This window comes from Enterobacter sp. T1-1 (assembly GCF_000710795.1).
In the GTDB taxonomy this organism is placed as follows: domain Bacteria; phylum Pseudomonadota; class Gammaproteobacteria; order Enterobacterales; family Enterobacteriaceae; genus Enterobacter; species Enterobacter cloacae.
The window spans coordinates 1-57,002 of sequence record NZ_JALW01000019.1; the positions used below are offsets into that span (position 1 = coordinate 1).

Here is a 57,002-nt window from a genome sequence, read left to right on the forward strand (position 1 = left end):
CCCCCCCCCGCCGGTAGAAGAGAAAAAAACGGTGCTGAAAAATGTGACTGAGGTTAGCCGCCACTATGCCGATGCCCTCTCCTCGCGCTTTGCCCAGCTCTATCGCAACCTGATGGGCTCTTCGCACAAGCCCTTTAACCCCCGGACGTTTACCGCGGCTGCCACGCAATTTTTACTGCTGGCGGCCGCCGTCTTCATTTTTTACTGGCTGGTGCGCCTGTGTGCGTGGCCCCTGTACCGAAAAATGGGGCAATGGGGTCGCAAGAAGAATCAGCAGAAAAGCAGCTGGTTGCATCTGCCGCTGATGATCGCCGCCGCGTTTATCATTGATTTACTGCTGCTGGCGCTGACGTTGTTTACAGGGCAATTGCTGGCCGACAGGCTGAATACCGGCAACAAAACTATCGCCTTCCAGCAGGCGCTGTTTCTGAATGCCTTCGCCGTAATTGAGTTCTTTAAGGCGCTGCTGCGGCTGATATTTTGCCCACGCGTGCCAGATCTTCGCCCTTTCACTATTCGGGATAGCAGCGCCAGATACTGGGCGCTGCGTCTGAGCGTGCTCAGCGGGTTGATTGGTTATGGTCTGCTGGTGGCCGTGCCAATTATCTCCAACCAGGTGAACGTCCAGTCTGGTGCGCTGGCGAATGTGCTGATTATGATCTGCATTACCGTCTGGGCGCTCTATCTCATCTTCCATAACAAAAAGACGATCACCGAGAGCTTGCTGCACCTGGCTGACCGTTCCCTTTCGTTCTTTAGCCTCTTTATTCGCGCTTTTGCCCTGGTGTGGCACTGGCTGGCCAGCGCTTACTTCATTGTGCTGTGCTTCTTCTCGCTGTTCGATCCCGGCAACAGCCTGAAATTTATGATGGGTGCCACGTTTAAAAGCCTGGCCATTATTGGCGTCGCGGCCTTTGTTTCCGGTCTGCTCTCTCGCTGGCTATCGAAAACCATTACCTTGTCTGCGCAGGTTCAGCGCAATTACCCGGAGCTGCAAAAACGGGTGAACGGCTGGCTTTCGGTTTCACTGAAGGTGGCGCGCATTCTCACCGTCTGTGTGGCGATTATGCTGCTGCTCAATGCCTGGGGACTGTTCGATTTCTGGAACTGGCTGCACAACGGCGCGGGGGAAAAGACCGTTGATATTTTAATTCGTATCGCGCTGATCCTGTTCTTCTCTGCCGTAGGCTGGACGCTGCTGGCCAGCCTGATTGAGAACCGCCTGGTCTCTGACATTCACGGCAGGCCGCTGCCAAGCGCGCGTGCCCGCACCTTGCTCACCCTGTTCCGCAACGCGCTGGCGGTTATCATCAGTACCATCACGATTATGATTGTGCTTTCGGAAATCGGCGTGAATATCGCGCCACTGCTGGCCGGTGCGGGTGCGCTGGGTCTGGCTATCTCCTTCGGCTCGCAGACGCTGGTGAAGGACATCATCACCGGTATCTTTATTCAGTTTGAAAACGGCATGAACACCGGGGATCTGGTGACCATCGGGCCGCTGACCGGCACCGTTGAGCGAATGTCGATTCGATCCGTCGGCGTGCGCCAGGACACCGGGGCGTACCACATTATTCCGTGGTCATCGATTACCACCTTCGCCAACTTCGTCCGGGGTATTGGCTCGGTGGTGGCAAATTACGATGTCGATCGTCATGAAGATGCCGATAAAGCCAAACAGGCGCTGCGGGATGCGGTAGATGAGATGATGGCCATGGAGGATGTTCGCGGCCTGGTGATTGGCGAGCCGTCGTTTGCCGGTATTGTCGGGCTGACCAACACCGCCTTTACCCTGCGCGTGTCGTTCACTACCCAGCCGCTCAAACAGTGGACGGTACGTTTTGCCCTCGACAGCATGGTGAAAAAACACTTTGATCTGGCGGATGTGCGTATGCCGGTGCAGACGTATCAGGTGCTGCCGCCGCCCGCCTCGCCGCTCCCGCCGCAGGAGCCGACGCTGTAACCGAGCCGGGTGGCGGCTTCGCCTTACCCGGCTTACGACGGCATGCTATTTGCGACGTTTGTTATCGTCCATAAACGTCCAGGCAATAAAGCGGCTCTGTTTTTGTCCCTGCGCCATCTCTTTTTTCACCACCTTCACGGCACCGGCTTCGGTCAGCGCGCGGTAGAGCGGCGGCAGGTTATCGCCGCGCGAAACCAGGGTGGTAAACCATTTCACCTGACGGGCAAACTGTTTACTTTCCGCGATCATGCGCAGGATAAACGCCACCTCGCCCCCTTCGCACCACAGCTCCTGCTGCTGGCCGCCGAAGTTGAGCGCGCCATCTTCAGCCTGCCCCAGATTGCGACGCTTACGTTCGCTCCCGGCCCGGGCGGCAGCCGCTGAATCATGGAATGGCGGGTTGCAGAGGGTGGCGTCGTAGTGCTCGTTCTTGTGGATAATGCCGTTGAAAATAGAGGCGGCATCTTTCTGACGGCGTAAGCGAATAGACCGACTTAAGCCAGGATTGGCATTAATGATCGCCTGCGCGCTGGCAAACGCCTCAGCGCCAATTTCGCTCCCGGTAAAGCGCCAGTGATATTCATGCACGCCGATGAGCGGATAAATCAGGTTCGCGCCGGTCCCAATATCCAGAACCGTGGCCTGCTGAGGAATAACGCCGCCACGATCGTCAGCCAGCAGATCGGCAAGATAGTGGAGATAGTCGGCACGCCCCGGCACGGGCGGGCAGAGAAAGCCTTCCGGGATATCCCAGTGCGTAACGCCGTAAAAATGCGCCAGCAGGGCTTTATTCAGCATTTTTACCGCCTGCGGGTCGGCAAAGTTGACCGAAGGCTCACCTGCTGGGGTCTGCACGATGTAGTCCTGCAGCGGAGGGCAACTCTGGCATAACGCCTTCATGTCATAGCGGCTGCGGTGGCGATTTCGCGGGTGTAATCCCGGCTTGGAAGTCATGGCATTCTCCTTTAAACAGCGGCGTAAGATACCCTGTGCGGGAGCAACGGTAAATATCTCTCTGCTGTGCGCAAAAAAACACCATAAATCAGTGACCTTTATGTCGCTGATCTGTCAGCGAATTGTCAATTTATATCGTTCAAAAAATAAGCAGATCATCATCAAATTTTTGCGCTAAATCACACTCGTCAGGCTTCTAAACTTAAAGGGAATCACCTGTTGTTTCCCCCTGAGGATGTGATTATGAAAAAATACCTGACTCTTGTTGTTATCGCTGGCGCGCTGGCGAGTGCGTCATTTTCTGCCATGGCCGTTCAGTCACTGACCGAAAGTACCGATACCAGCCAGCTGCGCCCTGCAGGCACCGTCTCGGTAAGTCGTGCAAGTAACCTTGACGATCTGCAAAACAAGCTGGCCGAAAAAGCGCGCGAAGAAGGTGCGAAAGGCTTCGTGGTGAATTCCGCCGGCGGCGATAACCATATGTATGGCACAGCAACCATCTATAAATAAGTTCCCCTTCCGAGAGCCACTGCATCTGGCTGACAGATGCAGTTCTCACCCCCCGTCTTGACTGTACGTTTTTTGACCCCATATGAATAAGATACACACCGAACGTGAGGATAAGCCATGGCTTCCGGATGGGCGAATGATGACGCCGTTAACGAACAGATCAACAGTACTATTGAAGATGCCGTTGCCCGTGCTCGCGGTGAAATTCCGCGCGGGGAAAGTTTAACGGAATGCGAAGAGTGCGGAGAAACGATTCCGGAAGCGCGCCGTAAAGCCATGCCCGGCGTACGGTTATGCGTCTCCTGCCAGCAGAATAAAGATTCAAAAAACCAATCACATTCAGGATATAATCGCAGAGGATCGAAAGACAGCCAGTTACGTTGACTTTCCTTTACCGAAGTTCACCGCGCAAGCGATTTCCTTTACGCTCACGATTTTTTAACAGGCGCGTAGCAAAATGTGCCATGAATCATGCGTCTGTAAACCGGAGCGACAAGAACTGTAAATTGCCCTTCTGAATTTATTAATATTCAATAAGTTATTTGTCATTCAATTTTTTTGAGCAACCACGTCAATTCTCTTCGATTTTATCTGCCGAAAAAAAACGTGATACTTATCACATCGACGGAACATCGTCCCCTTAACAGAAAAACCTGCGAGAGATTAATTATGAAAACCATCAAATATGCTGTTGCTGCTGTTGCCCTGTCCGCTCTGTCTTTTGGCGCTTTCGCTGTAGAGCCCGTTTCTTCTGCTCAGGCACAGAACATGAATAAAGTAGGTGTGGTGAGTGCTGATGGCGCAACTACGCTGGACGGTCTGGAAGCCAAACTGGCTGAGAAAGCGGCAGCGGCCGGTGCAAGCGGATACACCATCACCTCCGCTAACGGCAATAACAAGCTGAGCGGTACCGCGGTTATCTACAAATAATCGACTGAATTAATGCTCCACCCTCACCATACCCTCTGGTGAGCTGCTCCAACCCTCATTGACCCTGTTGTTACCCTTGCTTGCCCGTCCGCCACTGGACGGGCTTTTTTTTGCCTAAAACGCCTGTTCCACACGGGCCAACCCCGCCTGGACAGACTCCACTTCCCCGGTTGCCAGCAGGCAGCAGGCCATCTGCAGCTTAAGGGCGTGCGGAACAGGGACATTACCAGCCAGGCACTGCTCAATCCAGTGCGCGGTCGTGTGCGGATCTTTTGCCTCCGGCAACACCACATCCACATTCTCTTCACCCCGCTCCAGCACGGGTCGCGTGCCGGCGGCATCAATCAGCACCAGCTGCGGGCAGCGCTGCGGATTGGCATAAACTTCCCCTTCGGTGCCGTGCATCAGCAGCGCCCTGCCGCCGATATCTTCAAAGAACTTGCCCACCCGCGTGACATACTCCGGGTGCGATACGCTGGAGAGGCGCAGGGCATCCGCTTCACCAAACGGCGTCGCCAGTTTCGCCAGGGTGTGCGCACTGTTGCGCACGCCCATGCGCCAGCGCATATCCAGCTGTTTTTCCAGCGGTGGACAGAGCGCCTTAACCGGAATAAAGACCGGCTGATGACCATCCAGCTTTGCCTGTGCCTGTCCGGCGTGCAGGGTCGGCTCGATACCTAACATGCCGAAAATGGTCTCCGTCAGGACGCGAGTCGGATCTTCGCTAACGCCATGAACAACCACCGGGAACCCGAGCTTATGCAGCAGAATAGCCAGCAGTGGCGTCAGATTCGCCTGTTTGCGCGCGCCGTTGTAGGTAGGGATGACAATCGGCATCGGTCTGGCTACCGGTGGCGTTAAGCGCAGCGTTTGCGCCTGCATCGCGTCATAGAAACCGCGCATCTCCGCTTCGCCTTCACCTTTAATGCGTAGCGCAATCAGGATACCGCCCATCTCCAGATCGGGCACGTCGCCGTTAAGCATATGGGTGTACAGCGCACGGGCCGTTTCCTGATCCAGGTCGCGGGCATGGTTTTTCCCCCGCCCTACCTCTTTGATAATTTTACGATAGTCCACGACATCTCTCCTTGCGGCTCTTTGCAGATACTATAGCCCTGATAAATGCCTGGCGGGTAATCATTTTCCTTTCTCTCCCGACACCCGAACAAACGCCCTTCGAGAGTAAAAATGGTCTGAAGATAAATTGAACGAAAAATAGTTCTCAGCGATAGTTCATGCCGAATTAATCAGCCACGTGATGATTAATACCTGAAGTGCCATACTTTCATTCAGAGGATTTAAATGAAAAAAATGATTATTGCGGGGATCGCCGCCGGGATGGCGTGTGCTTCCGTTTCTGTATTTGCGTCCAGTGGTGAAGGTCAAATTAATTTCACAGGTGAGATTATTGATTCTGCATGTACTGTGGTAAACGGTTTAAGCAATCCGCTTAATGTTTCATTAGGTAAGGTGTCTAAATCTGCATTTACCGGAAGTGGTTCGACGACCTCGACAACCCGCTTTAGTATTCAGTTAAAAGATTGTCCTGAAACGGTTACCAGCGCCTCGGTGACATTCGGCGGGACGCCTGACAGTAACAACAAAGATATTCTTGCTGTGACATCAGGAACCGGTTCGGCGTCAGGAGTGGGTGTTCAGTTGCTGGATAAAACAGAAAATCCACTGAGTTTATATACGGCCTCTGCTGCATATACGCTCACGCCTGGTACCACAACAAACGATCTGCAGTTTGGTGCACGTTATATCCAGACCGGAGGAACGGTGTCTGCCGGACTGGCGAATGCCGCTTCTACCTTCACTATCGTTTACAACTAATAAAACAGATATTAGCTACCCCAGTGGCTAATATCTGTTATTGCTTTATTACGGTGTCACTATGCGAAAATATCTTCTGGCCTCCTCTTTTTTATTTATTGCTTCCGTTGCCCATGCGGGTATTACCATTGGCGGCACACGCGTGGTCTACCCAGAAAGTAAAAAAGAATCCTCTATTGGGATCACCAACCCGGACAATCTCGATTATCTGGTGCAGTCATGGGTCGAAACGGAAGATAACGCACGTGAGAAAGCGCCGTTCCTGATCACGCCACCGCTGTTTCGCCTTGATGCGAAGCAAGAGAATGTTCTGCGCATCATCAGAACCGGGGGAAACTTACCTGCCGATCGCGAATCGCTGTTCTGGTTGAATATTAAATCCATCCCCTCTTCTGCGCGTAATGAGAGCGTGAATACGCTGCAGATTGCGATTAAAACCCGCATTAAGCTGCTTTATCGCCCGTCAGGTATTACCGGAAAACCGGAAGATGTTGCCACGCAATTATCCTGGCACACCCGGGGAAACCAGCTGATTGTCGAAAACCCCACACCGTTTTATATGAATTTCCAGGAAATAACGCTCGACGGTAAAAAAGTCGATAAAGCCACCTATGCTGGCCCAAAAAGTGAAGCCCATTTCGCGACACCAGGAAATATTACAGCACACACCGTGAGCTGGAAAATCATCAATGATTACGGCGGTATTAGCCAGTCCTATAGCGCACAGATTAAATAACGTCTGGAATAGCAAAAATTATTATGAGCTGGGACTACTCCACCGAACCACCCAAACAGCACGGACGCTCAATGCTTATTGCATTGGGCTGCACGCTGTTGGGTGTGTGCGTGCAAAAAGTTCTGGCTGATGATTATTTCAACCCGGCGCTACTGGATATTGATAACCCAGGTCAGGGTAAAACCGACCTCAGTATTTATGAGATTGGTCCCGGTCAGGCTCCCGGTAAATATCACGTTGACGTTTACGTCAACAATAATAAAGTGGCAAGCAAAGAGATTGAGTTCACGCTGAAGAAAGACGCCAGCGGTAAATCAACCTTGCAGCCGTGCCTTAGCGCTGCCCAGTTAAAAAGCTTCGGTATTAATACCGAAAAATTCGGGCAGGACGATAAGGCGCAGTGCATTGACCTGAGCGTGATCCCCTCCGCCAGCGCAACGTTTCATGTTAATCCGCAGCAGCTGCTGTTAAGTATTCCTCAAACCGCGATTACCCAGGTACCGCGTGATTACGTCGACCCGCAGGAGTATGACGAGGGAATTAACGCCCTGCTGCTCAATTACAGCTTCACCGCCGGGAACAACCGCGGCAAAGGTGAAAACGGTAGCGATCAGCGCAGCGAGTTTCTTAACCTGCGTCCGGGTCTTAACCTCGGGGCGTGGCGTTTTCGTAACTACTCCACCTGGAGCAAAACCAGCGGTGACGGTGACGCAGAGAGCCAGTTTTCTTCGGTCTATACCTACGCCCAGCGCGATATTATCGCCCTTGGCGGGAACGTCATATTCGGCCAAAGCTCTTCCCCTTCCGATGTGTTTGACAGCATCTCTTACACCGGGGCGCAGATCGCCTCGGATGACGACATGCTCCCGGACAGCATGAAGGGCTTTGCGCCGGTGATACGCGGTACGGCGCACAGTAACGCCCAGGTTATCGTTCGCCAGAATGGTTACGTCATTTACCAGAACTATGTCGCTCCCGGCGCGTTCGAGATCAACGATCTCTACCCCACCGGCGGAAGCGGCGATTTGAACGTCACCGTGAAAGAGACGGACGGCAGCGAACAGCATTTTGTGGTGCCTTATGCGTCGGTGCCGGTGTTGCAGCGTGAAGGCCGCTTTAAATACAGCCTCACCGCGGGGCGCTATCGCAGCTATGACAACGACGTCGAAAAAACTCCGTTTATGCAGGGTACGGCAATCTACGGCTTGCCTTACGGCTTTACGGTCTACGGCGGCGTGCAGGCAAGCCAGTATTACGATGCGCTGGCGCTGGGGGTCGGCAAGAATATCGGCGATCTCGGGGCCTTTTCGGTGGATGTCACCGACGCCAAATCAGAGATGCAGGATCAGGCCCCCACTCGCGGGCGCTCCTGGCGCATCCGCTACAGCAAAGATTTCGCCACCACCGGTACCCATTTTTCCATTGCGGGCTATCGCTATAACAGCAAGGGGTTCTACACCCTGCAGGACACGCTGGATTCCCATACCCGTAATGACGACTGGGAAACGCCGGACACGCGCCGCAGCCGCGAGGAGGCGACTGTCGACCAGTCCCTGGGCGGGGCGTTTGGTTCCCTGACGTTAAGCCTGGTCAAAGAGAACTACTGGAATTCAAGCCAGGGGATGACCTCACTGAACCTCGGCTACAACAACTCCTGGCACGGGATCAGCTACGGTCTCAGTTACGGACTGGATAAAAACACGCGTGACAGCGGGGATGACAATATTGAGAAAACCAGCGAGCAGACGATTGCATTTAACGTCTCCGTTCCGCTCGATCGCTGGCTCAGCAACACCTGGGTGAACTACAACCTGAACAGCACGAAGCACGAAACAACCCAAAGCGTGGGTCTGAACGGCACGGCGCTGGCCGGTAATAACCTCAGTTGGGGGGTTCAGCAGGGCCATAGTCAGAGCAGTGGTGACAGCACCAGTCTGAATGCCGATTATAAAGGCACCTACGGCGAAGTGAGCGCCGGGTATTCCCAGGATAACCAGCAACAACAGCTCAATGTCGGTCTTCAGGGCAGCATAATCGCCCATGCGCATGGCATCACCCTTGGTCAGCCGATGGGTGAGACCGCTGCGCTGATCGAAGCGCCGGGCGCAGACGACACCAACGTCACCAATCAGACAGGCATTAACACCGATTTTCGCGGCTATGCCATTGTGCCGTACGTTTCGCCATACCGTCACAACACCCTCGCGCTGAACACCGAAACCTTGCCGGAAAATGCCGATATCGACCAGGCCGCCAAAACGGTGACCCCAACGCGCGGCGCCATCGCGCGAGCACATTATGAAACCCACGTAGGCAGTCGGGTGTTGATGACACTAAAACGCGCGGATGGTCGCCCGATCCCCTTTGGCGCAACGGCATCTCAGGCCCATCAGGACGGTGAATTTATCGTAGGCGACGGCGGGCAGGTGTACCTCACCGGTATGCACGAGTCAGGTACGGTTAACGTCAGCTGGGGGAAAACCACCGACAGCCATTGCAAGGCAACTTATCACCTGCCCACCAAAGCCGACGGCCCTGTTCTTAACGTTACGGCGCAGTGTGTATGACCCTTCCCGAGGAAAAAATGAACATGTGTAGATATGTCTTCGCACTGCTGGTTTTACTCACGAGCGCGTGTCTGGTGCCGCATGCCCAGGCGGCAACCTCCTGTGACAGCGCCGATCTGCCTTATACCCTTGATGCGGGCACGCTTTCTGTACCCACTACACTCGATATTGGCGGCGTCATCCCGGGTTCGGCAAAGACCCATACCGTTAACGGCAGCTGTACCGGCACGATGACGAATCACACCCTTATTTCCTGCTATTACGGAACGGGAACGGAAGTGCCTGGCATGCCGGGCGTGTACACCACCAATGTTGACGGCATCGGCATTGAGCTTCTGAACAGCAGCGGGCAGATCGTTCGCGGCAAAGGGTACTCATGCGATACAACCGCCACGCCCATTGGGACGGTCAGCAGCGACAGCGGACAAACATTTTCTTTCAGCTACACCCAGCGGTTAATCAAAACGGCATCACATATCGGTAGCGGTACCCTTTCGCTCGCGCAGGATCCCTATGGGTTCGGGGTTTTTAACTCTGTGGGGATTTCTGGTGCACGTAATACCAGCCACTATTCCGCCACGGTCAGCGAAAGAACGGCGACCTGTTCTATTGATCCGTTAAATCTGACGGTGACCCTCGGCAATTTCCCGGTGTCGCAATTTACCCACGTGGGCAGCTATACGGCCTGGAAGTATTTCAACATCACCGCCACCTGTACCGAAGAGGTCAATCTTACGGCCTCGGTAACCAGTGCAAATGGCATCAACAGCCAGTATGCAGATGTCCTGAACCTGACGCCCGGCAGCGACAGCGCCACGGGCGTAGGGGTGAGAATGCTGCTTGACGGTGTCGATCTTAAATACGACTACCCAATCCCGGTGGGTGGAAGAGCCGAACCAGGCGTTCCGGATGTGATCCCCTTCGCGGTGCAGTATTACCAGACGGATGCCAGCGTCACAGCGGGGAAAGCCAATACGATTGCCACCATCGATCTTGAATACCAGTAACGGAGCGAAGATGAAAACGTTATCCCTGTTGCTCGCTCTGACGAGCCTCTCTGTGGGCGCGACCGACGTCACGCTCAATATCGAAGGGAATATTTACGACACCACCTGCCAGGTAGACAGCGCCAGCCAGAACATGGTGGTGGATCTGGGACAGGCCGTCGCCAGTGATTTTAAGGATATCGGCGACACCGGCCCGTGGAAAAACTTCGATTTAAAGCTCACCAATTGTCCGCCCACCCTGACGGTTGCCACCATTAACGTTGATGGGCCGCGCGATACGGACCACCCGTTTAAATTCGCCAATAGTGGCACCGCCAAAGGGGTGGCATTAGAGCTGGCCGACCGTCTGGATTACATCGTGCTTGCCCCCGAAGCCCGCTTTAGCGTGGTGATTGACGCTGGTACCCACACCGCCGATTTTCCCATGGCGGCACGCTATTACGCTACCGCCCTGCCTGTGACGGCAGGTACCTTCAACAGCGTTGTTCAGGCCACCTTTACTTACCAGTAGGACCGCGCCCCTTAGCACGGATGCTTTTCCGACGCCCGGCAGTCTGTTTTGCCGGGCGTTTTTTTATTTCAGGCACCTCCGGCTGTTCTATCGGGAACACCGGCAGGGCATTCAGCAGGCGCTGACCATAGTTTTTGGTGAGCAGACGCTTGTCGTAGATCACCACTTCGCCCCAGCAGCCGTGGCTACGAATCAGACGACCCACCTGCTGAATCAGGTTAAACGACGCCGCCGGAAGACTTTGTACCTCAAACGGATAGCGGTTGAGGCTTTTCAGCCATTCTCCTTCGGTGATCACCACCGGGCTGTCGATGGGCGGGAAGGCGATTTTATGAATATGCACCTGGGTCAGATAGTCGCCCTTCAGATCCAGACCTTCCGCAAAAGACTGTAACCCCACCAGCACGCTGCGCTCGCCGTTATCGATGCGCTGGCGGTGGAGCTCTACCAGCCGGTAGCGCGGCTGATCGCCCTGCACCAGCAGCAGTAAACGCAGATCGGTAACATGTTCCAGAAAGCGCTGCATGGCGCGTCCGCTGGCAAACAGCACCAGCATGCCGGGGTATTTTTTACTCTCCAGCTGTTCGCGGAAATAGGCGGCCATTTCGGCAATATGCTGCTCTTCGTTATCGATAAGCGGCTCGTAGCGCATGCGCGGGATCACCAGCTTGCCCTGCTCGCAGTGGTTAAACGGCGAGTCCAGCGCCACGAAACGGTCCCCCGCTTTTTCTTTCAGGCCGCTCATCTCCTGCAGCCGCGAGAAGCTGTTCAGGGAACGCAAGGTCGCTGACGTTACCACCACGTGCGGCACGCTGCGCCAGATCAGCTTTTCCAGCTGATCGGCCACGCGGATGCCCACGCAGTGGAAAAAGAGGTGCACCTGCCCGTCTCTCACTTCGCGGGTGGCCCATTTGGTCACCGGCGCGCCGGACGCCTGCGCCATAGAGGCCAGCCGCCAGAGTTTGCTTTGCGCTTCAAACATGCCCAGCGCACGGTTCATTTGCAGCAGAATACGGTGCAAACGCACCACGTCATGGGTGCCGGTCTTTTCACTGAGATCGTTTAAGAACATCTCTGCCAGGCCGCGCAGCTTTTCCAGATGCTTCGCCAGCTGCTGGCAAATCTCCATCACCTCGTCCGGCAACTCCCCCATGGCAAAACGGTGCTCTGCCTCCTGAGTCGCCGGGAGATACAGATTCAGAATGTTGTTCAGGGATGCGATAAGGCCGTAGACCTCTTCACAGTGTTCACTCAGACGCTCGGGCACCGCCAGCGGCGGCGTGGTTTTGGGACGGAACTGCTCCATGCAGGTGGCCACCAGCTTGCAGAACAGATCGAGCTGCAGGCGGAACCACGGGGCCGTGATTTCAGCACTCATCTCCAGCGCATCCCGGGCTACGTCAGGCAAATGGTGGCCTTCATCAAGCACCAGCAGCAGGTTTTTCGGCTCCGGCAGCACCGCCTCGCTCTCCAGCGCCGCCATCACCAGCGCATGATTGGCGACCACCACTTCCGCTTCCTGGATCTCCCGCCGGGCGACAAAAAACGGGCACTCGCGGTAGTAGTGACAATTACGGTTGAGGCAACTGGCTTTATCGGTGCTGAGCCTGCGCCATAAATCATCGCCGATGGCCTGGCTGGTGTGATCGCGCAAACCGTCCCACCTGTAGCTGTCGAGATCGGCTTTCAGCTTCGCACACTGTTCCTGCTCCGCCTTGTTGTTTGGCGTCAGTTCGTCATCAAGAAACGCCAGCAGATCCTGCTGGGTGGGCTCACTGCTGGCGAGCGCCGCCAGGTTACGCGGGCAGACATAACGTCCGCGGCCAAAGGCGGCGGTAAAACGCAGCTCGGGGATAATTTTGCGCAGCAGCGGCAGGTCTTTGCTGAAGATCTGATCCTGTAGCGCCACGTTAGCGGTGCTGACCACCAGCGTCTTTTGTTCTTCCCGCGCAATAGCGATGCCCGGGATTAAATAAGAGAGGGTTTTACCGACCCCGGTTGGCGCTTCAATCGCCAGATGTCGCCCGTCATCACCGGCGAGCGTTTTTGCCACATCGGCAATCATCTGCCGCTGTGGTGCCCGGGGGATAAAGTCGGGGATCTGCTGCTGGAGTGCCTTATACCAGGCACCAATCTGCGCTTTCAGCGCCGCGGTTAAAGCCATCGGAAAACCTGAAATACTGTATAAACAGCCACTATTGTGGCACTTTATTTTCGTCGCCGCAAAAAGAAAAGCCCGGCTTTACGGCCGGGCTTCCAGATTACTGTGGGTTAGCCGGTTTACGCGGACGGCGACGGCGCTGCCCTTCTCCTGCCGGTTTCCCTTCGCCGTCGCGGCGAGGCGGTTTATTGCCCGACTTCGGCGCGCCGCCTTCGGCACGGCGTGACTGCTGCTGACCACGGCCGCCGCCCTGACCGCGTCCACCGCCGCCACGCTGCTGGCGACCATTCTGAATTGGCTCCGCTTTGATGGACGGATCCACTTCGTACCCCGGCGTTTCAATACGCGGGATCTCTTTCTTCAGCAGACGTTCGATATCGCGCAGCAGTTTGTGTTCATCCACGCAGACCAGCGAGAGCGCTTCGCCAGTGGCCGCCGCACGACCGGTACGGCCGATACGGTGAACATAGTCTTCCGGCACGTTTGGCAGCTCGTAGTTCACCACGTGCGGCAGCTCTTCAATGTCCAGACCACGGGCAGCGATGTCGGTGGCCACCAGCACGCGGATATCACCGGATTTAAAGTCCGCCAGCGCACGGGTACGCGCCCCCTGGCTCTTGTTACCGTGGATAGCCGCACTGCGAATACCGTCTTTGTTCAGCTGTTCCGCCAGGTGGTTTGCACCGTGCTTGGTACGGGTAAAGACCAGCACCTGCTGCCAGTTACCCTGACCAATCATCTGGGAGAGCAGTTCCCGCTTACGCTTTTTATCAACGAAGTGCACGTGCTGGGTCACCTGCTCAGAGGCGGTGTTGCGGCGCGCCACTTCAACTTCCAGCGGGTTATGCAGCAGCTTTTCAGCCAGCGCTTTGATCTCGTCGGAGAAGGTCGCGGAGAACAGCAGGTTCTGACGGCGCGGCGGGAGCTTAGCCAGCACGCGGCGAATATCGTGGATAAAGCCCATGTCGAGCATGCGGTCGGCTTCGTCCAGCACCAGAATTTCGACGTTATCAAGCTTCACGGCGTTCTGATGTTCCAGATCCAGCAGACGGCCCGGCGTTGCCACCAGCACGTCCACGCCGCCGCGCAGTTTCATCATCTGTGGGTTAATGCTCACACCGCCGAAAACCACCATCGAACGAATGTTGAGATAGCGGCTGTAATCACGCACGTTCTCGCCAATCTGCGCCGCCAGCTCGCGGGTTGGGGTGAGGATCAGCGCACGAACCGGGCGACGCCCCTTCGCGTGCGGCTGATTTTTTACCAGCAGCTCTAACAGTGGCAGGGTGAAGCCTGCGGTTTTACCGGTCCCGGTCTGGGCACTGGCCATCAGGTCACGGCCCTGCAGAACGGCAGGGATCGCCTGCTGCTGGATTGGGGTTGGCTCAACGTAGCCCTGCTCTGCGATCGCGCGCAGAATTTCCGGGTTCAGGCCAAGGGAATCAAAAGACATAAAAACTCCGAACCGCCCCGACCATCACAGGTGTAGTTTTCAGGGAGATATAACAATTAGGAGGACAAAAACCACAATGTCGCGAAGGGGCGGAGTGTAGCAGCTTTTGTGACGTGGCGCATAAAATATCCCTCCACCTTCCCTCGACGATTTCGCTAATCAGGCATAATCTTAATCAATCGATTGATTAATTTTTAATGCCGCTATGAATACAACCCCGACAACCTCTAAAGGCGAACAGGCCAAAAGCCAGCTTATTGCTGCCGCGCTGGCGCAGTTTGGTGAGTATGGCTTACACGCCACCACCCGGGATATCGCGGCGCAGGCCGGGCAAAACATTGCGGCTATCCCCTACTATTTTGGCTCAAAAGAGGATTTATACCTCGCCTGTGCCCAGTGGATCGCCGATTTTATTGGCACGCAGTTTCACCCGCACGTGGAGGAAGCCACCGCGCTGCTCAGCCAGCCGTCGCCCGATCGTGACGCTATCCGCCAGCTGATCCTCAACGCCTGCCACAACATGATCCGCCTGCTGACGCACGACGACACGCTGAACCTGAGTCGATTTATCTCCCGTGAACAGCTCTTCCCCACTGCCGCCTACCAGCTGGTGCATGACCAGGTGATTGCCCCGATGCACACGCACCTGACCCGGCTGATCGCGGCCTATACCGGGCAAGACGCCAACGATACCGCTACGATTTTGCATACCCACGCCCTGCTGGGTGAGATTCTGGCCTTCCGTCTGGGGCGAGAAACGATTCTGTTACGCACCGGCTGGACACAATTTGATGAGGATAAAGCCGCGCAGATTAGCCAGGTTATCACCTGTCATCTGGATCTGATCCTGCAAGGCTTAACGCAAAGGAGCCTGAAGTCATGAAAAAACCTGTCGCCATCATTCTGGTGGTTGTTGTTTTGCTTGCCGCAGGCGTCGGTGGCTGGCTGTGGTATCAAAGCCATCAGGATCGCGGCCTGACGCTGTACGGTAACGTTGATATTCGCACCGTGAACATGAGCTTCCGCGTCGGGGGGCGGCTGGCGTCGCTTAACGTGGATGAGGGCGACACCATCAAAACCGGGCAGACGCTGGGGATGCTTGATAAAGCGCCCTACGAGAACGCGCTGATGCAGGCAAAAGCCGGGGTTTCCGTCGCCCAGGCGCAATATGATCTGATGCTGGCCGGTTATCGTGACGAAGAGATTGCCCAGGCTGCTGCCGCAGTCAAACAGGCGCAGGCGGCCTATGACTATGCGCAGAATTTCTATGCCCGCCAGCAGGGGCTGTGGAAAAGCCGCACTATTTCGGCCAACGATCTGGAAAACGCCCGTTCATCACGCGATCAGGCTCAGGCAACGCTGAAATCCGCACAGGACAAACTGAGTCAGTACCACACCGGTAACCGCCCGCAGGATATCGCCCAGGCCAAAGCCAGCCTTGAACAGGCGCAGGCCCAGCTGGCCCAGGCGGAACTCGATCTGCACGACACCACGCTGGTGGCACCGTCTGATGGCACGCTGATGACCCGCGCCGTGGAGCCCGGCAGCATGCTCAACGCCGGAAGCACCGTTTTAACCCTGTCGCTCACCCGTCCGGTATGGGTGCGCGCCTACATTGATGAACCAAACCTCGGCCAGATGCAGCCGGGTCGCGAACTATTGCTCTATACCGACGGCCGTCCCGATAAGCCGTATCACGGCAAAGTGGGCTTTGTTTCACCCACCGCTGAGTTCACGCCAAAAACGGTGGAAACGCCGGATCTGCGTACCGACCTGGTGTATCGCCTGCGCATTATCGTCACCGATGCGGACGACGCGCTGCGCCAGGGCATGCCAGTCACCGTAAAAGTGAACAGCGGGGAACGACATGAATGACGCGGTTATCCGGCTCGACAATCTGGTCAAACGCTTCGCGGGCATGGAAAAACCGGCCGTCGCGCCGCTGAACTGTACCATCCAGAAAGGCTATGTGACCGGGCTGGTTGGCCCGGACGGCGCAGGCAAAACCACGTTGATGCGGATGCTGGCAGGCCTGCTTAAGCCCGATGAAGGGGCGGCCAGCGTGCTCGGACTCGATCCGATTAAAGATGACGGTGCACTCCACGCCATGCTCGGCTATATGCCGCAGAAGTTTGGTCTCTATGAAGACCTGACGGTGATGGAAAACCTTAATCTGTACGCCGATCTGCGCAGCGTGACCGGTGAAACCCGTCAGCAGACTTTCGCCCGTCTGCTGTCCTTCACCTCCCTCGGTCCCTTCACCGATCGTCTGGCGGGCAAGCTCTCCGGCGGGATGAAGCAAAAGCTGGGGCTGGCCTGTACGCTGGTCGGCGAGCCGAAAGTGCTGCTGCTGGATGAGCCCGGCGTGGGCGTGGACCCCATTTCACGCCGCGAACTGTGGCAGATGGTGCACGAGCTGGCCGGTGACGGAATGCTGATCCTCTGGAGCACCTCCTATCTGGATGAAGCCGAGCAGTGTCGCGATGTGCTGCTGATGAACGAAGGCGAGCTGCTTTATCAGGGAGAACCGACGAAGCTGACCCAAAGCATGGCCGGACGCAGTTTCCTGATGCACAGCCCGCAGGAGTCGAACCGCAAACTGCTGCAACGGGTGCTGAAACTGCCCCAGGTCAGCGACGGGATGATTCAGGGCCGTTCGGTGCGCGTGATCCTGACCAAAGAGGCGACCGAAGCGGATATTCGTCACGCGCCGGGCATGCCTGACATTGAGATGGAAGAGACGGCTCCCCGCTTTGAGGACGCGTTTATCGATCTGCTGGGCGGAGCGGGTACTTCGGAATCGCCGCTCGGGGCGATCCTGCACACGGTGGAAGGTACGCCGGGTGAGACGGTGATCGAAGCCAAATCCCTGACCAAAAAATTCGGTGATTTCGCCGCCACCGATAACGTCAATTTCGCGGTGAAGCGCGGTGAAATTTTTGGCCTGCTCGGGCCAAACGGCGCGGGGAAATCCACCACCTTTAAGATGATGTGTGGCCTGCTGGTGCCTACGTCCGGCAAAGCGCTGGTACTGGATATGGATTTGAAAGTCAGCTCCGGCAAGGCGCGTCAGCATCTGGGGTATATGGCGCAGAAGTTCTCGCTGTACGGCAACCTGACGGTCGAGCAGAACCTGCGCTTTTTCTCCGGCGTTTACGGCCTGCGAGGGCGCGCCCAGGACGAGAAAATCCACCGCATGAGCGAGGCGTTTGGCCTGACAGCTATCGCTTCCCACGCCACGGATGAGTTACCCCTGGGCTTCAAACAGCGGCTGGCGCTGGCCTGCTCGCTGATGCACGAGCCCGATATTCTGTTTCTGGATGAACCCACGTCAGGCGTTGATCCCCTCACCCGCCGCGAGTTCTGGCTGCACATCAACAGCATGGTGGAGAAAGGGGTGACGGTGATGGTAACCACCCACTTTATGGACGAAGCGGAGTATTGCGATCGCATCGGGCTGGTCTATCGCGGCAAGCTGATTGCCCACGGCACGCCGGATGACCTGAAAGCCCAGGCCGCAGACGACGAGGTGCCGGACCCGACCATGGAGCAGGCGTTTATCACCCTCATCCACGACTGGGATAAGGAGAATGCCGATGCGCAATAACGCGATTTCCTGGCGCCGGGTGCGCGCGCTGTGCATCAAAGAGACGCGTCAGATCGTGCGTGACCCCAGCAGCTGGCTGATTGCGGTGGTTATCCCGCTTCTGCTGCTGTTTATCTTCGGCTATGGGATCAACCTCGACTCCAGCAAGCTGCGGGTCGGGATATTACTGGAGCAGCAGAGCGAAGAGGCGCTGGATTTCACCCACGCCATGACCGGCTCGCCCTACATTGACGCCACCATCAGCGACAACCGGCAAGCGCTTATTCAGAAGATGCAGGCCGGGAAAATCCGCGGTCTGGTGGTGATCCCGGTCGATTTTGCCGCCAACATGGCGCGGGCAAATACCGCTGCGCCGCTCCAGGTGATCACTGACGGCAGCGAGCCGAATACCGCCAACTTTGTCCAGGGCTACGTAGAGGGGATCTGGCAGCTCTGGCAGATGCAGCGCGCCGAAGACCGGGGCGAAACGTTCGAACCGCTGATCGACGTACAGATGCGCTACTGGTTTAACCCTGCCGCCATCAGCCAGCATTTTATTATCCCGGGTGCGGTCACCATCATTATGACGGTGATTGGCGCAATCCTGACCTCGCTGGTGATTGCCCGCGAGTGGGAGCGCGGCACCATGGAGGCGCTGCTTTCAACCGAAGTGACGCGCCTTGAGCTGCTGCTGTGTAAGCTTATCCCCTACTACTTCCTCGGCATGCTGGCGATGCTGCTCTGTATGCTGGTCTCGGTGTTTATCCTCGGGGTGCCGTACCGCGGCTCGCTGGTGCTGCTCTTTTTCATCACCAGCCTGTTCCTGCTGAGCACGTTGGGCATGGGGCTGCTCATCTCCACCGTCACCCGCAACCAGTTTAACGCCGCGCAGGTGGCGCTGAACGCCGCCTTTTTACCGTCGATTATGCTGTCCGGGTTTATCTTCCAGATAGACAGCATGCCCGCGGTGATCCGTGCCGTGACCTACATAATTCCGGCGCGCTATTTCGTCAGCACGCTGCAAAGCCTGTTCCTGGCGGGGAATATTCCGGTAGTGCTGATTATCAATACCCTGTTTTTGCTGGCGTCGGCGGCGATGTTTATTGGGCTGACGTGGATGAAAACCAAACGGCGTCTGGATTAAGGAGCGAACATGTTTCACCGTTTATGGACGTTAATACGCAAAGAGCTGCAATCGCTGCTGCGCGAGCCGCAAACCCGCGCCATTCTGGTGTTGCCGGTGCTGATCCAGGTGTTTCTGTTCCCTTTTGCCGCCACGCTTGAGGTAACCAACGCCACCATCGCGATTTACAACGAAGACAACGGTAAACATTCCGTCGAGCTGACCCAGCGCTTTGCCCGGGCGAAGGCCTTCACCCATATCCTGCTGCTGAAAAGCCCACAGGCGATCCAGCCCACCATCGATACCCAGAAAGCGCTGCTGCTGGTGCGTTTTCCGGCTGATTTTTCCCGCAATCTGGACACCTTCCAGCCCGCGCCCATGCAGTTGATCCTCGACGGGCGTAACTCCAACAGCGCGCAGATTGCCGCGAATTATCTGCAACAGGTGGTGAAGGATTATCAGCAGGAGTTGATGGAGGGGAAACCGAAGCCCAACAACAGCGAGCTGGTGGTACGTAACTGGTACAACCCAAACCTGGACTACAAATGGTTTGTGGTGCCGTCGCTGATCGCCATGATCACCACCATTGGGGTGATGATCGTCACCTCCCTGTCCGTCGCCCGCGAACGCGAGCAAGGTACGCTCGATCAGCTGCTGGTCTCCCCGCTGGCGACCTGGCAAATCTTCGTCGGTAAAGCGGTTCCCGCCCTGATTGTTGCCACGTTCCAGGCCACCATCGTGCTGGGCGTGGGGATCTGGGCCTACCAGATCCCGTTCGCCGGGTCGCTGGCGCTGTTCTACTTCACGATGGTGATCTACGGGCTGTCGCTGGTCGGGTTTGGCCTGCTGATTTCCGCGCTCTGCTCCACGCAGCAGCAGGCGTTTATTGGCGTGTTTGTCTTTATGATGCCGGCCATCCTGCTCTCCGGGTATGTTTCGCCGGTTGAGAATATGCCGGTGTGGTTACAGGATCTGACGTGGATAAACCCGATTCGTCACTTTACGGATATCACCAAGCAAATTTATCTGAAGGATGCGAGTCTGGATATTATCTGGGGAAGTTTGTGGCCGCTACTGGTCATAGCGGCCACGACGGGGTCAGTGGCGTACGCGATGTTTAGACGCAACATTGCGTAGCTTTTTCTCTTTGGCCAGCAAAGAGACCACCGCAGGCCCTGCAAGAATGGCCAGACCGGCCAGCGCCAGCAGCAGGTTGTTTTGCAGCACGCGGGACAGCAGCCACAGCACAATCATTGCGGCACCAAAGTACCAGGTGGTGGTGAGCTCTTCGAGCACATCACCCACCTCGCGCCAACGCGCTTCATGATGGCGCTGCAGGAACAACATCGACAGCACGGTGACGCCATAGAGGACGCATAGTCCTAAGCCAACACGCACCAGCGTGCCGCTCATCCAGCCCATCACCAGTACGGCCACGACCAGTAAATGCAACATTATCTGCCAGCAACTTAGACCCGTTGCGACACGAACACGTTGTTGCCACTTCATGGCTTCTCTCCTGAAGGATTTTTCTCTGCTTAATCAGACTACCGCACTTTACGGAAAATTCCGTAACACCGCATCTTTTTGTGACGACGACTACACTTTATTTTCATTGGGATAGTCACTCAGGAAGGAGCTTATGACCAAAAAAATGCAGCATTTCTCGCTTAAAGTGCTGACGATAAACATTCATAAAGGCTTCACAGCATTTAATCGCCGCTTCATTTTACCGGAGCTGCGCGACGCGGTTCGCACCGTCAGCGCGGACATTGTCTGCCTGCAGGAAGTGATGGGCGCGCACGAGGTCCATCCGATGCACTTCGAAAACTGGCCCGACACGCCCCACTACGAATTTCTGGCCGACACCATGTGGAGTGATTACGCTTACGGCCGCAATGCGGTCTATCCTGAAGGACATCACGGAAATGCGGTGTTGTCGCGTTATCCCATTGAACATTACGAGAACCGGGACGTCTCCGTCGGCGAAAGCGAAAAGCGTGGGCTGCTGTATTGCCGTATCGCCCCGCCGGATCTCGATTTTCCGGTGCACGTTGGCTGTGTGCATCTCGGTCTGCGGGAAGCGCATCGCCAGGCACAGCTGCAGATGCTGGCTGACTGGACTAACGCCCTGCCCGAAGGAGAGCCGGTGGTGATTGCCGGAGATTTCAACGACTGGCGGCAGCGGGCTAACCACCCTCTGAAAGTGGAGGCCGGGCTGGAGGAAATTTTCACCCGCGCGCACGGCAGACCTGCGCGCACGTTTCCGGTGCGCTTCCCGCTGCTGAGGCTTGACCGCATTTATGTGAAAAACGCCCATGCCAGCAGCCCGACCGCGCTGGCGTTGCTTAACTGGCGCCACCTTTCCGACCATGCCCCGCTGAGCGCGGAGATCCACTTATGAAATGTACCTGGCAGGAAGGCAACCGGATCACGCTGCTGGTCAACGGGGACGAATATTACCCCGCCGTTTTTGATGCGATAGACCACGCGCAGCATAAAGTGATCCTCGAGACCTTTATCTGGTTTGAAGATGATGTGGGCAAACAGTTGCACAGCGTGCTGCTGCGCGCCGCCCAGCGCGGCGTCAAAATTGAAGCGCTGCTGGATGGCTATGGCTCGCCCGATCTTAGCGATGCGTTCGTGAATGAGCTCACTGCCGCAGGCGTTGTGTTCCGCTACTACGATCCCGGCCCTCGCCTGTTCGGCATGCGTACCAATCTCTTTCGCCGGATGCACCGCAAAATCGTTGTCGTTGATGAGACGGTGGCGTTTGTCGGTGGCATTAACTACTCCGCCGAGCATATGTCTGACTACGGCCCGGAGGCCAAGCAGGATTACGCCATCCGCATCGAAGGGCCTGTGGTTCAGGACATTTTGCTGTTTGAACTGGAAAACTTACCCGGCAAAGAGGCCGCCCGACGCTGGTGGAAGCGCCGCCATCGTCCGGAAGAGAACCGGAAGCCCGGCGAAGCGCAGGCGCTGTTCGTCTGGCGGGATAATGGCGAGCACCGGGACGATATTGAGCGCCACTACCTGAAAATGCTGGCGAATGCCAAACGCGAAGTGATCATCGCCAACGCCTACTTCTTCCCGGGCTACCGGCTGCTGCACGCCATGCGCAGTGCTGCCCGACGCGGCGTCCGCGTGAAGCTGATTGTGCAGGGCGAGCCGGATATGCCCATCGTCAAAGTCGGCGCGCGGCTGCTCTATAACTACCTGCTCAAAGGCGGAGTGCAAATCTACGAATACCGTCGCCGACCGCTGCACGGCAAAGTCGCGCTGATGGACGATCACTGGGCGACCGTCGGCTCCAGTAACCTCGATCCGCTGAGCCTGTCGCTTAACCTGGAAGCGAACCTGATCATTCACGATCGTCAGTTTAACCAGACCCTGCGGGATAACCTGCAGGGTCTGATCGTCAACGACTGCGTGCGCGTGGACGAGTCCATGGTGCCAAAACGCACCTGGTGGAATCTGGGGATCAGCGTAGTGGTGTTCCACTTCCTGCGCCATTTCCCGGCGATGGTGGGCTGGCTGCCGGCGCATACCCCAAAACTTGCGCTGGTGGATCCGCCTGTTCAACCCGAAATGGAAACCCAGGACCGCATTGAGGCGGAAGATGGAGGGAAAACCTGATGTCTAAATCGCATCCACGCTGGCGAATGGCGAAAAAGATCCTGACCTGGCTGTTTTTTATTGCCGTTGCGGTGCTGCTGGTGGTTTACGCGCAAAAGGTTGACTGGGAAGAGGTGTGGAAAGTCATCCGCAACTACAACCGGGTGGTGCTGCTGGGAGCGGTTGGGCTGGTGATTGTCAGCTATCTGATGTACGGCTGCTATGACCTGCTGGGTCGCGCCTACTGCGGCCACAAGCTGGCAAAACGCCAGGTCATGCTGGTGTCGTTTATCTGCTACGCCTTTAACCTGACGCTCAGCACCTGGGTCGGGGGGATTGGCATGCGCTATCGCCTGTACTCGCGCCTGGGACTGCCCGGTGGGACCATCACGCGTATATTTTCGCTGAGCATTACCACCAACTGGCTGGGTTATATTCTGCTGGGTGGGGTGATCTTTACCATCGGCGTGGTGCAGTTGCCCGCACACTGGTATATCGATGAAGCCACGCTGCGGATTTTGGGTTTCGCGCTCCTGCTCATTATCGCCCTGTATCTCTGGGCCTGCGCCTTTGCCAGACGCCGCCATATGACCATCAAAGGGCAAAAGCTGGTTTTACCCTCATGGAAATTTGCCGTGCTGCAGATGGCGGTCTCCAGCGCCAACTGGATGGCGATGGGGGCAATTATCTGGCTGCTCATTGGCGAAGATGTGAATTATTTCTTCGTGCTGGGGGTGCTGCTGGTGAGCAGTATTGCCGGGGTGATCGTACATATTCCGGCCGGGATTGGGGTGCTGGAAGCGGTATTTATCGCCCTGCTTGCCGGAGAACATGTTTCTCATGGGACGATTATCGCCGCCCTGCTCGCCTACCGCATGCTCTATTACTTCCTGCCGCTGGCGCTGGCAACGGTCTGTTATCTGGTGCTTGAGAGCCGGGCGAAGAAGCTGAGAGCGAAGAACGAGAAGGCGATGGCAAAATAGGCGCAGCGGTCTGATGCCCTCACCCCGGCCCTCTCCCACAGGGAGAGGGAGAAAAACCGCACCGTTAGGGTGAGGGGCCGTATTTAACGACGGTTGCCGAAAATACGCAGCAGCATCAGGAACAGGTTGATGAAGTCCAGATACAGCGTCAGGGCACCCAGAATCGAGTATTTACGCAGGTTGGAACTGTCACGCACGTCAATCTGCTCACCGATGTTTTTCAGCTTCTGGGTGTCGTAGGCGGTTAAGCCAACGAAAATCACCACCCCGATATAGGTCACCGCCCACATCAGCGCGTCGCTCTTCAGCCACAGGTTCACCAGCGACGCCAGCACAATCCCGATCAGCCCCATGAACAGCATGTTGCCAAGACCGCTGAGGTCACGTTTGGTGGTGTAACCGTACAGGCTCATCACACCAAACATCCCGCCGGTGACCACAAAGGTGCTGGCGATGGAGGAGTAGGTATAGACGATGAAAATGCTGGAAAGCGTCAGCCCCGTCAGTGCCGAATAGAGCATAAACAGGGTGGTCGCCATCCCGGCACTCAGCTTTTGTACCAGACCGGAGAGCACAAACACCAGTGCCAGTTGCGCAATGATCAGCCCAAAGAAGGTGATTTTGCTGGAAAAGATAAACATCATCAGTTCAGGGGTATTGGCCGCATACCACGCGATAAATGCGGTAAGCAGTAAGCCCACCGTCATCCAGCCATAAACCTGAGCCATATACGTCTGCAGGCCACTACGGGTCTGCTGTACTATCGAATCGGAACGCGGAAATCGGTCCATGATTCACTCCTGATTAAGTAGACACACACGTTAAGACTAACACATCCACATAAACCTGTTACCAACGGCTGGCGGCCTGTTTGTCGCTGTCGCGCGATTCAACCCACCGCTCCCCCTCCGGCGTCGCTTCACGTTTCCAGAACGGGGCTTTGGTTTTCAGGTAATCCATGATGAACTCCCCGGCGGCAAACGCGCTGCCGCGATGGGCGCTGGTCACCCCCACGAAAACGATCTCCTCGCCCGGCCACATCTCACCGATGCGGTGGATAACCGTCACACGCCCGAGCGGCCAGCGGCCTCGCGCCTCTTCGACGATCGCAGCCAGAGATTTCTCGGTCATGCCCGGATAGTGTTCCAGCGTCAGCGCTTTTACGCTGTCGCCAAGGTTGTGGTTACGCACTTTACCGGTGAAGGTCACAACAGCACCGTCTTCATCGCGCTCTGCCAGCCAGTGATATTCCGTACCGACGTTAAAGCGCTCAGGGCTAACCAGAATTCGCGTATCAGCCATCTTAACCCCCCGTCACCGGTGGGAAGAAGGCCACTTCATCACCTGCCGCCAGCGGATGGGTAAACTCCACCAGCGTCTGGTTGACGGCGGCCAGCAGCTTCCCTTCATCCAGCGCCAGCGCCCAGCGGTCGCTTTGCGCCGCCAGATGCGCACGCAGTGCGGCAACGTCTTTAAACGTCGCTTCCAGCGTCAGGCTGTCGGTATTCACCAGTTCACGCACCTGGGCAAAAAAGAGCACCTTAATCATGGCTGTCCACCTTAAAATCACCGGATTTGCCGCCGCTTTTCGCCAGCAGACGAACCGGGCCAATCACCATATCTTTCTGCACCGCTTTGCACATATCGTAGATGGTCAGCGCGGCAACGGACGCCGCCGTCAGCGCTTCCATCTCCACGCCCGTTTTACCGGTTAAACGACACAGCGATTCGATGCGCACGCGGTTGTGCTCTGGCTGGGCCTGAAGATTGACCTCCACCTTGCTGAGCATCAGCGGGTGGCAGAGCGGAATTAAGTCCCAGGTGCGTTTCGCCGCCTGGATCCCGGCGATGCGGGCAGTGGCAAAGACATCACCCTTATGGTGGCTGCCGTCGATAATCATCGCCAGGGTGCCTGGCAGCATGGTAACGAACGCTTCGGCACGCGCCTCGCGGACCGTTTCGGCCTTGGCAGAAACGTCCACCATATGCGCTTCGCCAGCGGCGTTAATGTGGGTCAGTTGCGACATAGCTTATTTCTTTAAATGGGGATGAAAATTACACGGACGGGTACGGGCATCCAGCTGCGGGGCGATAATGTTGTCCCACGCGGTGCGGCAGGCTTTGGTCGAGCCCGGCATGGCGAATATCAGTGTGTTGTTCGCCATACCCGCCACCGCACGTGACTGCAGCGTCGAGGTACCTATCTCTTCAAACGACAGCATGCGGAACACTTCGCCGAAGCCTTCTACCTCGCGGTCAAACAGCGGGATAAGCGCCTCTGGCGCCTGGTCACCTGCGGTAAAACCGGTGCCGCCGGTGATCAACACCACCTGCACTTCATCGCTGGCAATCCACTGGGAGACCTGCGCGCGTATGGCATAGCGGTTCTCTTTGACGATCGCTTTATCGACGATCTTATGCCCGGCGTCATGGGCGGCTTCGCGCAGCCAGTGGCCGGAGGTGTCATCCTCTTCGCCACGACGGTCGGAAACGGTAAGGATGGCAATACGTGTCGGGATAAATTCCGCGCTGACCTGACTCATCTTCTGGTTCCTTCTTAAGCCTGATTACCCGCCAATGTATGACAGGTTCTGAGTAATGCCGGTGTTGCCCTGATGCAGGAAGTGGGTCTGTTTTTTATGCGTCAGTGCCTCAGAAATACGCGCTTCCAGCGCGGCCTGTTGCGCATCGTCTTCCAGCAGATCGCGAAGGTTAACGCCGCCATCCCCGAACAGACACAGATGCAGTTTGCCCACCGAGGAGACGCGCAGGCGGTTACAGCTGGCGCAGAAATCTTTCTCGTAAGGCATGATAAGTCCAATCTCCCCTTCGTAATCCGGGTGACAAAAGACCTGCGCCGGGCCATCGCTGCGCTGGCGGATCTGGTGGATCCAGCCGCGTTTAAGCAGCTCATCGCGCAACACCATGCCGGAGATGTGATGGCGGCGGAACAGCTCGCTGCCCTCGCCCGTCTCCATGAGTTCAATAAACCGCAGTTGAATGGGGCGGGATTTGATCCACGCCAGGAAGGTGTCCAGCTGATGATGGTTTACATCACGCATCAGTACGGTGTTGACTTTGACCTTATCGAACCCGGCGGTAAACGCGGCATCAATACCGTCCATCACCTGCTGGAATTTATCCTGCCCGGTAATGGCATGAAACTGACGGGCATCCAGGCTGTCCACGCTGACGTTAATGGCCGTTAAGCCCGCATCACGCCAGGTTGCGACATCGCGCGCCATGCGGTAGCCATTGGTGGTCACCGCAATCTGACGGATGCGTTCGTTTTCACGCACGGCGGAAATAATGTCGGGGAAGTCACGGCGCAGCGAAGGTTCTCCGCCGGTCAGACGCACTTTTTCCGTGCCGAGTGCCGAGAACGCGCGCGTAACGCGGCGAACTTCATCCACGGAGAGAAAGCCGTTATTGGTGACGCTGCCCGGTTTGTAGCCGTCGGGCAGACAGTAGGTGCAACGGAAGTTGCACACATCGGTAATCGACAGACGTAAGTAGTAAAACTTACGCGCGAAAGCATCAGTAAGTTGTGAAGCCATGTACACCTTTCCAGATACGGGAGGCACAGTCATTTCTTTCTGTACCCTGGTGGCATAGTTGCCACGGCCAGGGCGCCATATCTTTCGACACAGGCACCAGGGCTAGAGTGTATGTTTTCAAATTTGAAAACGTGGTTATGGCGATAGTAGCGCGTAAATCACCCTTTCGCCATTACCGCTTAACGCTATATAAACATGTATATAGCGACCTGATCGTGCATTTTCGTTACAGAATACGCCAAAACAGCAGATTCGCATTGATATACGTCATTTTGCCCTGGCTGAGGCATCGTCTTTTAGGGGTAGTTAGGTTACTGTTACGCAGATAGAACGTGATAAGGAATAGGTATGCGCAATCGCACTTTTGCGGATCTTGACCGGGTGGTGGCACTGGGTGGAGGCCATGGTCTGGGCCGGGTGATGTCCTCTTTGTCATCCCTTGGCTCAAGATTGACAGGGATAGTAACAACAACGGATAACGGCGGATCGACGGGGCGGATCCGACGCGCAGAAGGCGGCATTGCCTGGGGCGATATGCGTAACTGCCTGAACCAGTTAATTACCGAACCGAGCGTCGCCTCGGCGATGTTTGAGTACCGTTTTGGCGGTAACGGGGAACTTTCCGGGCATAACCTTGGAAATTTGATGCTTAAAGCGCTGGATCACCTGAGCGTGCGCCCGCTGGAAGCGATCAATCTCATCCGCAATCTGCTCAAAGTGGATGCGTTCCTAATCCCGATGTCTGAACAACCGGTCGATTTAATGGCCATCGACGTGGAAGGCCATGAAGTGTACGGCGAAGTGAATATTGATCAGCTTACGCTGCCGCCGAAAGAGCTGATGACTTACCCGGCCGTTCCCGCCACGCGCGAAGCGGTTGAGGCCATCGCCGAGGCGGATTTGATCCTGATTGGTCCGGGCAGTTTTTACACCAGCCTGATGCCGATTTTACTGGTGAAAGAGCTGGCGCAGGCCCTGCGCAGAACGCCCGCCCCGATGGTGTACATCGGTAATTTAGGCCGTGAATTGAGTCCGGCTGCGGCCAGCCTGTCGCTGGCGGATAAACTGGAGCTGATGGAGCAGTACGTCGGTAAAAAAATCATCGATGGTGTCGTGGTCGGGCCGAAAGTGGATGTGACGGGTATTGGCGATCGCGTGGTGGTGCAGGAGCCGCTGGAGGCCAGCGATATCAAATACCGTCATGACCGTCACTTGTTGCGCGAGGCGCTGGAGAAGGCGATTCAGGAGTTGGGTTAGGCTCGTTTTGTGCGGCCTGATGCCCTCATCCTGGCCCTCTCCCACAGGGAGAGGGCGAAAACACGCTGCTTTACCTAAGATGCGGCGATGAAAAGATCCCGCAGCTGATGCAGCTGGTCGCGAATTTGCGCTGCCTCTTCGAACTCCAGGTTCTGGGCGTGCTGCATCATCTGCGCTTCCAGCTCATGGATTTTCTGCTGCAGCGCTTTCGGCGTCAGCGCGACGGTATCTTCCTCCACCACGGAACGCGCCTTACCGCGTCCTTTCGCTTTGGTCTTCGCAATGTTCTGACCCAGGGCCAGAATATCCACCACCTTCTTGTTCAGACCCTGCGGCGTAATGCCATGCTCTTCGTTGTAGCGCTGCTGTTTCTCGCGACGGCGTTCCGTTTCGCCAATCGCTTTCGCCATCGACGGGGTGATTTTATCGCCGTAGAGAATCGCTTTTCCGTTGACGTTACGCGCGGCGCGGCCAATGGTCTGGATCAGCGAGCGCTCAGAACGCAGGAAGCCCTCTTTGTCAGCGTCGAGGATTGCCACCAGCGAGACTTCCGGCATATCCAGACCTTCTCGCAACAGGTTGATCCCCACCAGCACGTCAAACTCGCCCAGACGCAGGTCGCGGATAATTTCCATACGCTCCACGGTATCGATATCCGAGTGCAGATAACGCACCTTCTCGCCGTGTTCTTCCAGATATTCGGTCAGGTCTTCCGCCATACGTTTGGTCAACGTGGTGACCAGCACGCGCTCGTTGATTGCCGAACGGGCGCGGATCTCGGAGAGCAGATCGTCCACCTGCGTCGCAACCGGACGGACTTCGATCACCGGATCCAGCAGCCCTGTCGGACGAACCACCTGGTCAACCACCTCATCGCCCGATTTCTCCAGCTCGTAGTTGCCCGGCGTCGCCGAAACGTAAATGGTTTGCGGTGCCAGCGCTTCAAACTCTTCAAACTTCATCGGACGGTTGTCCAGCGCCGACGGCAGACGGAAGCCGTACTCAACCAGCGTCTCTTTACGCGCGCGGTCACCGCGATACATCCCGCCGATCTGCGGGATCGTGACGTGGGATTCGTCGATCACCAGTAACCCGTCCGCCGGAAGGTAGTCAAACAACGTCGGCGGCGGCTCGCCCGGCCCACGACCGGAGAGGAAACGGGAGTAGTTTTCGATGCCGGAGCAGTAGCCCAGCTCGTTCATCATCTCCAGATCGAACTGGGTACGCTGGCTCAGGCGTTGCTCTTCCAGCAGCTTATTGTTCGCCAGCAGCACCTTACGGCGTTCCGCCAGCTCCTCTTTGATCTCTTCCATCGCCTGCACAATACGCTCGCGTGGCGTTACGTAGTGCGTTTTCGGGTAGATGGTGTAACGCTGAATAACGGACTCGACGTGGCCGGTGAGCGGGTCGAACAGCGACAGGCGTTCCACCTCTTCGTCAAACAGCTCAACGCGCAGGGCAATGTCGTCCGATTCCGCCGGGAAGATGTCGATAACCTCGCCGCGCACGCGGAACGTACCGCGCTGGAACGCCTGGTCGTTACGGGTGTACTGCAGCTCCGCCAGTCGGCGCAAAATCGCACGCTGATCGATGATCATCCCCTGCGTCAGGTGTAGCATCATCTTGAGGTAGAGATCCGGGTCGCCCAGACCGTAGATGGCAGACACCGACGCGACCACCACCACATCACGACGTTCCAGCAGCGCCTTCGTCGCCGAGAGACGCATCTGCTCAATGTGTTCGTTCACCGAGGCATCTTTCTCGATGAAGGTGTCAGAGCTCGGCACATAGGCTTCTGGCTGGTAGTAATCGTAATACGAGACGAAATACTCGACGGCATTCTCCGGGAAGAACTCTTTCATCTCGCCATACAGCTGCGCCGCCAGCGTTTTGTTGGGCGCCAGCACCATGGTGGGGCGTTGCAGATCCGCAATGACGTTGGCGATGGTGAAGGTTTTACCCGAACCGGTCACCCCCAGCAGCGTCTGGTGTGCCAGCCCATCTTCCAGCCCCTCTTCAAGACGACGGATCGCCTCAGGCTGGTCGCCAGAAGGACGGAAAGCAGAATTCAGTTTGAACGGTTTACTCATGGGCGACAACCTGGTGATGTAAAAAGCGGCAGGTGAGTAATTTTACTCGTTGTGGCCAGGAATGCCAGTAAAAAACACTGGATGTAAAACCAGTAGCGTGTCACGATATTTAGCATAGCACCCGAAGGATTAGCGTATTCCCGGTCAAAATTTCGACTGAGACGACATAAAACACCAGCCCTACCCGGTTATCCCCAGAACATTTTCATTTTTAACATTTGTCAAGCCAGGTAATGGTAGTTTTATGGCAACCGGTGACACTTTTATGACGGCAATTGATTTTATCTAACCAGTTAAATCTTAAAGGATATTTTCCAGAGCCGCGTTTCGCGTCAATTTGGGCGTAACCCGCGTCTTCTCTCGCTTATCGCGTGTTTTCTAACTCTAATGCACATGGTTATCCACAGGAATAGTGGATAACTGCGTCCAGCCCATACAGACTGCCGCTCAGCAAATTCCCGGTTTTTCCCACGAGGCGGTGACAAAAAATTTTTATCGCTAATTTTTGCCAATCAACCGTTGCGTTATTCATAACCAATCAATGAGATCTTGCTCACAATTCAGCCATTTCAGTCCCTGCACCACCGCTAACAGTTCTGGCACTGAGACAGTGCAATCCGCTTATCGATCGGTCGTTTTGCGACGGCATTATCCTAAAAAAGCCTCTTTTTTAATCAGTTCAACGGTTCTGGCAGGAGATTTGCAGATTCATTAACGAGCCTCACCCACATACATTTTTAAGGAGAGAAAGATGTTGAGCCTGCGTGCAGTCAATCAGTTTTACGGAAACCAACATACGCTATGGAATGTCGATTTGGATTTACCGCAGGGCTTATGCACAGGGGTGATTGGCCTGCCCGGCATGGGAAAAACCACCCTCATCAACTGCATCACCGGCGCGTTACCGGTGCAGAGCGGAACCATCGTCTGGCACGAAGCCGGTGCCCCGCCCTGTGATTTACTGCGTCAGGCACCGGATCAACGCGCGCTGCCGGGGATTGGCTACGTGCCACAGGACCGACGGATTTTTTCGCAACTGACCATTGAGGAAAACTTGCACATCGCCATGCGGGCGACAGGGGCAACGGACACGCGCGCAAAAAGCGATGTCTATGACCTGTTCCCGCAGCTGTGGGCGCTGCGACAGATTCGGGCGAACGGGCTCTCCCCGGACGATCAGTATCAGCTGGCGCTGGCTAACGCGCTGGTCAACCGACCGCGGGTATTGATTCTGGATGAGCCGCTGCAGGGCGCAGGGTACAGCTTTGCTCAGAAGCTGGGCCATCTGCTGGCGAGGCTTAATCGTGAGCTGGGGATGACGGTGTTATTAGCCGAGCAGCAACTGTCGTTTATCCGCCGGGTAGTGGATCGCTTCTGTATGCTGTATCGCGGGCGTAACGTGGCCCAGGGCCACGTTACCGAGCTGGATGACGAGCTTATTGCCCACTGGATGTCGCGGGAAGCAAGGCACTGAGGTCGAGGTAATGTCCGGTGTCGGCGTGCTCAGCACCGTCCGCAAGCCATGGGATCTCCCCAAGGAACGGCGCGGGAAGCACTCGCCTGAGCGTGGCCAGATACTCCTGGTGACGCTTACCGGGTGCGACCACGTCGTTGGCTATCCAGCCCGCCAGACGCAGCCCAGCCTGCTGAACGGCCTGTGCCGTTAACATGGCGTGGTTGATACAGCCGAGCTTCACCCCGACCACGAGGATCACCGGAAGCTGCTCGCGCTGGACCCAGTCCGCAAACGTCAGTTCGTCCGACAGCGGCGTAAACCACCCCCCTGCGCCTTCCACCAGCACCCAGTCAGCCTGGCGTTCCAGTGCGCGCAGGCCGTCCGAGAGCACGGAAAACGCGATGGGGCGGCCTTCGTCGGCGCTGATAATGTGCGGCGACGTCGGCTCGGCAAAGGTATAAGGATTCACCGCCGCATAGTCCAGCGGCAGCGTGCTATTACGCTGCAGCGCCAGCGCGTCGGTATTGCGTAACCCCTGTGCCGTCATCTCACTTCCGGAGGCGACGGGCTTGTACCCGGCGGTGGTTTTGCCCTGCAGACGAGCCGCCTGCAACAGCGCGGAACTGGCCACCGTTTTACCCACTTCGGTATCCGTTCCGGTGACAAAATAACGTTCAGTCACGTTCGATAATCCCATGAAAGAGTTGATAAGAGAGCGGGAAAGTGCCCCGCCGCTGCGGCCAGGCCAGCTCCAGGCGCTGCAATTGCCCGCGCGTGAGCGGTTTTCTCTCGCGCCCGGCATGCAGATGCGTAGCGCCAATGCCCTTCAGCGAGCGCATGGCGCTGAACGCATCGCTAAAGTTCAGCGTGATGGTCTGCACCTGGCTTTGATAGCGCCAGCCCGTCAGCGCGTCCGTCACCTGTTCATACGCTAAAAAGCGGTTGGCGTGCGGCTGTTCGTCTACCGCTTTCCATGCCTGATTCAGCTCGGGCAGCGAGCTTTCCAGCAGGGTGGTAAAGGCCACCTTTCCGCCCGGACACGCCACGCGATACAGCTCGTTTAACGCCTGCGAAAGGCTACTGCACCACTGTACCGCCAGGTGACTCCACACCAGATCGAACTGCGCATCCGGCAGCGGAAGCGACTCAATATCGCCAGTCAGATAGCGGTCAGCCGCCTGTTGCTGTCGCGCCTCGTCCAGCATCTGCTCAGAGAGATCGAGTGCGGTGACGTGGCTTCCGGCGTCGCGCCAGTAGCGGCTGTTGCCGCCGGGGCCGCATCCGGCATCCAGTACGTACGGGAAACGACGCGCACCGAGTAGCTCAAGCAGCCCCTGAGCGCTCTGACGCTGAAGCTCATCATGCTGAGAATAACTGCGTGCAGCCCGGCCAAACGCCGCCGCAATGGCCTGTTTATTGACTGGCGACATGGAGAGCCTCCAGCAGCGCATCGATATCTTCCGCTTTGTGCGCCGCCGTCAGCGTCAGACGCAGACGCGCCGTACCCGGCGGCACGGTGGGCGGACGGATGGCCGTGACCCACATTCCCCGTTCGCGCAGCGTTTGTGCCAGCGCGAGCGCGCGGCTGTTTTCCCCCACGATAACGGGCTGGATGGCGCTCTGCGAATCGGTGCTTTGGAAAGGAAGCCGATCCAGACCCTGACGGAAACGCTGAATATGTTCTGCCAGACGCGCGCGCCGTTCAGCCCCCTCTTCACCGCGGATCACCTCCAGCGAGGCAGAGAGCGCCACCGCCTGCGCAGGCGGCATACTGGTGCTGTAAATCAGATGTCGGGCGAACTGCAGCAGATAATCGGCCACGGACTCGCTGCACAGCACGGCGGCCCCGCTCACGCCAACGCCTTTGCCAAAGGTGACGATCAGCAGTTCCGGCTTCACGCCCTGCTGACTGGCGCTACCGCGACCGTCCTCACCCATCACGCCAATACCGTGGGCATCATCCACCAGCAGCCAGGCGTTTTGCTGTTTCGCAACGTCAGACAGCGCACGAAGCGGCGCGCTGTCGCCATCCATGCTAAAGACCCCTTCCGTCACCACCAGCTGTTGTCCGGCACAGGGTTTATCCAGCAGCGTGGCGAGCGAAAGCGCATCGTTGTGGGCAAAGCGCCGCAGCTGTGCCGGGCTGAGACTCGCCGCCTCCAGCAAAGAGGCGTGGCTTAAGCGGTCCGCGGCGATACGATCGTCCTTGCCCATCAGCGCGGCAATCACCGCCTGATTGGCGGCAAAGCCGGAGATGAACAGCAGCGCGCGCGGATAGCCCAGCCAGTCGGCAAGCGTCTCTTCCAGCCCCTGATGCGCTGTTGTATAGCCGCTGACGTGCCCCGAACCGCCGCTGCCCACGCCGTAGTGTTCCGCTCCCTGCTGCCAGGCGCGGACAATCGCCGGATGCTGGCTCAGGCCGAGATAATCATTGCTGGAAAAATTACAGTACTGCCGCCGGGCGTGGGTCAGAAAACGGCCTGCACCGTTTTCCACTACCCTGCGAACGCGAAAAGCATCCCGCGCCCGGCGCTCTTCGAGCGCGGATTGAATACGAGCCTGCCAGGTCATACGGATGCCGCGTTGTAGAACTGTTCGGTATCGGCGTTGAAAATCTGCTGCTCCAGCTGCTGCTGTTGCTCGTTATCTCCCGCCAGCACCTCGGTCTGATGCGGGTTCAGCCCCAGCTTGCGGAACAACTGGACGTCTTTGTCCTCTTCCGGGTTCGGCGTGGTCAGCAGCTTGCAGCCGTAGAAGATGGAGTTAGCGCCAGCCATAAAGCACATCGCCTGCGTCTGCTCGTTCATCTGTTCGCGACCGGCAGAAAGGCGGACGTATGAGGTTGGCATCATGATGCGCGCGACCGCGATGGTGCGGATAAAATCAAACGCATCGACATCCTCGTTATCCGCCAGTGGCGTGCCTTTGACCTTCACCAGCATGTTGATTGGCACGCTTTCCGGCGGGGTCGGCAGGTTCGCCAGTTGCAGCAGCAGACCGGCGCGATCTTTCACCGTCTCGCCCAGCCCCACAATCCCGCCCGAGCACACTTTGATGCCCGCTTCGCGCACTTTGTCCAGCGTATCCAGACGCTCCTGATAGGTACGGGTGGTGATGATGTTGCCGTAAAACTCTGGCGAGGTGTCGAGGTTGTGGTTGTAATAATCCAGCCCTGCAGCAGACAGGCGCTGCGCCTGCTCTTCGTTCAGCGTGCCGAGGGTCATGCAGGCTTCCAGCCCCATCTCTTTGACCCCTTTTACCATCTGCTCCAGGTACGGCATGTCGCGATCGTGCGGGTTTTTCCATGCCGCCCCCATGCAGAAACGGGTAGAGCCCGCGTTTTTCGCCTTACGTGCGGAGTCGAGCACCTGCTCCACTTCCATCAGACGTTCGGATTCCAGCCCGGTTTTATAGCGCGCGCTCTGCGGGCAATATTTGCAATCTTCCGGGCAGGCACCGGTCTTGATCGACAGCAGCGTACTGACCTGAACATGGCGCGGATCGAAGTGCTGACGATGCACCTGTTGGGCTTCGAACATCAGCTCCAGGAAAGGTTTATTGAATAATTCAGTGACTTGCGACATCGTCCAGCGTGCGTGGTGAGCCATGGGGCTTCTCCAAAGGGTTTTGTTAATTTTCGGTTCGGTTTATACTCGTAAACCTAAAACTTTTCAAAATGGTTTACAAGTCGATTATGACCCAGGACGATCTCGCCTTCGACCAGCAGCATATCTGGCACCCTTACACCTCCATGACCCGCCCGCTTCCGGTCTACCCGGTGGCCTCGGCCCACGGCTGCGAACTGCACCTTGCCAGCGGCGAGCCGCTTGTTGACGGTATGTCATCCTGGTGGGCGGCCATTCACGGGTACAACCACCCGCGTCTGAATGCCGCGATGAAAGCGCAGATTGACCAGATGTCGCACGTGATGTTTGGCGGCATTACCCATCAACCGGCGGTTGATCTCTGCCGTCGTCTGGTGGCGATGACGCCCGATGCGCTGGAGTGCGTGTTCCTTGCCGATTCCGGCTCGGTGGCGGTGGAAGTGGCGATGAAAATGGCGCTGCAGTACTGGCATGCCAGGGGGGAATCCCGTCAGCGATTCCTGACCTTCCGCAACGGCTACCACGGCGATACCTTTGGCGCGATGTCGGTGTGCGATCCGGATAACTCCATGCACAGCCTGTGGAAGGGGTACCTGCCGGAAAACCTGTTTGCCCCGGCCCCGCAGAGCCGTTTCGACGGCGAGTGGAATGAAATGGACATGGTCGGCTTTGCGCGGCTGATGGCTGCCCACCGCCATGAGATTGCCGCCGTGATCCTCGAACCGATTGTTCAGGGTGCTGGCGGGATGCGCATGTACCATCCCGAGTGGTTAAAACGCATTCGTAAAATGTGTGACCGCGAGGGCATCCTGCTGATTGCCGATGAGATCGCCACCGGATTTGGCCGCACGGGTAAGCTGTTTGCCTGCGAACATGCGGATATCACACCGGATATCCTGTGCCTGGGGAAAGCGCTGACCGGCGGCACCATGACGCTCTCCGCCACCCTCACTACCCGTCAGGTGGCCGACACCATCAGCGACGGCGAAGCGGGCTGCTTTATGCATGGCCCGACCTTTATGGGCAATCCGCTGGCCTGCGCGGTGGCAAACGAAAGTCTCGCGATCCTGCAAAACGGCGAGTGGCAAACGCAGGTTGCGGCGATTGAGGCGCAGCTGAAAGAAGAGCTGAGCGCCGCCTCGGGGGCGAATTTCGTGGCGGACGTGCGCGTGCTGGGTGCCATCGGCGTGATTGAGACCACCCATCCGGTGAATATGGCGGCATTGCAGCGCTTCTTTGTAGAGCGGGGGGTCTGGGTGCGGCCTTTCGGCAAACTTATCTACCTGATGCCACCGTATATCATCACGGCTGAACAGCTACGCACGTTAACCGCCGCGGTGGTTGAAGCCGTTAACATTCCGGCGCATTTCACGATTTGACCCTATGCGTTACACTTCCTGAACGAGTGAATAACGAGGGCAAACCGTATGAAAATCATCAGTAAAGATCTGCGCGACGGCGAAAAACTGCCTGAACGCCACGTCTTCAACGGGATGGGGTATCAGGGAGATAATATCTCTCCGCACCTGGCATGGGACGATGTGCCGGCGGGCACCAAAAGCTTTGTGGTCACCTGCTACGACCCGGATGCGCCAACCGGCTCCGGCTGGTGGCACTGGGTTGTGGCCAACCTGCCCGCCGATACGCGCGTTCTGCCGCAGGGTTCCGGCTCCGACCTGGTCGCCCTGCCGGAAGGCGCCATTCAGACGCGCACTGATTTTGGGAAAGCCGGTTACGGTGGCGCGGCGCCGCCAAAAGGGGAAACGCACCGCTATATCTTCACGGTTCACGCGCTGGATGTAGAGAAGATTGAGGTCGACGAAGGGGCGAGCGGCGCGATGGTAGGGTTTAATGTGCATTTCCATTCGCTGGAGAGCGCGTCAATTACGGCGATGTATTCGTAAAAAAAAGCCGGGTGGCGGCTACGCCTTACCCGGCCTACATCTCGGATTCGTAGGCCCGGTAAGCGCAGCGCCACCGGGCAAAAAAATCACAGCACCGAAGGCAACAACCCCACCAGACGCCCCTCTTCCAGAAGCTGCATCGCCTCATCAATATCCGGCGCAAAGAAGCGGTCATCATCGTAATGCGATACGTGCTCACGCAGCGCATGACGTGCCTGCTCCAGCAGCGGGCTGGACTTCAGCCCTTCACGCAGATCGATCCCCTGACACGCCGCCAGCCATTCCACCGCCAGCACGCCACGGGTATTGGCGGCCATTTCCCACAGACGACGTCCGGCTGCCGGAGCCATTGAGACGTGGTCTTCCTGGTTGGCAGAGGTTGGCAGGCTGTCCACGCTGTGCGGATGCGACAGCGCTTTGTTTTCGCTCGCCAGCGCTGCGGCCGTCACCTGGGCAATCATAAAGCCTGAATTCACCCCGCCGTTGCGCACCAGGAACGGTGGCAGCTGGGACATATGCTTATCCATCATCAGCGCAATGCGCCGCTCGGACAAGGCGCCCACTTCGGCAATCGCCAGCGCGATGTTATCCGCCGCCATCGCCACGGGCTCGGCGTGGAAGTTACCACCGGAGACCACCTCGTTTTCCTGGGCGAACACCAGCGGGTTATCGGACACCGCGTTGGCTTCCACCAGCAGCACTTCTGCGGCCTGGCGCAGCTGCGTCAGACACGCGCCCATCACCTGCGGCTGACAGCGCAGCGAGTACGGATCCTGTACCTTGTCACAGTTATGGTGCGAATCAGCAATCTCACTGGTCTCCGTCAGCAGATGGCGATACATCGCGGCAGCGTCAATTTGCCCGCGCTGGCCACGTACGTCATGAATACGCGCGTCAAACGGACGACGCGAGCCCAGCACCGCCTCCGTGGTCAGCGCACCGCACACCACGGCCGAGGCGAACAGATCTTCGGCTTCAAACAGACCGCGCAGCGCAAAGGCCGTGGAGGCCTGCGTGCCGTTAAGCAGCGCCAGCCCCTCTTTTGCCGCAAGGGTGATTGGCGCTAATCCGGCCTTTTTCAGCGCCTCTTTTGCCGGAAGCCACTCTCCCTGCCAGCGCGCCTGACCTTCCCCCAACAACAGCAGCGACATATGCGCCAGCGGGGCGAGATCGCCGGAGGCGCCAACGGAGCCTTTGGCGGGGATCCACGGATAGACTTCCGCGTTCACCAGCGCTATCAGGGCCTGGATCACGCTCAGACGAATGCCGGAAAAGCCGCGCGCCAGACTGTTAATTTTGAGCACCATCATCAGACGGACAATCTCGTCGTCCAGCGGCTGGCCAACGCCTGCGGCATGGGAAAGCACCAGCGAACGCTGGAGATTTTCCAGATCGTGCGTGGCAATGCGCGTCTGCGCCAGCAGACCAAAACCGGTGTTGATACCGTAGGCGGTACGCCCCTCGGCAATAATGGCTTCAACGCAGGCCACGCTGTCGTTAATGGCGGCATGGGCGCTTTCATCCAGCGAGAGCGTGACCGGCTGACGCCAGACGTGACGCAGCTGTTTGAGCGTGAGCGAGCCGGGAGTGAGTGTTAACGCGTTCATTCATGCTTTCCTTGTGTGGCAGGGATCATCGGCAGGTTAAGTCCCTGCTCTGTGGCACATTCAATGGCAATCTCGTAACCCGCATCTGCGTGACGCATCACGCCGGTTGCCGGGTCGTTGTGCAGCACGCGTGCGATACGCGCGGCGGCTTCATCCGTTCCGTCACAGACGATAACCATCCCGGAATGCTGGGAGAAGCCCATCCCCACGCCGCCACCGTGGTGCAGCGATACCCAGGTCGCGCCGCTGGCGGTGTTGAGTAAGGCATTCAGCAGCGGCCAGTCGGAGACCGCGTCTGAGCCGTCGCGCATGGCTTCGGTTTCACGGTTCGGGCTGGCGACGGAGCCAGAATCCAGATGGTCGCGACCAATCACAATCGGGGCTGACACTTCGCCGCTGCGCACCATTTCGTTAAAAGCCAGACCCAGCTTTTGCCGCCACTCCAGCCCAACCCAGCAGATACGCGCCGGCAAGCCCTGGAAGTTAATGCGCTCGCGGGCCATATCCAGCCAGTGGTGCAGGTGTTCATCGTCCGCGACAATTTCCTTCACTTTGGCATCGGTTTTGTAGATATCTTCCGGGTCGCCGGACAGGGCCACCCAGCGGAACGGACCGATACCGCGGCAGAACAGCGGACGAATATAGGCAGGGACAAATCCCGGAAAATCAAAGGCGTTGCTGACACCCATCTCTTTTGCCATCTGGCGGATGTTGTTGCCGTAATCGAAGGTCGGAATACCCATCTCGCTGAACGCCAGCATGGCGGAGACGTGTTCTGCCATCGAACGCTTAGCGGCCAGTACCGTGCCTTCAGGATCGGTTTCTGCTTTTTGCTGGTAGGCTTCCCACGTCCAGCCTTTTGGCAGATAACCGTGCAGCGGATCGTGGGCGCTGGTCTGGTCGGTGACGAGGTCAGGGCGAACGCCACGGGCCACGAGTTCCGGCAGGATCTCTGCCGCGTTGCCGCACAACGCTATCGATACCGCTTTACCTTCCGCGGTGTATTTTTTGATACGCGCCAGCGCGTCATCGAGGCTGTCGGCCTGTTCGTCAACATAGCGGGTACGCAGACGGAAATCGATGCGGCTCTGCTGGCACTCAATGTTCAGCGAGCAGGCGCCAGCCAGCGTCGCGGCCAGCGGCTGTGCACCGCCCATGCCACCCAGACCCGCGGTCAGTACCCAGCGGCCTTTCAGCGAGCCGTTGTAGTGCTGACGACCGGCTTCGACGAAGGTTTCATAGGTGCCCTGCACAATCCCCTGGCTGCCAATGTAGATCCAGCTACCCGCGGTCATCTGGCCATACATCGCCAGCCCTTTGGCATCCAGTTCGTTAAAGTGTTCCCAGGTCGCCCAGTGTGGGACCAGGTTGGAGTTGGCAATCAAAACGCGCGGCGCGTTTTTGTGGGTTTTAAACACACCGACCGGCTTGCCGGATTGCACCAGCAGGGTTTCGTCGTGTTCCAGTTCGGTCAGGGCCTTAACAATGGCGTCATAGCACTCCCAGTTGCGCGCGGCGCGGCCAATGCCGCCGTACACCACCAGCTCGTGGGGGTTTTCCGCAACCTCAGGATCAAGGTTGTTCATCAACATGCGCAGTGGTGCTTCGGTGAGCCAGCTTTTGGCGGTAAGGGTGGTGCCGCGCGCGGCGCGGACATCCTGCTGACGGTATTTACCTGACGACATTGTGTGCTCCTCATACGGGACAGATGATGCATTTAGATATACTTGTATAGACAAGCACACACAAGGTCAGATTTAACAAAAAAGATACAATTTTGTTATATTGCGTTAGCTATCACGCTTTTAAAACTTATGACATAAAGTGGCCCTGCAACCGATAGCGGCTACCGGGGAACAGCAGTCTTGCATGCGACACAATCTGCGCAGATGACCAGGTGCGGCGGCGGATCAGCAGGCAGGGATCGTGCTCTTTGATACGCAGCAGCTCGCACTCCTGCGGCGTCGCGCGCACCGCTTCCACAATGTGCTCCCCTTCCGTCAGCGGTGCGACAAGCGAGAGAAAGGCATGCGGCGTGGTTTGAGTGTAATCCTGGTCCAGATAGTCCGGTATCCGTTCGGCGTTTACGCAGCGATCCTCAATCTGCACCGGCACGTCATTTTCGAAATGCACCATTACGGAATGGAAGATCCGGGTTCCCTCCTTGACGTTCAGTACCGCAGCCTGCTCGGCGCTGGCCTGCGTCTCTTCAAGCACCAGCACTTCGCAGTGGTGCTGATGGTTTCGCGACGCTATCTCGTCCGCAATGCTGCGGATTTCAAACAGCGCCGATTGTCCTTTCGGCTCCGCCACAAACGTCCCGACCCCTTGCAGACGCACCAGCAGGCCTTCGTCGGTTAGCTCGCGTAACGCCCGGTTGATGGTCATCCGGCTAAAACCAAACTGCGCCACCAGATCGGCTTCAGAGGGAATGCGGTCATGCGGCCGCCAGACGCCGGTGGCGATTTTTTCGCTGATCGTCTGCTTCACCTTTTCGTAGAAAGGCGCGGGAGAGCCGGATGGCGGCTGAGGTGAGCGTGAGAACATCGTGACTCCTTAAATATTGTTATGCCCACCAGTGAGCAATTTGCCAGGCCAGACGGGCGGCAAGCTTCGCCCCCTGTCCGTCCCGATCGTAGTGAGGGTTAAATTCTACCAGATCGGCGGCCTGCAGTTTTCCGCTACGGCAAATGCGCTCGATCGCGGGCAGGAGATCCCGCGCAGGCACGCCTAACGCCGCGGGGGCTGACACGGCGGGCATCTCGGCTGCGGGCAGAACGTCCAGATCAATGGTGAGGTAAACACGATCGGCCTGCGCCAGCACCTGTTCCAGGGCTGATAGCGCATCCAGGTGGAAATGCAGATCGTCCACCAGCGTGGCGTTAAGCCGTTCAGCCTCGTCAAACAGCGCCTGGGTGTTCGCCGCGCGGCTGACGCCAAAACAGGCGTACTGAAATTCCCGCGCGTGGTCAGCACAGTAGTTCGCCAGCTGACGAAACGGGGTGCCGGAGGTGGCCCGTTCGGCCTTGCGCAAATCAAGATGCGCATCCAGGTTGATGACCGCCACGCGCTCATTCGGGAACGCCTCAAGGATACCACGGCCGTGGGCCCAGGCGGTCTCGTGTCCGCCGCCCAACACCAGCGTACGCATGCCAGCCTGCTGACAGGTGACCACGGCATCGCTCAGTGCCTGTTGGCCCTCTTCCAGTTGGTCATCCTCAACGTAAACCGACCCCATGTCCACCAGCCGTTCGTGGCCGGAATGCGTTGCCATGTTCGCCAGCGCCTTACGCAGCACGTCGGGAGCCTGCGCCGCCCCCTGCCTGCCCTGATTACGCCTTACTCCTTCATCACAGGCAAAGCCTATCAGCGCAATCGCGGATGAAACCGGGGTAAATTGCGACGGCTGGCGTATGGTCTGAAAAATACGTTTTGCGTTGCTGGCCTCGGCGCTGTCGTCGCGCCCCTGCCAGACGGTCTTAGCAACGGGCTGCCAACTCATACTGCCTCCCCCCGGAAAATGCGTTGATACAGCGGATTGCGTCCCGGCTCGTAAACCATTTCTACCGGATGGTCTGCATCCCAGACGATAAAATCAGCCATGAAACCGGCCTTTAACTGCCCGTGCGTTGTTCCACGCCCCAGCGCTTGCGCGGCGTGCCGCGTGACGCCAGCCCAGGCCTCTTCAGGCGTCAGGCCAAACTGTACGCAGGCCATGTTCATGGCCAGATGAATGCTCGCGAACGGGCTGGTGCCGGGGTTGTAATCCGTGGCGACCGCCATCGGTACGCCCTGCGCCCGGAGCTGTTCAACCGGTGGACGCTGACGCTCCTGAAGAAAATAGAACGCACCGGGCAGCAGTACCGCAACCGTGCCGCTTTGCGCCATGGCCTGAACACCCTTCTCATCCAGGTATTCGATATGATCGGCAGATAACCCTTTAAATCGGCTGACCAGCGCCGCACCGCCCAGGTTAGAAAGTTGCTCCACGTGCCCTTTCACCGGAATACCCCGTGCGCGGGCGGCCAGGAAAAGCCGCTCGGTTTGTGCTGGCGTGAAGCCGACGTTTTCACAAAAAACATCCACCGCTTCGAACAGCCCTTTTTGCCACAGTTCGGGCATGATCTGCTCGCACACCAGGGTAAGGTACGCGTCTGGATCGTGGCGGTATTCCGCCGGAACCGCATGTGCCGCCAGCAGGGTTGGGCTGATCTCAACCGGATTACTCAGGCTGAGCTGGCGTGCGACCTGCAGCATTTTTTCTTCAGCCGCGGCGTTAAGACCGTAGCCGGATTTGATTTCCAGGGTGGTCACCCCTTCATTCATTAACCGCTCCAGCCGCTGCTGCGCCAGTGTAAGCAAATTTTCCGGCGAACTGTCGCGGGTTGCCGAGACGGTGGCGTTAATTCCGCCCCCCTGTGCGCTGATGGTCTGGTAGGAGACACCGTTGAGACGCTGTTCCCACTCCGCCGCGCGATTGCCGCCAAACACCAGGTGGGTATGGCAGTCGATAAGACCCGGCGTGACCAGGCGTCCACCGAGATCGACGCATTTATCATGCCCGGAAGGGAGGTCTGCTTCAGGAATGACGGCCAGAAGGGTTTGACCGCGCACCACAAGGGCATGATGCGCTTGCAGGCCATACGATTCTTCACCAGGAACCATTGTCGCCAGTCGCGCATTTCGCCATATCACATCGTCGGGATGAAGTTGCAGCATAAGCCTTTCACTTGTCATGGGTTGTATAGACATTTATTTTCATCTGCTGGCTGCTGTCAACCGCCTTTATGAAAATGTTATTTATTTGTGACGACTTTCCCGCCCCCTGCGGGCGAAAAATGCAACTTTTCCCCTTTTTATCTTCCCGTTTCGCTCAACTTAGTATAAAAAAGCAGGCTATTTCGTCTATCTCGTTTAAGACTTGCATACCCAGGAGCTTCACCTTGAACATTTCCAGGATTTCCCGTCTGGCGTTGGCACTCGCCTTTGGCGTGACATTATCCGCATGCAGTTCAACGCCACCGGATCAGCGACCTTCTGAGCAGGTCGCGCCAGGCACCGCGTCCCGTCCGATTTTGTCCGCTGATGAAGCGAAAAACTTCGATCGCGCGCACTACTTCTCCGTGATGGATCCAAACGCTGCGCCGTGGACGCCGTCTTCTATTAACCTGCCGAAGCAGCCAAACTTTGTTGTGGGTCCGGCAGGGGCGCAGGGCGTGACGCATACCTCTATTCAGGCTGCGGTTGACGCTGCCATCACCAAACACAGCGCATCTCGCCAGTACATCGCGATCATGCCAGGTGAATATGAAGGTACCGTTTACATTCCGGCAGCACCGGGCAGCATCACCCTTTACGGTCTGGGCGAAAAAGCCATCGACGTTAAAATTGGTCTGGCGATTGATTCCGAAATGGACAGCACCACCTGGCGTCACCTGGTCAACCCGGCGGGTAAATACATGCCGGGCAAACCAGCCTGGTATATGTTTGATAACTGCCAGAGCAAGCGTGCCGCTACCATTGGCGTGATGTGTTCTGCGGTCGTCTGGTCTCAGAACAACGGTCTGCAACTGCAGAACCTGACCATCCAGAACACCCTGGGCGACAGCGTTGATGCGGGTAACCACCAGGCCGTGGCGCTGCGTAGCGATGGCGACAAAGTGCAGATCAACAACGTGAACATTCTGGGTCGTCAGAACACCTTCTTCGTGACCAACAGCGGCGTACAGAACACCCTGCAGAATAACCGTCTGACCCGTACGCTGGTGACCAACAGCTACATCGAAGGTGATGTGGATATGGTCTCCGGTCGTGGCGCGGTGGTATTTGATAACACCGATTTCCGCGTCGTAAACTCACGTACCCAGCAGGAAGGTTATGTCTTTGCGCCAGCGACACAGTCTAACCTGTTCTACGGTTTCCTCGCCGTCAACAGCCGCTTCAACGCCTCCGGTGACGGCGTGGCGCAGCTGGGTCGCTCCCTGGACGTGGACTCTGCAACCAACGGTCAGGTTGTGATCCGCGACAGCGTTATCAACGAAGGTTTCAACGTGGCAAAACCATGGGCTGACGCCGCCATCTCCAAACGTCCATTCTCCGGCAATACCGGTTCCGTGGACGATAAAGGAAACGTGCAGCGCAACCTGAACGACGCTAACTTCAACCGCATGTGGGAATACAACAACCGCGGTCTGGGTAGCAAAGTGGTTGCTGAGCCGAAGCAGTAATCTGTTTTGCCGGGTGGCGGCTTCGCCTTACCCGGCCTGTCCGTTACTGCAGTACCACCGGGCATAAAAAAACCTCGCGTTCGCGAGGTTTTTTGTTTTAAGCCGCTTAGTGAGCGTTCACCACTACCCACATTGGCCCCTGGCCTACCGCATAGCGCCCTTTCTCTTCCAGCAGGCCCTGCTCGCCTTTGATTTCGTACAGGGCGATGTGGTGAGACTTCTGCCCCGCTGCAATCAGGTATTTACCGCTGTGATCGATATTAAAGCCACGCGGCTGCGTTTCCGTCGGCTGGAAGCCTTCTACTGCCAGCACGCTGCCGTCTTCCGAGACGCTAAAGATGGTGATCAGGCTGGAAGTACGGTCACAGGCGTAGAGATGGCGACCATCCGGCGTAATATGAATATCCGCCGCCCAGCGGGTATCCGAGAAGTCAGACGGCATCATATCCAGCGTCTGCACGCACTCAATCTGCCCGTTAGGATCTTTCAGTTCCCAGACGTCCACTGAACTGTTCAGCTCGTTGACCACGTAGGCGTACTGCTGGTTTGGATGGAAGACCATATGACGCGGGCCTGCCCCCTCTACGGTGGTCACTTCAGCCGGATTCTGCGCCACCAGGTGACCATCGTCGCTCAGGGTAAACAGGCAGATACGATCCTGCTTCAGCGCCGGTACCCACAGCGTGCGGTTGTCCGGGGAGATATTCGCCGAGTGGCAGCCTTCCAGCCCTTCCACCACATCCACGGTTTCGACCGGAATGCCCTCTTCCAGACGCGTCACGCTGACACAGCCCGCGTTATAGGAGCCGCTGAAAACAAAGTTGCCCTGGCGATCGGTTGAGATGTGGGTTGGGCTACCCGGCAATGGCGCTTCCGCAGTGTAAGTCAGCGCGCCGTCATCCGGAGAGATGCGGTAGGCCAGCACGCGAAACTCCGGGCGCACACCCACGTACAAGAAACGTTTATCCGGGCTGATCGCCATTGGTTGTACCTGACCAGGCACATCAACAACCTGCACCAGCGTGAGGGTCCCCTCGGCATTTAAACGCCAGACGTGGATCTGCTGGCTTTCAGGACTGGCGGTATAAACGGTTTGTTTCATGAATATTCACTCCTCACTGCGCATGAAAGTAGTTAACTTTTGACGGTGAATGCTGAATTGTCGACGGGAATTTTGACGCGTTCGCCTCTCGGTGTACCATCCCATCAGATCGTAAATTCAATATTAACCCGGAAAAACAAATGACCTCGCGTGTGATTGCTCTGGATTTAGACGGTACCTTACTGACGCCGCAAAAAACCCTCCTCCCCTCCTCCCTTCAAGCGCTTAAACGCGCGCAGGAAGTGGGATATCAACTCCTTATCGTAACGGGTCGACATCACGTTGCCATTCACCCTTTTTATCAGGCACTGGCGTTAGATACACCTGCAATTTGTTGTAATGGCACTTATTTGTATGATTATCAAGCAAAAAAGGTTTTAGAATCCGACCCGCTGCCGGTTCCCCAGGCATTGCAGTTAATTGAACTGCTGGATGAACATGCGATCCACGGCCTGATGTATGTCGATAATGCGATGGTCTATGAGCGCCCGACCGGCCACGTAATCCGCACCACCAACTGGGCTCAGTCTCTGCCAGAAGCGCAGCGTCCGGTCTTTACCCAGGTCTCTTCCCTGCGCCAGGCGGCTCAGGATGTTGAGGCTATCTGGAAATTCGCGTTGACCGATGAAGATACCACCAAACTGAAAACCTTCGCGAAACACGTTGAACAGGCGCTGGGTCTGGAGTGCGAATGGTCCTGGCATGACCAGGTGGATATTGCCCGTAAAGGCAACAGCAAAGGTAAACGCCTGACGCAGTTCGTGGAGTCTCAGGGATGGTCAATGCAGGATGTGATCGCCTTTGGCGATAACTACAACGACATCAGCATGCTGGAAGCCGCCGGAACGGGCGTGGCAATGGGCAATGCCGATGACGCGGTGAAAGCGCGCGCTAACGTGGTGATTGGCGATAACACCACCGACAGCATCGCGCAGTACATTTATACCCACCTGCTGTAATCAGGTGGTAATGGAGACGCTCTTGATTTGCGCGTAAAGCCACAGGCCAGGTTTGATCCCTAACTCATCCCTGGCCCACGGGCTGATCCGTGCCCAGAGCGTCCTGCTCCCCACCTCAAGCTGCACCTCTACCTGACCGTTATCATCAAAACACTCGGCGACCTTCGCGCGCAGGATATTTCGGATACTGGTCTGCAGCGGAGGCTGTAAAACCAGAGAGACATCCGACGCCTGAATACGAATACGCAGCGCCGACTGCAGGGGCTTGTCGATTTTATTCACCCACAGGTGCTGGTCGCCCAACGCCAGGGCGGTCATCGCGTAATGCGGGTGGTGCTCCAGCACGCTCACCTTCAGGATACTGCTCTGCTGCTCCCGGGGCAGCCACGGGTGCATGACGCTACTGCCCCAGACCTCTTCAAGATTGCCAAACGCCTTTACGCTGCCGTTTTCCAGCACCAGTACGTTATCCGCCAGATGCAGAATTTCATCCAGGGAGTGGCTGACGTACAGCATCGGGATCTTGATTTCACGCGCCAGGCGCTGGAGATACGGCAGGAGTTCACGTTTACGCGGAATATCCAGCGAGGCCAGCGGCTCATCAAGCAGCAGGAGTTCGGGGGCGGTGAGCAACGCGCGCCCTATCGCCACCCGCTGTTTCTCACCGCCGGAGAGCGAGGAAGGCAAGCGGTCAAGCAGTGGCTCAATGCCCAGCAGCGCCACCAGCTTGTCAAACTGCGCGGCCATGCTTTTGGCCATGCCGTAACGCAGATTCCCGCGCACGCTGTAGTGCGGGAATAACCGCGCATCCTGAAACACATAGCCAATGCGCCGTTTATCCGGCGTCAGGTAAATCTTGTTTTCAACGTCATTCAGGACGCGATTATTCAGCACAATGCGCCCTGCCTGAGGACGTGTCAGGCCACCGATCGCATTAATGAGCGAGGTTTTCCCGGCGCCGGAGACCCCAAAGATGGCGGTGATGCCGGTGGCAGGCAGCGTCTCGTCCAGTGTAAGGGTGTGGTTTCCCAGCGTCTGGGTGAAATGGAGTTCCAACATAACTATTTCCCCATCCGCTCGCGGCTGAGTCGCGCCAGCCATTCAGAGACCAGCAGCGATATCAGCGCCAGCACAATTGAGATAACACACAGACGCGCCGCAGCACCTTCGCCACCCGGCGTCTGTATCAGCGTATACATGGCCGAAGGGATCGTCCGCGTTTCACCGGGGATGTTCGAAACAAAGGTAATGGTGGCACCGAATTCACCCAGCGAACGGGCAAAGGCCAGTACCGTACCGACAATAATGCCCGGCAGCGTGAGCGGTAGCGTAATGGTGAAAAAGACGCGCCAGCGCCCGGCACCCAGCGTGCGGGCGGCCTGTTCCAGTTTGATATCCACCCCTTCCAGCGCCAGGCGGATAGCCCTCACCATCAGCGGAAATGACATCACCGCCGCGGCCAGCACCGCACCGCGCCAGCTAAAGGCAAAGGTCAGCCCGAACCAGTCGTACAGCCATTGGCCGATAAACCCGCGTCGGCCCATGGACACAAGCAGCAGATATCCCACCACGACGGGCGGCAACACCAGCGGAAGATGGAGAACGCTGTCAAGCAGCGCTTTGCCGGGAAACTTACAGCGCACCAGCAACCAGGCAAAGAAGATCCCAAAGGGCAAACTTAGCGCAACCGCCAGGGAAGAGACTTTCAGGCTCAGCAGTACAGCCTGCCATTCAGGATCGGTCAATATCATTCGTGAGTCGTAAATCCATAACGTTTAAAGATTGCGGACGCTTCCGGCCCCTTCAGGTACGCCTGGAAGGCCGTCACGGTCGCATTTTTATGTCCATCAACAATCGCAACAGGATATTCCACTTTCTTGTGGGCGTCTTCCGGGAACGTGCCAACCACTTTGACCCCCTTGCTGGCAACGGCATCCGAGCCGTAGATAATGCCCAGCGGAGCCTCATTGCGCTCCACCAGCGCCAGCGCACCGCGTACGTCTTCCGCCGGCGCCAGATCTGATGACAGTGTCTGCCACGCGCCCAGTTTCTGCAGGGCCTCTTTCGCGTAAATTCCAGCCGGTACATGGTCCGGATCGCCCACTGCCAGCCGGCCACCGTTCAGAAGACGCGTCCAGTGAGTCTCTTTGTTGATGGCGATGTCACCCTGCGGACTGGCTTTTGGCGCGACCACGACAAGGCTATTCCCCAGCAGCGTTTCGCGGGTTGTCGTATCCACGGCTTTCTTATCAATGGCGTAATCCATCCATTTCTGATCGGCAGAGATGAACAGATCGGCCGGTGCCCCCGCTTCTATCTGGCGCGCCAGTGTAGAAGAAGACGCGAAAGAGGAGACGACGTCGACGTTCTTCTCTTTTTTATACGCAGCAGCAATATCCTGCATCGCATTCGTCAGCGACGCCGCCGCAAAAACCGTAATTTTACCTTCATCGGCCAGCGCGTGTCCGGTCAGCGAAAGTGCCAGCGTTGCCCCTGCGAAAAAGCGTAACCCTGTACGTGCCATCTGTAGCTCCTGTGAGTTTCGTTATATACGCAATAATATAACGACAACGCCGGAGATATCCCAGCGTTAAATCGTACCGATCAAGAGGTACAATTACCGGATGCTTTAAATCATATCGGCGATGACGAAAAATACTTGAGAGCAAAACGCCCGGGCAAGCCGGGCGTTTTGTGGGGAATCAGTGCTGCTTTTTAGCGCGGTCTCTGTGACCAATGTTCGAAAAGACGTTGAACACTTCACCCAGGCCGTAGATGGCACCGAGGATGATGGCCATCACTACTGGTACCATGATCACGGCGAATACCAGACTTTTCAACAACTCTAACATGGTTTTCTCCAGATATTGTGGACGGCTTATTCTACCCTGAAAAGTAAGAAAAACATCCCCTTTTGTGCGGTCCCCTTTGCGCCCTGTGCCATTTGGTTCACAATAGCCCTTTTGTCAGGACACTCCGTTATGCAGGCTGAAATTCTCCTTACCCTACGACTTCAGCAGAAGCTTTTCGCCGATCCGCGACGTATCGCCCTGCTTAAACAAATAGAACAAACGGGTTCAATAAGCCAGGGGGCAAAGAACGCGGGCATTAGTTATAAAAGCGCCTGGGACGCGATCAACGACATGAATACCCTGAGCGAGCAGATGCTGGTTGAGCGAGCCACGGGCGGCAAAGGGGGCGGTGGCGCCGTGCTGACCCGCTACGGCCAGCGTCTGATTCAGCTTTATGACCTGCTGGCCCAGATCCAGCAGAAAGCGTTCGATGTGCTAAGTGACGATGATAACCTCCCGCTGGACAGCCTGTTAGCCGCCATTTCTCGCTTCTCACTCCAGACCAGCGCCCGCAACCAGTGGTTTGGCACGGTCACCGCGCGCGATAACGGGCAGGTCCAGCAACATATCGAGATCCTGCTTGCCGACGGCACCACACGCCTGAAAGCCGCGATTACCGCCCAAAGCGGAGAGCGTCTGGGGCTGGATGAAGGCAAGGAGGTGCTGGTGTTGCTGAAAGCGCCGTGGGTCGCAGTGACGCGCGATGCCGAACGCGCCAAAGCGGCAGACAACCAGCTGCAGGGTACCATCCAGCGCATTGAACGTGGTGAAGCGCAGTGTGAGGTCCTGATGACCCTACCGGACGGCCAGGTGCTGTGCGCGACGGTTGCCCTGAGCGAGGCGCACGAATTAGAAGAAGGTGCTGTAGTCACCGCATATTTCAACGCAGACCGGGTAATTATCGCCACATTGTGCTGAGCGGATTGACAAGCGTGTCGACAGTGAGTATCCCTGACATCTGATGCTGCAAAAAATGGGATAAATCATGTCATCATTGCATATTTCGCAAGGTACGTTTCGTCTTGGCGATACCCGAACGCTGACGCTGCCAGATTTAACACTCCATGCGGGTGAAAGCTGGGCATTTGTGGGCACCAACGGAAGCGGCAAGTCCGCGCTGGCCCGGGCGCTGGCCGGAGAGCTCACCCTGCTTAAAGGTGAACGCCAGAGCCATTTTACGCGTACGACGCGCCTGTCGTTTGAACAGCTGCAGAAGCTGGTGAGCGATGAATGGCAGCGTAACAACACGGACCTCCTCAGCCCGGGCGAAGAAGACACGGGCCGCACAACGGCAGAAATTATTCAGGACGAAGTCAACAATCCCGCCCGTTGTCAGCAGCTGGCGGAGCAGTTTGGCATCACCGCCCTTCTCAACCGCCGCTTCAAATACCTTTCCACCGGCGAGACGCGTAAAACGCTGCTCTGCCAGGCGCTGATGAGCGAACCTGAGCTGTTAATCCTGGATGAGCCGTTCGACGGTCTGGACGTGCAGTCCCGCGCCCAGCTGGCGGACCTGCTGGCCTCGCTTAACCAGCAGGGCTACACCCTTGTGCTGGTGCTTAACCGTTTTGATGAAATCCCGGATTTTGTGCAGAACGCCGGGGTGCTGGCGGACTGCAGCCTTACCGAAACCGGCGAAAAATCGGTACTGCTGAAACAGGCGTTGATTGCCCAACTGGCGCACAGCGAAAAGCTCGACGGCATTACCCTGCCCGAACCCGACGCCCCTTCGGTACGTCTCGCTTTAGATCCTAATCAGCCGCGGATTGTGCTGCGTGAAGGGGTGGTCTCTTATGACGATCGTCCGATCCTGAATCATCTCAGCTGGACGGTTAATCCGGGCGAACACTGGCAGATTGTCGGTCCCAACGGCGCGGGGAAATCGACGCTGCTGAGTCTGATCACCGGCGATCACCCGCAGGGCTACAGCAACGATCTGACCCTGTTTGGCCGCCGTCGCGGAAGCGGTGAAACCATCTGGGATATCAAAAAGCATATCGGCTATGTCAGCAGCAGCCTGCATCTGGATTACCGGGTCAGCACCACCGTACGCAATGTGATCCTCTCCGGGTACTTTGATTCCATCGGTATTTATCAGGCGGTATCGGACAAACAGCACAAGCTGGCCCAGCAGTGGCTGGATATTCTGGGGATGGACAACCGGGTCGCTGACGCGCCGTTTCACAGTCTGTCCTGGGGGCAGCAGCGTCTGGCATTGATCGTCCGGGCGCTGGTGAAACACCCGACCTTGCTGATCCTCGATGAGCCGCTTCAGGGGCTGGATCCGCTGAACCGCCAGCTGATCCGTCGCTTTGTGGATGTGCTGATTGGCGAAGGTGAGACCCAGTTACTGTTTGTCTCACATCATGCTGAAGACGCACCGGCCTGCATCTCGCACCGTCTGGAGTTTATCCCGGACGGTGAGCACTATCGTTACCTGCTGAGCAAAATCGATTAACTTCCGGAGGGCGCCGCCCTCCGCTTTTCAGATAACCTGCAGTGATACTTCTTTATCTCTTTGATCTACAATGCGAGTGGATCAAAAAAAAGCGGGTTTGAAAAACAGTGTAAACGATTCCACTAATTTATCCCATGTCACACTTTTCACGTCTCTGTTATGCTATAGTTATTACATACCATAAGCCTAATGGAGCGAAATATGCGAGTTCTGGTAACAGGTGGTAGCGGTTACATAGGAAGTCATGCCTGTGTGCAACTGCTGCAAAACAATCATGATGTCATCATCCTCGACAACCTGTGCAATAGTAAGCGCAGCGTGCTGCCTGTGATTGAACGTCTTGGCGGAAAACAGCCGACTTTCGTCGAAGGTGACATCCGCAATGAAGCGTTGATGACCGAGATCCTCCACGACCATGCCATTGAAACGGTGATCCACTTCGCTGGCCTGAAAGCGGTCGGTGAGTCGGTCGCGAAGCCGCTTGAGTATTACGACAACAACGTCAACGGTACCCTGCGTCTTATCTCCGCCATGCGCGCGGCGAACGTCAAAAACTTCATCTTTAGCTCATCCGCCACCGTCTACGGCGACCAGCCCAAAATTCCTTACGTTGAAAGCTTCCCCACCGGTACGCCACAAAGCCCGTACGGCAAAAGCAAACTGATGGTGGAACAGATCCTGACCGACCTGCAAAAAGCACAGCCGGAGTGGAGCATCGCCCTGCTGCGCTACTTCAACCCGGTCGGCGCCCATCCGTCAGGCGATATGGGTGAAGATCCGCAGGGTATTCCAAATAACCTGATGCCGTATATCGCACAGGTGGCGGTGGGCCGCCGCGAGTCGCTGGCGGTGTTCGGCAATGACTACCCAACCGAAGATGGCACCGGCGTGCGTGATTACATCCACGTTATGGATCTGGCCGACGGCCACGTGGCAGCAATGCAGCAATTGGCCGACAAACCGGGCGTGCATATTTACAACCTCGGCGCCGGTATTGGCAGCAGCGTGCTGGATGTGGTTAACGCCTTCAGCAAAGCCTGCGGTAAGCCGGTCAACTATCACTTCGCCCCCCGCCGCGAAGGAGACCTCCCGGCATACTGGGCTGATGCAACCAAAGCCGATAAAGAGCTTAACTGGCGTGTTACCCGCACGCTGGATGAAATGGCACAGGATACCTGGCACTGGCAGTCTCGCCACCCACAAGGTTATCCGGACTAAGGATCCGTCATGACTTCATTCAATCCCGTCGATCATCCGCATCGTCGTTTTAACCCGCTTAGCGGGCAATGGATTTTGGTGTCTCCGCATCGCGCCAAGCGCCCCTGGCAGGGGGCGCAAGAGACGCCTGCAAAACAGACGCTGCCACAGCACGACCCGGACTGCTTCCTGTGTCCGGGCAACACCCGCGTAACGGGAGATAAAAACCCGGACTACAAAGGCACCTTCGTTTTCACCAACGATTTTGCCGCGCTCATGACCGACACGCCGGACGCGCCGCAGAGCGATGATCCGCTGATGCGTTGTGAAAGCGCCCGGGGAACCAGCCGCGTGATCTGCTTCTCGCCCGATCACAGCAAAACGCTACCGGAGCTTAGCGTTGATGCGCTGAAAGAGGTGGTGAGCACCTGGCAGGCACAAACTGCGGAGCTGGGCCAGACTTATCCGTGGGTGCAGGTGTTCGAAAATAAAGGCGCCGCGATGGGCTGCTCTAACCCGCATCCACACGGGCAGATCTGGGCGAACAGTTTCCTGCCCAACGAAGCCGAACGAGAAGATCGCCTGCAAAAAGCCTATTACGCGGAAAACGGCTCCCCGATGCTGGTGGACTACACCCGGCGTGAACTGGCCGACGGTAGCCGTACTGTGGTCGAAACGGAACACTGGCTGGCCGTTGTACCGTACTGGGCGGCGTGGCCCTTTGAAACGCTGCTGCTGCCTAAAGCACATGTTCAGCGCATTACGGATCTCAGCGACGCACAGCGTGACGATCTTGCGCTGGCGCTGAAAAAGCTGACCAGCCGTTACGACAATCTGTTCCAGTGCTCCTTCCCGTACTCAATGGGCTGGCACGGCGCACCGTTTAACGGCGAAGAGAATCAACACTGGCAGTTGCATGCCCATTTCTATCCGCCGCTGCTGCGTTCTGCGACGGTGCGTAAATTTATGGTGGGCTATGAAATGCTGGCGGAAACCCAGCGTGACCTGACGGCAGAACAGGCCGCAGAACGCCTGCGTGCCGTTAGCGATGTCCATTATCGCGAATCAGGAGTCTAATAAATGAGTCTGAAAGATAAAACACAATCCCTGTTTGCTGAAAAATTTGGCTACCCTGCCACCCACGTTATCCAGGCACCTGGCCGCGTAAACCTGATTGGTGAACACACCGACTACAACGACGGTTTTGTTCTGCCCTGTGCCATTGATTACCAGACGGTGATCGCCTGCGCAAAGCGCGATGACCACAAAGTGCGCGTGATTGCGGCGGATTACGGTAATGAGATAGACGAGTTTTCCCTCGATGCCCCGATTGTTATCCACGACGGCCAGCAGTGGTCCAACTATGTGCGCGGCGTGGTGAAACATCTGCAAAAGCGTAACAAGAATTTTGGCGGTGCAGATCTCGTCATCAGCGGCAACGTGCCACAAGGGGCCGGTTTAAGCTCGTCGGCATCCCTGGAAGTGGCGGTGGGAACCGTCTTCCAGCAGCTGTACCATCTGCCGCTGGACGGGGCGCAAATCGCACTGAACGGCCAGGAAGCGGAGAATCAGTTTGTGGGCTGCAACTGCGGCATCATGGACCAGCTTATCTCCGCGCTGGGCAAAAAAGAGCATGCGTTACTGATTGACTGCCGAACGCTTGGAACCAAAGCCGTTCCCCTGCCAAAGGGTGCCGCGGTCGTGATTATCAACAGCAACTTTAAACGTACGCTGGTGGGCAGCGAGTACAACACCCGCCGCGAGCAGTGCGAAACCGGCGCACGCTTCTTCCAGCAGCCGGCCCTGCGCGACGTGACGCTTGATGAATTCAACAAAGTGGCGCATGAGCTGGATCCGGTAGTGGCAAAACGCGTTCGTCATGTGTTGACCGAAAACGCCCGAACCGTTGAAGCCGCTTCCGCGCTGGCCAAAGGAGATCTGAAACGTATGGGGGAACTGATGGCAGAGTCCCACGCCTCCATGCGCGATGACTTCGAAATCACCGTTCCGCAAATCGATACCCTGGTGGAGATTGTCAAAGCGGTCATCGGCGATAAAGGCGGTGTACGCATGACGGGCGGTGGTTTTGGTGGCTGCATCGTCGCTCTGGTGCCGGAAGATCTCGTCCCGGCCGTCCAGTCGGCGGTGGAGAAACAGTACGAAGCCAAAACGGGCATTAAAGAAACGTTCTATGTTTGTAAAGCATCACAAGGAGCCGGACAGTGCTAAACGAAACGCCAACCCTCGCACCGGATGGTCTGCCGTATCGCCTGTTAACCCTGCGCAACAGCGCGGGGATGGTTGTTACGCTCATGGACTGGGGTGCCACCCTACTTTCCGCCCGCGTACCAATGCCAGACGGCAGCGTGCGCGAAACCCTTCTCGGCTGCGCGTCGCCTGAGCAGTATATCAACCAGGCCGCCTATCTTGGCGCGTCCGTCGGGCGCTATGCGAACCGCATTGCGAAAAGCCGTTTTGAGCTCGACGGTGTTCGCTACACGTTGCTGCCAAGCCAGGGTGAGAACCAGCTGCATGGTGGACCGGAAGGATTTGACAAACGCCGCTGGAAAATTGTCCAGCAAAACGACCGGGAAGTACTGTTTTCACTTGACTCGCTGGATGGCGACCAGGGATTCCCGGGTAACCTTACCGCGTTTGCACGCTTTACGCTGACCGACGACAACCGTATCGCCATTGAATACCGTGCGACGGTCGATAAGCCGTGTCCGGTCAACCTGACCAACCACGCCTACTTCAATCTGGACGGTAATCAGTGCGATGTGCGTAACCATA

At 57.1% G+C, this 57,002-nt stretch carries 55 protein-coding genes and 1 riboswitch (1 of these 56 running past the window's edge); of the genes, 29 read left to right on the forward strand and 26 right to left on the reverse strand.

From position 1 onward, the window contains the following. Positions 1–1,963, forward strand: a 1,963-nt coding sequence (ybiO, locus tag AK59_RS0107890) for a mechanosensitive channel protein (protein WP_029882473.1), incomplete at its 5' end; no start/stop codon positions are given. 45 nt (positions 1,964–2,008) lie between these two features. Here the strand turns inward: ybiO and rlmF are convergent. Beyond that, entirely contained in the window at positions 2,009–2,917 is a 909-nt protein-coding gene (gene rlmF / locus AK59_RS0107895) for a 23S rRNA (adenine(1618)-N(6))-methyltransferase RlmF (RefSeq protein WP_013097467.1), read from the reverse strand. Between the two features lie 243 nt (positions 2,918–3,160). Between rlmF and mcbA the strand changes: the two genes are divergently transcribed. From mcbA to ybiJ, 3 genes are all read left to right on the forward strand, one after another. Beyond that, complete coding sequence (gene mcbA / locus AK59_RS0107905) at positions 3,161–3,427, forward strand: DUF1471 family periplasmic protein McbA (protein WP_013097469.1); 267 nt, start codon at positions 3,161–3,163, stop codon at positions 3,425–3,427. A 117-nt stretch (positions 3,428–3,544) separates the two neighbouring features. Continuing rightward, a complete protein-coding gene (locus AK59_RS0107910) occupies positions 3,545–3,811 on the forward strand; it encodes a DksA/TraR family C4-type zinc finger protein (RefSeq protein WP_029882475.1) in 267 nt (88 codons plus the stop codon). A 285-nt stretch (positions 3,812–4,096) separates the two neighbouring features. After that, the gene (gene ybiJ, locus AK59_RS0107915) at positions 4,097–4,357 is read left to right on the forward strand and encodes a DUF1471 family protein YbiJ (protein ID WP_013097471.1); all 261 of its coding nucleotides are present in this window, start codon (positions 4,097–4,099) and stop codon (positions 4,355–4,357) included. Between the two features lie 114 nt (positions 4,358–4,471). Here the strand turns inward: ybiJ and ybiB are convergent, their stop codons facing one another. After that, the gene (gene ybiB, locus AK59_RS0107920) at positions 4,472–5,434 is read right to left on the reverse strand and encodes a DNA-binding protein YbiB (protein WP_029882476.1); all 963 of its coding nucleotides are present in this window, start codon (positions 5,432–5,434) and stop codon (positions 4,472–4,474) included. A gap of 225 nt (positions 5,435–5,659) precedes the next feature. Between ybiB and AK59_RS0107925 the strand changes: the two genes are divergently transcribed. From AK59_RS0107925 to AK59_RS0107945, 5 genes are all read left to right on the forward strand, one after another. After that, positions 5,660–6,193, forward strand: a complete 534-nt coding sequence (locus tag AK59_RS0107925) for a fimbrial protein (RefSeq protein ID WP_029882477.1) — start codon at positions 5,660–5,662, stop codon at positions 6,191–6,193. Positions 6,194–6,254: 61 nt separating this feature from the next. Further along, positions 6,255–6,929: a fimbrial biogenesis chaperone gene (locus tag AK59_RS0107930; protein ID WP_029882478.1), complete on the forward strand. Its 675-nt coding sequence runs from the start codon at positions 6,255–6,257 to the stop codon at positions 6,927–6,929. Positions 6,930–7,000: 71 nt separating this feature from the next. Further along, complete coding sequence (locus AK59_RS0107935) at positions 7,001–9,496, forward strand: fimbria/pilus outer membrane usher protein (protein WP_050491978.1); 2,496 nt, start codon at positions 7,001–7,003, stop codon at positions 9,494–9,496. 23 nt (positions 9,497–9,519) lie between these two features. Next, positions 9,520–10,503, forward strand: coding sequence for a fimbrial protein (locus tag AK59_RS0107940; protein ID WP_013097476.1), 984 nt, complete (start codon positions 9,520–9,522; stop codon positions 10,501–10,503). A gap of 10 nt (positions 10,504–10,513) precedes the next feature. Continuing rightward, positions 10,514–11,014 carry a fimbrial protein gene (locus tag AK59_RS0107945; protein WP_029882480.1) on the forward strand — a complete coding sequence of 167 codons (501 nt, stop codon included), beginning with the start codon at positions 10,514–10,516 and terminating at the stop codon, positions 11,012–11,014. Here AK59_RS0107945 and dinG read toward each other — a convergent pair. Further along, positions 11,001–13,178, reverse strand: coding sequence for an ATP-dependent DNA helicase DinG (gene dinG / locus AK59_RS0107950; RefSeq protein ID WP_029882481.1), 2,178 nt, complete (start codon positions 13,176–13,178; stop codon positions 11,001–11,003). The genes AK59_RS0107945 and dinG overlap by 14 nt on opposite strands. 97 nt (positions 13,179–13,275) lie before the next feature. Then, on the reverse strand, positions 13,276–14,628 hold the full coding sequence (gene rhlE, locus AK59_RS0107955; RefSeq protein WP_029882482.1) for an ATP-dependent RNA helicase RhlE: 1,353 nt from the start codon (positions 14,626–14,628) through the stop codon (positions 13,276–13,278). A 205-nt stretch (positions 14,629–14,833) separates the two neighbouring features. Between rhlE and cecR the strand changes: the two genes are divergently transcribed. The 5 genes from cecR to AK59_RS0107980 are packed head-to-tail and all read left to right on the forward strand — an operon-like array spanning position 14,834 to position 20,474. Then, positions 14,834–15,511 (forward strand): transcriptional regulator CecR, encoded by a 678-nt coding sequence (gene cecR / locus AK59_RS0107960; protein ID WP_013097480.1) that lies wholly within the window; start codon positions 14,834–14,836, stop codon positions 15,509–15,511. Then, the gene (gene hlyD / locus AK59_RS0107965) at positions 15,508–16,503 is read left to right on the forward strand and encodes a secretion protein HlyD (protein WP_013097481.1); all 996 of its coding nucleotides are present in this window, start codon (positions 15,508–15,510) and stop codon (positions 16,501–16,503) included. The genes cecR and hlyD overlap by 4 nt, the downstream gene beginning before the upstream one ends. After that, positions 16,496–18,235 (forward strand): ATP-binding cassette domain-containing protein, encoded by a 1,740-nt coding sequence (locus tag AK59_RS0107970; RefSeq protein ID WP_013097482.1) that lies wholly within the window; start codon positions 16,496–16,498, stop codon positions 18,233–18,235. The genes hlyD and AK59_RS0107970 overlap by 8 nt, the downstream gene beginning before the upstream one ends. Then, complete coding sequence (locus AK59_RS0107975; protein WP_029882483.1) at positions 18,225–19,358, forward strand: ABC transporter permease; 1,134 nt, start codon at positions 18,225–18,227, stop codon at positions 19,356–19,358. Before AK59_RS0107970 ends, AK59_RS0107975 begins: the two co-directional genes overlap by 11 nt. Positions 19,359–19,367: 9 nt before the next feature. Beyond that, positions 19,368–20,474 carry an ABC transporter permease gene (locus AK59_RS0107980; RefSeq protein WP_014831156.1) on the forward strand — a complete coding sequence of 369 codons (1,107 nt, stop codon included), beginning with the start codon at positions 19,368–19,370 and terminating at the stop codon, positions 20,472–20,474. On the opposite strand, the gene AK59_RS0107985 is transcribed toward AK59_RS0107980, so the two are convergent. After that, positions 20,436–20,846: a YbhQ family protein gene (locus AK59_RS0107985; RefSeq protein ID WP_014831155.1), complete on the reverse strand. Its 411-nt coding sequence runs from the start codon at positions 20,844–20,846 to the stop codon at positions 20,436–20,438. The two genes, AK59_RS0107980 and AK59_RS0107985, sit on opposite strands and share 39 nt — an antisense overlap. 133 nt (positions 20,847–20,979) lie before the next feature. Between AK59_RS0107985 and AK59_RS0107990 the strand changes: the two genes are divergently transcribed. Genes AK59_RS0107990 through AK59_RS0108000 form a run of 3 tightly spaced genes read left to right on the forward strand, consistent with a single transcriptional unit; the run spans position 20,980 to position 23,938 of the window. Next, positions 20,980–21,741: an endonuclease/exonuclease/phosphatase family protein gene (locus tag AK59_RS0107990; protein ID WP_020684984.1), complete on the forward strand. Its 762-nt coding sequence runs from the start codon at positions 20,980–20,982 to the stop codon at positions 21,739–21,741. After that, positions 21,738–22,976 carry a cardiolipin synthase ClsB gene (gene clsB, locus AK59_RS0107995; RefSeq protein ID WP_020684983.1) on the forward strand — a complete coding sequence of 413 codons (1,239 nt, stop codon included), beginning with the start codon at positions 21,738–21,740 and terminating at the stop codon, positions 22,974–22,976. Before AK59_RS0107990 ends, clsB begins: the two co-directional genes overlap by 4 nt. After that, on the forward strand, positions 22,976–23,938 hold the full coding sequence (locus tag AK59_RS0108000; protein WP_029882484.1) for a lysylphosphatidylglycerol synthase domain-containing protein: 963 nt from the start codon (positions 22,976–22,978) through the stop codon (positions 23,936–23,938). The genes clsB and AK59_RS0108000 overlap by 1 nt, the downstream gene beginning before the upstream one ends. Positions 23,939–24,021: 83 nt before the next feature. On the opposite strand, the gene AK59_RS0108005 is transcribed toward AK59_RS0108000, so the two are convergent. The 6 genes from AK59_RS0108005 to moaA all read right to left on the reverse strand — a co-directional run bounded on the left by AK59_RS0108005 (position 24,022) and on the right by moaA (position 27,495). Further along, positions 24,022–24,729, reverse strand: coding sequence for a Bax inhibitor-1/YccA family protein (locus AK59_RS0108005; RefSeq protein WP_014831151.1), 708 nt, complete (start codon positions 24,727–24,729; stop codon positions 24,022–24,024). Positions 24,730–24,787: 58 nt separating this feature from the next. Continuing rightward, positions 24,788–25,240 (reverse strand): molybdopterin synthase catalytic subunit MoaE, encoded by a 453-nt coding sequence (gene moaE, locus AK59_RS0108010; RefSeq protein WP_013097490.1) that lies wholly within the window; start codon positions 25,238–25,240, stop codon positions 24,788–24,790. 1 nt (position 25,241) lies between these two features. After that, on the reverse strand, positions 25,242–25,487 hold the full coding sequence (gene moaD / locus AK59_RS0108015) for a molybdopterin synthase sulfur carrier subunit (protein ID WP_013097491.1): 246 nt from the start codon (positions 25,485–25,487) through the stop codon (positions 25,242–25,244). Further along, positions 25,480–25,965: a cyclic pyranopterin monophosphate synthase MoaC gene (gene moaC, locus AK59_RS0108020; protein WP_020684982.1), complete on the reverse strand. Its 486-nt coding sequence runs from the start codon at positions 25,963–25,965 to the stop codon at positions 25,480–25,482. The genes moaD and moaC overlap by 8 nt, the downstream gene beginning before the upstream one ends. A 3-nt stretch (positions 25,966–25,968) precedes the next feature. Then, positions 25,969–26,481, reverse strand: a complete 513-nt coding sequence (gene moaB, locus AK59_RS0108025; protein ID WP_013097493.1) for a molybdenum cofactor biosynthesis protein B — start codon at positions 26,479–26,481, stop codon at positions 25,969–25,971. Between the two features lie 24 nt (positions 26,482–26,505). Further along, positions 26,506–27,495 carry a GTP 3',8-cyclase MoaA gene (gene moaA, locus AK59_RS0108030; RefSeq protein ID WP_032618464.1) on the reverse strand — a complete coding sequence of 330 codons (990 nt, stop codon included), beginning with the start codon at positions 27,493–27,495 and terminating at the stop codon, positions 26,506–26,508. Continuing rightward, positions 27,483–27,617, reverse strand: a riboswitch (molybdenum cofactor riboswitch). Its footprint overlaps the gene before it by 13 nt. A 226-nt stretch (positions 27,618–27,843) precedes the next feature. Here moaA and yvcK point away from each other — a divergent pair. Continuing rightward, complete coding sequence (yvcK, locus tag AK59_RS0108035; RefSeq protein WP_028028115.1) at positions 27,844–28,752, forward strand: uridine diphosphate-N-acetylglucosamine-binding protein YvcK; 909 nt, start codon at positions 27,844–27,846, stop codon at positions 28,750–28,752. 74 nt (positions 28,753–28,826) lie between these two features. On the opposite strand, the gene uvrB is transcribed toward yvcK, so the two are convergent. After that, the gene (gene uvrB, locus AK59_RS0108040; RefSeq protein ID WP_013097496.1) at positions 28,827–30,842 is read right to left on the reverse strand and encodes an excinuclease ABC subunit UvrB; all 2,016 of its coding nucleotides are present in this window, start codon (positions 30,840–30,842) and stop codon (positions 28,827–28,829) included. Positions 30,843–31,593: 751 nt separating this feature from the next. Between uvrB and AK59_RS0108045 the strand changes: the two genes are divergently transcribed. Further along, positions 31,594–32,316: an ABC transporter ATP-binding protein gene (locus AK59_RS0108045; RefSeq protein ID WP_013097498.1), complete on the forward strand. Its 723-nt coding sequence runs from the start codon at positions 31,594–31,596 to the stop codon at positions 32,314–32,316. On the opposite strand, the gene bioD is transcribed toward AK59_RS0108045, so the two are convergent. The 4 genes from bioD to bioB are packed head-to-tail and all read right to left on the reverse strand — an operon-like array spanning position 32,279 to position 35,906. Further along, positions 32,279–32,980: a dethiobiotin synthase gene (bioD, locus tag AK59_RS0108050; protein WP_020685271.1), complete on the reverse strand. Its 702-nt coding sequence runs from the start codon at positions 32,978–32,980 to the stop codon at positions 32,279–32,281. The two genes, AK59_RS0108045 and bioD, sit on opposite strands and share 38 nt — an antisense overlap. Then, entirely contained in the window at positions 32,973–33,728 is a 756-nt protein-coding gene (gene bioC, locus AK59_RS0108055) for a malonyl-ACP O-methyltransferase BioC (RefSeq protein ID WP_029882487.1), read from the reverse strand. The genes bioD and bioC overlap by 8 nt, the downstream gene beginning before the upstream one ends. Further along, complete coding sequence (gene bioF, locus AK59_RS0108060) at positions 33,712–34,869, reverse strand: 8-amino-7-oxononanoate synthase (protein ID WP_029882488.1); 1,158 nt, start codon at positions 34,867–34,869, stop codon at positions 33,712–33,714. Before bioF ends, bioC begins: the two co-directional genes overlap by 17 nt. After that, positions 34,866–35,906, reverse strand: coding sequence for a biotin synthase BioB (bioB, locus tag AK59_RS0108065; protein ID WP_014831141.1), 1,041 nt, complete (start codon positions 35,904–35,906; stop codon positions 34,866–34,868). The genes bioF and bioB overlap by 4 nt, the downstream gene beginning before the upstream one ends. A gap of 68 nt (positions 35,907–35,974) precedes the next feature. Here bioB and bioA point away from each other — a divergent pair, with 68 nt between their 5' ends. Next, positions 35,975–37,282, forward strand: a complete 1,308-nt coding sequence (gene bioA / locus AK59_RS0108070; protein ID WP_050491977.1) for an adenosylmethionine--8-amino-7-oxononanoate transaminase — start codon at positions 35,975–35,977, stop codon at positions 37,280–37,282. A gap of 48 nt (positions 37,283–37,330) precedes the next feature. After that, positions 37,331–37,807 carry a kinase inhibitor gene (locus AK59_RS0108075; RefSeq protein WP_013097504.1) on the forward strand — a complete coding sequence of 159 codons (477 nt, stop codon included), beginning with the start codon at positions 37,331–37,333 and terminating at the stop codon, positions 37,805–37,807. Between the two features lie 86 nt (positions 37,808–37,893). Here the strand turns inward: AK59_RS0108075 and hutH are convergent, their stop codons facing one another. The 5 genes from hutH to hutI all read right to left on the reverse strand — a co-directional run bounded on the left by hutH (position 37,894) and on the right by hutI (position 44,133). Then, positions 37,894–39,414 (reverse strand): histidine ammonia-lyase, encoded by a 1,521-nt coding sequence (hutH, locus tag AK59_RS0108080; protein WP_029882490.1) that lies wholly within the window; start codon positions 39,412–39,414, stop codon positions 37,894–37,896. Then, entirely contained in the window at positions 39,411–41,099 is a 1,689-nt protein-coding gene (hutU, locus tag AK59_RS0108085; protein WP_029882491.1) for a urocanate hydratase, read from the reverse strand. The genes hutH and hutU overlap by 4 nt, the downstream gene beginning before the upstream one ends. A 127-nt stretch (positions 41,100–41,226) precedes the next feature. Next, entirely contained in the window at positions 41,227–41,961 is a 735-nt protein-coding gene (locus AK59_RS0108090) for a histidine utilization repressor (RefSeq protein WP_013097507.1), read from the reverse strand. Positions 41,962–41,980: 19 nt separating this feature from the next. After that, positions 41,981–42,916, reverse strand: a complete 936-nt coding sequence (gene hutG, locus AK59_RS0108095) for a formimidoylglutamase (RefSeq protein WP_029882492.1) — start codon at positions 42,914–42,916, stop codon at positions 41,981–41,983. Next, positions 42,913–44,133, reverse strand: a complete 1,221-nt coding sequence (gene hutI, locus AK59_RS0108100; RefSeq protein ID WP_029882493.1) for an imidazolonepropionase — start codon at positions 44,131–44,133, stop codon at positions 42,913–42,915. Before hutI ends, hutG begins: the two co-directional genes overlap by 4 nt. Before the next feature lie 224 nt (positions 44,134–44,357). Here hutI and AK59_RS0108105 point away from each other — a divergent pair, with 224 nt between their 5' ends. Then, complete coding sequence (locus AK59_RS0108105) at positions 44,358–45,641, forward strand: putative acyl-CoA thioester hydrolase (RefSeq protein ID WP_029882494.1); 1,284 nt, start codon at positions 44,358–44,360, stop codon at positions 45,639–45,641. Positions 45,642–45,747: 106 nt separating this feature from the next. On the opposite strand, the gene pgl is transcribed toward AK59_RS0108105, so the two are convergent. Beyond that, the gene (gene pgl, locus AK59_RS0108110; protein WP_013097511.1) at positions 45,748–46,743 is read right to left on the reverse strand and encodes a 6-phosphogluconolactonase; all 996 of its coding nucleotides are present in this window, start codon (positions 46,741–46,743) and stop codon (positions 45,748–45,750) included. Between the two features lie 140 nt (positions 46,744–46,883). Between pgl and AK59_RS0108115 the strand changes: the two genes are divergently transcribed. Continuing rightward, a complete protein-coding gene (locus AK59_RS0108115; protein WP_029882495.1) occupies positions 46,884–47,702 on the forward strand; it encodes a pyridoxal phosphatase in 819 nt (272 codons plus the stop codon). Here the strand turns inward: AK59_RS0108115 and modC are convergent, their stop codons facing one another. The 4 genes from modC to AK59_RS0108135 all read right to left on the reverse strand — a co-directional run bounded on the left by modC (position 47,703) and on the right by AK59_RS0108135 (position 50,554). Beyond that, positions 47,703–48,761, reverse strand: a complete 1,059-nt coding sequence (gene modC, locus AK59_RS0108120; RefSeq protein ID WP_029882496.1) for a molybdenum ABC transporter ATP-binding protein ModC — start codon at positions 48,759–48,761, stop codon at positions 47,703–47,705. It lies immediately after the preceding gene. 2 nt (positions 48,762–48,763) lie between these two features. Continuing rightward, positions 48,764–49,453, reverse strand: coding sequence for a molybdate ABC transporter permease subunit (gene modB, locus AK59_RS0108125; RefSeq protein WP_013097514.1), 690 nt, complete (start codon positions 49,451–49,453; stop codon positions 48,764–48,766). Beyond that, a complete protein-coding gene (gene modA, locus AK59_RS0108130) occupies positions 49,450–50,226 on the reverse strand; it encodes a molybdate ABC transporter substrate-binding protein (RefSeq protein ID WP_029882497.1) in 777 nt (258 codons plus the stop codon). Before modA ends, modB begins: the two co-directional genes overlap by 4 nt. A gap of 178 nt (positions 50,227–50,404) precedes the next feature. Beyond that, on the reverse strand, positions 50,405–50,554 hold the full coding sequence (locus tag AK59_RS0108135) for an AcrZ family multidrug efflux pump-associated protein (protein ID WP_013097516.1): 150 nt from the start codon (positions 50,552–50,554) through the stop codon (positions 50,405–50,407). 129 nt (positions 50,555–50,683) lie between these two features. Between AK59_RS0108135 and modE the strand changes: the two genes are divergently transcribed. From modE to galM, 6 genes are all read left to right on the forward strand, one after another. Continuing rightward, on the forward strand, positions 50,684–51,472 hold the full coding sequence (modE, locus tag AK59_RS0108140) for a molybdenum-dependent transcriptional regulator (protein ID WP_013097517.1): 789 nt from the start codon (positions 50,684–50,686) through the stop codon (positions 51,470–51,472). 67 nt (positions 51,473–51,539) lie between these two features. Then, the gene (gene modF / locus AK59_RS0108145) at positions 51,540–53,012 is read left to right on the forward strand and encodes a molybdate ABC transporter ATP-binding protein ModF (protein WP_029882498.1); all 1,473 of its coding nucleotides are present in this window, start codon (positions 51,540–51,542) and stop codon (positions 53,010–53,012) included. 201 nt (positions 53,013–53,213) lie between these two features. Further along, a complete protein-coding gene (gene galE / locus AK59_RS0108150) occupies positions 53,214–54,230 on the forward strand; it encodes a UDP-glucose 4-epimerase GalE (RefSeq protein WP_032618467.1) in 1,017 nt (338 codons plus the stop codon). Between the two features lie 9 nt (positions 54,231–54,239). Next, entirely contained in the window at positions 54,240–55,286 is a 1,047-nt protein-coding gene (gene galT / locus AK59_RS0108155) for a galactose-1-phosphate uridylyltransferase (protein WP_013097520.1), read from the forward strand. 3 nt (positions 55,287–55,289) lie between these two features. After that, a complete protein-coding gene (galK, locus tag AK59_RS0108160; RefSeq protein ID WP_029882500.1) occupies positions 55,290–56,438 on the forward strand; it encodes a galactokinase in 1,149 nt (382 codons plus the stop codon). Next, positions 56,432–57,002, forward strand: partial view of a galactose-1-epimerase gene (gene galM / locus AK59_RS0108165; RefSeq protein WP_029882501.1) — the 5' portion only. 473 nt of this gene lie beyond the right edge of the window; the window shows 571 of its 1,044 coding nt (coding positions 1–571); it begins with the start codon at positions 56,432–56,434; the stop codon falls past the right edge of the window. Before galK ends, galM begins: the two co-directional genes overlap by 7 nt.

Coding starts and splice junctions, on each gene's coding strand:
- modB (WP_013097514.1), bottom strand. CDS start 49,453: ATGATATTGACCGATCCTGAATGGCAGGCTGTACTGCTGAGCCTGAAA.
- hutU (WP_029882491.1), bottom strand. CDS start 41,099: ATGTCGTCAGGTAAATACCGTCAGCAGGATGTCCGCGCCGCGCGCGGC.
- uvrB (WP_013097496.1), bottom strand. CDS start 30,842: ATGAGTAAACCGTTCAAACTGAATTCTGCTTTCCGTCCTTCTGGCGAC.
- hutI (WP_029882493.1), bottom strand. CDS start 44,133: ATGCTGCAACTTCATCCCGACGATGTGATATGGCGAAATGCGCGACTG.
- clsB (WP_020684983.1), top strand. CDS start 21,738: ATGAAATGTACCTGGCAGGAAGGCAACCGGATCACGCTGCTGGTCAAC.
- pgl (WP_013097511.1), bottom strand. CDS start 46,743: ATGAAACAAACCGTTTATACCGCCAGTCCTGAAAGCCAGCAGATCCAC.
- AK59_RS0108005 (WP_014831151.1), bottom strand. CDS start 24,729: ATGGACCGATTTCCGCGTTCCGATTCGATAGTACAGCAGACCCGTAGT.
- moaB (WP_013097493.1), bottom strand. CDS start 26,481: ATGAGTCAGGTCAGCGCGGAATTTATCCCGACACGTATTGCCATCCTT.
- dinG (WP_029882481.1), bottom strand. CDS start 13,178: ATGGCTTTAACCGCGGCGCTGAAAGCGCAGATTGGTGCCTGGTATAAG.
- bioB (WP_014831141.1), bottom strand. CDS start 35,906: ATGGCTCACCACGCACGCTGGACGATGTCGCAAGTCACTGAATTATTC.
- AK59_RS0108115 (WP_029882495.1), top strand. CDS start 46,884: ATGACCTCGCGTGTGATTGCTCTGGATTTAGACGGTACCTTACTGACG.
- yvcK (WP_028028115.1), top strand. CDS start 27,844: ATGCGCAATCGCACTTTTGCGGATCTTGACCGGGTGGTGGCACTGGGT.
- hutG (WP_029882492.1), bottom strand. CDS start 42,916: ATGAGTTGGCAGCCCGTTGCTAAGACCGTCTGGCAGGGGCGCGACGAC.
- AK59_RS0108090 (WP_013097507.1), bottom strand. CDS start 41,961: ATGTTCTCACGCTCACCTCAGCCGCCATCCGGCTCTCCCGCGCCTTTC.
- modC (WP_029882496.1), bottom strand. CDS start 48,761: ATGTTGGAACTCCATTTCACCCAGACGCTGGGAAACCACACCCTTACA.
- AK59_RS0107935 (WP_050491978.1), top strand. CDS start 7,001: ATGCTTATTGCATTGGGCTGCACGCTGTTGGGTGTGTGCGTGCAAAAA.
- moaD (WP_013097491.1), bottom strand. CDS start 25,487: ATGATTAAGGTGCTCTTTTTTGCCCAGGTGCGTGAACTGGTGAATACC.
- modE (WP_013097517.1), top strand. CDS start 50,684: ATGCAGGCTGAAATTCTCCTTACCCTACGACTTCAGCAGAAGCTTTTC.
- AK59_RS0107975 (WP_029882483.1), top strand. CDS start 18,225: ATGCGCAATAACGCGATTTCCTGGCGCCGGGTGCGCGCGCTGTGCATC.
- AK59_RS0107940 (WP_013097476.1), top strand. CDS start 9,520: ATGTGTAGATATGTCTTCGCACTGCTGGTTTTACTCACGAGCGCGTGT.
- modA (WP_029882497.1), bottom strand. CDS start 50,226: ATGGCACGTACAGGGTTACGCTTTTTCGCAGGGGCAACGCTGGCACTT.
- AK59_RS0107925 (WP_029882477.1), top strand. CDS start 5,660: ATGAAAAAAATGATTATTGCGGGGATCGCCGCCGGGATGGCGTGTGCT.
- AK59_RS0107990 (WP_020684984.1), top strand. CDS start 20,980: ATGACCAAAAAAATGCAGCATTTCTCGCTTAAAGTGCTGACGATAAAC.
- moaC (WP_020684982.1), bottom strand. CDS start 25,965: ATGTCGCAACTGACCCACATTAACGCCGCTGGCGAAGCGCATATGGTG.
- bioF (WP_029882488.1), bottom strand. CDS start 34,869: ATGACCTGGCAGGCTCGTATTCAATCCGCGCTCGAAGAGCGCCGGGCG.
- moaE (WP_013097490.1), bottom strand. CDS start 25,240: ATGGCTGATACGCGAATTCTGGTTAGCCCTGAGCGCTTTAACGTCGGT.
- hutH (WP_029882490.1), bottom strand. CDS start 39,414: ATGAACGCGTTAACACTCACTCCCGGCTCGCTCACGCTCAAACAGCTG.
- moaA (WP_032618464.1), bottom strand. CDS start 27,495: ATGGCTTCACAACTTACTGATGCTTTCGCGCGTAAGTTTTACTACTTA.
- modF (WP_029882498.1), top strand. CDS start 51,540: ATGTCATCATTGCATATTTCGCAAGGTACGTTTCGTCTTGGCGATACC.
- AK59_RS0108000 (WP_029882484.1), top strand. CDS start 22,976: ATGTCTAAATCGCATCCACGCTGGCGAATGGCGAAAAAGATCCTGACC.
- ybiJ (WP_013097471.1), top strand. CDS start 4,097: ATGAAAACCATCAAATATGCTGTTGCTGCTGTTGCCCTGTCCGCTCTG.
- AK59_RS0108045 (WP_013097498.1), top strand. CDS start 31,594: ATGTTGAGCCTGCGTGCAGTCAATCAGTTTTACGGAAACCAACATACG.
- galT (WP_013097520.1), top strand. CDS start 54,240: ATGACTTCATTCAATCCCGTCGATCATCCGCATCGTCGTTTTAACCCG.
- galK (WP_029882500.1), top strand. CDS start 55,290: ATGAGTCTGAAAGATAAAACACAATCCCTGTTTGCTGAAAAATTTGGC.
- rlmF (WP_013097467.1), bottom strand. CDS start 2,917: ATGACTTCCAAGCCGGGATTACACCCGCGAAATCGCCACCGCAGCCGC.
- bioA (WP_050491977.1), top strand. CDS start 35,975: ATGGTTTACAAGTCGATTATGACCCAGGACGATCTCGCCTTCGACCAG.
- cecR (WP_013097480.1), top strand. CDS start 14,834: ATGAATACAACCCCGACAACCTCTAAAGGCGAACAGGCCAAAAGCCAG.
- rhlE (WP_029882482.1), bottom strand. CDS start 14,628: ATGTCTTTTGATTCCCTTGGCCTGAACCCGGAAATTCTGCGCGCGATC.
- bioC (WP_029882487.1), bottom strand. CDS start 33,728: ATGTCGCCAGTCAATAAACAGGCCATTGCGGCGGCGTTTGGCCGGGCT.
- AK59_RS0107985 (WP_014831155.1), bottom strand. CDS start 20,846: ATGAAGTGGCAACAACGTGTTCGTGTCGCAACGGGTCTAAGTTGCTGG.
- AK59_RS0107945 (WP_029882480.1), top strand. CDS start 10,514: ATGAAAACGTTATCCCTGTTGCTCGCTCTGACGAGCCTCTCTGTGGGC.
- AK59_RS0107980 (WP_014831156.1), top strand. CDS start 19,368: ATGTTTCACCGTTTATGGACGTTAATACGCAAAGAGCTGCAATCGCTG.
- AK59_RS0107970 (WP_013097482.1), top strand. CDS start 16,496: ATGAATGACGCGGTTATCCGGCTCGACAATCTGGTCAAACGCTTCGCG.
- mcbA (WP_013097469.1), top strand. CDS start 3,161: ATGAAAAAATACCTGACTCTTGTTGTTATCGCTGGCGCGCTGGCGAGT.
- AK59_RS0107910 (WP_029882475.1), top strand. CDS start 3,545: ATGGCTTCCGGATGGGCGAATGATGACGCCGTTAACGAACAGATCAAC.
- hlyD (WP_013097481.1), top strand. CDS start 15,508: ATGAAAAAACCTGTCGCCATCATTCTGGTGGTTGTTGTTTTGCTTGCC.
- AK59_RS0107930 (WP_029882478.1), top strand. CDS start 6,255: ATGCGAAAATATCTTCTGGCCTCCTCTTTTTTATTTATTGCTTCCGTT.
- galE (WP_032618467.1), top strand. CDS start 53,214: ATGCGAGTTCTGGTAACAGGTGGTAGCGGTTACATAGGAAGTCATGCC.
- AK59_RS0108075 (WP_013097504.1), top strand. CDS start 37,331: ATGAAAATCATCAGTAAAGATCTGCGCGACGGCGAAAAACTGCCTGAA.
- AK59_RS0108135 (WP_013097516.1), bottom strand. CDS start 50,554: ATGTTAGAGTTGTTGAAAAGTCTGGTATTCGCCGTGATCATGGTACCA.